Here is a 57,671-nt window from a genome sequence, read left to right as displayed (position 1 = left end):
ACATAAAGGAGACAAATGGCATGAAAGTTCACAACAAAAAATACATGGCAAAAGCATATGTCATATACCTTCACCATGTATTTTAATTTCTAATTAATCTCTGCGTACACGCATGATACCACGATCTGCATTACGCAAGAAACGTAGCATATGTTCAATCTCAACAGAGGATGTTAAATTTAATTCCATTTCTTCAATGGCTTTAGATAAACTATAACCACTACGATAAATAATACGGAATGCTTTCTTCAATTCACGACGTACTTCTTCAGATACACCCGCACGTGCAAGACCCACCGAGTTCAGTCCGATGACATGTGCTGGCTGTCCATCCGCAATCACATAAGGAGGGATATCTTGTACAACTTTCGCCATACCACCTACCATAGCATTGCGTCCAATTTTTACAAATTGATGGACCCCTGCGATGCCACCGATAACAACCCTATCTTCTACGATTACGTGACCTGCAAGACCTGCACAGTTACTCATAATTACATTATTGCCAACGATACAGTTATGCGCTACATGAGTACACGCTTGGAACAAGCAATTGTTGCCAATTCGCGTTTCTTCACCTTCCCCTGTGGCACGACTAATAGTTACGAATTCTCGAACTACTGTATTATCGCCAATGATGCAATAACTTTTTTCACCTTTAAATTTTAAATCTTGAGGTTCTAAACCGATAGCACAACCTGGGAAAAATTCATTATTTTTACCAATCGTTGTCCAGCCACCAATCACTACATTAGCACCGATTTTAGTACCATCTCCGATTTCAACATGTTCTCCAATGACTGCACCAGGACCAATAATAACATTTTTACCAATTTTTGCATCCGGATGTATGACTGCAGTACTATGAATTTCAGATGTTGCATTTTCCATGCCAACTACGATCATCTGTGTCACTCCTTATATTTTGAAAGTTATTCTGGCTTCACTAAGGCGAACATGTACTCACCACTTGCCACCAATTTATCACCAACATACGCACGGCCTTCCACTTTACCCATACGGCCTTTGATTTTTACTACATCAGCTTCGATACGTACTTGGTCACCAGGTTTTACAGGGTGACGGAAACGCACTTTATCAATACCTGTAAACATTGGCGTTAAACCACGATTTTCTTCAGGATACAAGAGTGCAATCCCACCAACTTGAGCAATCGCTTCTGTAATCAATACGCCTGGCATCACAGGATTACCTGGAAAGTGACCCATGAAATGTGGTTCATTGAATGTACAGTTTTTAAGACCTACCGCACGTTTCATTGGTTCCATTTCAATAATACGATCTACCAATAAAAATGGATAACGGTGTGGTAGAATTTCCATAATCTCTTCAATTGTAAGAATCATGTTATGCCTCCTCTTGCATTTCTTTTAAAATTTCTCGACTTAATCGTGAGTTTAAATTATGACTTGATTTTACAGCAATAATATGGCCTTTTAAATGACCTACTAAAAATAAATCGCCTAATATATCTAAAATTTTATGGCGCACTAATTCGTCAGGGAAATTAAGTTCTGATAAACAAGTTGTATCATCATAAACAATCACATTCTCTGTAGATCCGCCTTTTGCCAATCCCATCGCCTGCAATTGTTCGATTTCTTTTGTGAAACCAATCGTTCTAGCTGGCGCAATCTCTGTGGCAAACACATCGGGATTAATTTCATAATCCGCATGTTGTGTACCTAGCATGGGATGACTATTAATACTTGTGAAAGTCACTCGGAATCCATCATAAGGACGAATGATGATAAATTTATCTTCTTCATAGATACCATGGGATTGTTTCACAACGTACACATGACGGTCTGCCTCTTGTTCTACAATACCAGCCTCTTTGATAAGCTGTACAAATGTGGCTGACCCACCATCTGCTATCGGAGGTTCTGGTGAGTTTAATTCAATTACGCAATTATCGATAGCCATACCATAGAAAGCTGCTAAAATATGTTCTACCGTAAATACTTTAGCCTCACCATTTTCTAATGTAGTAGCACGCATCGTATTCGTTACATTACGGATATCTGCTTTTACAGAAGGCGTACCTGGCAAGTCTGTACGTACAAAGGTAATCCCTGTATTCGGCTCACTTGGTAAAATGCGCATTTGTACAGGCAATCCACTATGCAAGCCAGCCCCTTCATAACTAATGGCTTTGCTAATTGTTTGTTGTTTCATGAGGACCTCCCTTCTATTATTTTTGATTCATTACATCTGGTGGTACTTCTATAGTATCACCATAAAAGCGCCGTGTCCATTTCCAACGGTTATGGAGCCAGAACCAATCTTCTGGATAGCGTCTAATATAATCTTCTAACCATTCATTGAGCATCGTCAATGTAACAGCAATATCACGTTTACGATCCTCTGTTTTTTCTGCATATACAGGAGGATGTACTGTAATTTCGTGTTTTTCAGTATATTCATTAAAACGAATGGTAATTGGAATAATCGGCACCTCTTGCATACGAGCCATCGCTGCTGGTCCTACAGGAGTCAATGTTTCGTAGCCGAAAAACGGCACTAACTGACCTTTATCTCCTGGATCTTGGTCCATGATAAGACCAATGAAAGAACCTTGTTGCAATTCTTTCACCATTTCACGAACCCCTGTTTTATAGGTGACATGTTGTTGCATAAGCTCACGATATTCATTGATAAATTTGTCCGCATCACCTTGTTGTTGCATGGCTACTGAAATCAAAGGATAGCCTTCCGATGCTAAAATGCCTCCTAGTAATTCCCAGTTTCCACTATGGAGAGCGATAATAATAGCACCTTTTCCATCTTCTTTGGCAGATTCTAGATATTCACGACCTTCCATAGTGAACATCTCTTTGTACTTGCCATCTTTAATTTCAGGATACCGAAGCACATCCACGATCATACGACCAAATCGAGTCACACTAGCTTTGGCTATTCGTTTCGCCTCTAGAGGATCATCTGTAATACGGCAAAACAAGATTTGTCCTATGGCCAATCGTTTTCGATTGCTTGGTGTGAAGAGCCACCCTAATTGTCCTAAGAGATATCCAATACCATATTGTACTCGATACGGCAAGGCACATAGGATAGCACTTAATACTTTCATACAGGTATATAACATAAGTACACCTATTTATCTTCTAATTTAGCTTGCAAAGCAGCTACTTCTTTTTCTAATGCTTTCAACTGTTTTACCATATCTGGCAATCGACTTTCATAAGCCGCTAATTTCAACCATTCTTTGTGTGGTCGCATTGGGAAACCTGCATATAATCCATTGGATGGCACATTACCTGTGATGCCCGTTTTACCGGCAAAGGTAACATTATCACCAATCGTAATATGTCCCGTGCAGCCAGTTTGACCAGCAAAGATAACATGATTACCACATTTTGTACTACCAGCGATACCGACTTGAGCAATCAAGAAGCAGTCTTCACCAATTTCCACATTATGGCCTAGGTGAACTAAGTTGTCTATCTTTGTACCACGGCGCACCAAAGTAGAGCCCATTGTAGCATTGTCGATACAAGAGCAAGAGCCTACTTCCACATCATCTTCTAGAATCACATTACCCACTTGTGGGATATGTGTGTGCTTGCCATTTTCAGTGGCAAAGCCAAAGCCTTCTCCACCAATGACTGCATTAGCCCGTAACACAACTCGTTTTCCTAAAATACAGTTTTCATGCACAATAGAACTTGCATAGATTGTGGTACCTTCGCCAATACGTACATTATGTCCAATATATACATAGGCGTGTAATGTGACATTATCACCAATGATGGCATTATCGTAAACTACACAATAGGGTCCAATTTTTACATTCTTACCAATTGTTACGTTTTTACCAATAATAGCCGTTTCATGAATCCCCTCTGGAAATACCACAGGAGGATGGAACACTTCTAACAATTTAGCAAAGGCAGCTTTTGCATTGGACACTACGATTTGAGGAATCGTACAATCTTCAATTTTTGCATCCACTAACAATGCTCCTGCTTTACTATCTTTTGCGAACTCTCTATAATCGCCGATAGCAAAACTAATAGCATGTTCTGCCCCTTGATCTAAACTACGGGCTTCTTCAATACTAATAGAACCATCACCATATACGGTACCCTCAACCAGTTTGGCTAGGTCTTCTACTGAAAACTTCACGCTGAAGCCTCCTTACTTTTCACTCTCTTATTATTTACTAGTTTCTGCGGAAGAAGCGCCTTCATTCATCTTTTTAAGCACATCTTCTGTAATATCAATACCACCCGTTACAATGGCTTGATCATTTGCTACTACAGTCAATTCTTTTTCTTTCGCTACCGCTTGGATATTAGATTCCACATAGGCTTTGAACTCTTTACCCTTTGCTTGACCAAAGATTTGCAATTCTTGTTGTGCATTCATTTGTGTTTGGTGGAATTGGTCTTCTGTTTGTGTACCTTGCACTTGAGCTAAACGATCAGTTACTTCTTTTTGTTTCGCTTCCATTTCTTTATTGATATCTTTTGCTTTTTGGCTTTCTTGCACTAATTTTTCAGTGTTTACCACACCTACTTTATCTGTGGTGCCACAACCAGCAACCAATCCTAATGCACATACCATCATAGCTCCTGTAGCCATACGTTTCCACATTGATTTCATCACTTTACTCCTTTATTGTCCATACGATTGAATGATTTCATCTGTCAAATCCATACCAGTACGATCCGTAATATGGTCCACTACCACCAAATCTAGTTGTTTTGCTCTCGCCAGAACACCTGCACGAACTCGAATATCTTCTAGAATGGCATCATGTAGGGCTTGTACTTCATCTCGTTTTTGCGCCAATCTTTGTTCCCACTCTGCATCCCACAATGTGGTACCATCATGACGAACTTTTGCTAGTACTTCCTGCTGAGAGTCCACTAAACCTTTCATGGAGCGGTCCCTCTGTGCATCTAAAGCGTTAGCCTGTTCTGTCGCATAAGCACTTAACTTTTCTTGTGCTTCTGCACGAGCGGGTGCCATAGCTGCCGCCACTTTCGATTCAATGTCTTTCCATTGGTCGGAACCGCTTAGACCATGACTACGCTGTGCCAATAGTTCTGATAAACGCCGTTCTTTCTCACGTTTTTGCGTATCCCAACGTTGACGTTGCGTATCATCAATCGGTTTTACCTTCATTTCAGTTGTTAACCATAATTGTAAATTCACAATTTCTATATCTGCTTCACTAGGTTCTACTTTGTAGGCTTTTCGATATTCTTCAATCAATGCCCGTTGCTTAGCGGCTAACTCTTGATTTAATTCAGCTTCACGTAGGGCAATTTTAGTTTGTAACTCACGATTCAAACTTTCCGTTAAATTTGACTCTAACTGTTTTAGATGTTCTTCCGATTTGTTTACTTCAGCACCTAACTTAGACTTGAGAAGTTCATCTTCTCTATCTCGCTGTGCCTCTAATCGCAACAATTCCTTCTTTTGCTCATCATAATTGTGAAAGTTTGGATGTCTTTCCACCACTTCTTGCAATCGTACAACCCCAATTCGTGGTTCCTCTATTGCCTTCGATTGCTGATGTCCATAATATCCACCAATGCCCACAGCACATACTAGCATACCTATGAAAGCGAAGATAGGTCCTTTTCCCATTTGGATGTTACCTTATTTAGTTTCTGCTAATTTTTTGCTTACTTGTTCTGTAATATCAGTACCACCAAACAACACAGATTCGCGGCTCAACACAACACTAAGACCTTTACCATCTGCCACTGTTTTAGATGCTTCATCTACACGTTTTTTAAGATTATCTTGAATTGTTTGTTGCTTATCTTGCAATTTTTGACGAAGTTCATCAGATAATTTTGCCTTACCTGCTTCGTCTAAATTAGCGGATTTTTCGTTAAATTCTTTTTGCAATTCTTCGTTATACGCTGCATATTCTTGTTGTGCATCTTGCACTAAGTTCGGATTGCTTTCTACAATTCGTTGCATATCGATGACGCCAATGTTACTAATCGCATTAGAACCACCATGCCCTGCCATCTGTGTGTACGCCAAAGCGCCCACACTGATAACAAAAAGAACGCCAACAATGATGGACACTGTTTTTACATTCTTTTTATTGTTCAATAAACGCATCATAGTGTATCTACCTTCTTTCTTTATATTCGTCCTATCAGGCGCAACCATCGATCATGGTCACCCCATACATATTCTAATCGTAAATATTCATGTACATCATAGGAAAGAGCAAATTCATTTGTTTTTGCCGTTATATCTCTTTCATATCTTGTATTCCAACGGTTCCCAATAGTTTGTTGCACAATTCCATACTGGTGATGATTAGGCAATCCATATTGATACCCTATCTTTGTATCTTTCGTGAATTGGTACCCATAAGATGGCTTAAAGGACCATTCCAAACGATTCGGCAAAAACTCCGTTTCCACATACCAGTCATGAGGCCCATCATGAACCCCCGTATACAAACGTAATCCCACAGAATCAACGCCACGCCCCATATCCAAATAGCCTTCTCCACGAAGAATATACTTAGAGGAATCTACATGAATTGATAAAGTCGTCTCTGAACCCACTTCCAAAGTTGGAATCATAGTCACACCGAACTGTGTAACACCACGACTTTTATTAAGTTCACCTTGTATCTCTTTTTCTATCATCATTTGATGACGTCTCACAAAAGAGACTGGCAGACCTTCTAATTGACGCAATTTCTTTTCATAATATTGACGCATAGTATAGAAGAACACGCTCGGTAATGTATTCGATTGAATCGTCACCGCCGTACGACTTACGCTGTTTCCATTAGGAACTAAATACACTGTCGCTTTCGCAGTGTCTCCTCCTACCACATCAATTTGTGGAGTAAATTCAGGAAGAGAACCTTCTAGGTCACTACGCACCGACTTTTGCACCAATGGTGTAATCCAATCTAGTGAATCCAGTGATGCCCCTAAAAGCATTTGTTCTAACCGAGGCCTTACATTCCCTAAATCGGCGTCTATCAACGACCGTCCATAAGGAGATATGTTACCATAGTTCACCGTAGTTTCCAGAGATTGTACTACCTTTCCATAGGGCTCTAAGGCAAGATGAATATGTAAAGCTTCGCCCACATCCATAGAAATAGTTTTCACCGTATATCCATAGAGGATTCGATCCACCACATCCATCGTTGCTTTTTCATAGGCCTCAAGAGAGTCTCTAATTTGAAAATCTTCTTTCCCTTGGTACATATAGGTAGCCGCGCCTTGAATGCTGGCAACCATACGCGATTCCAAGGCTTTTGGAATCGTTCCTGTTGTACTGTGCAGGTCCACATGCACCGTCTGAACAGGAGCACCATAGACAGAGGGAATCCCTAATGTTGCCATTACAAGAGCCCCTCCTATCCATTTTTGCATCGTCATGAATTAGAATTGTCCACCAAAGCTGAAGTGGAATTTCTTCTGATTTTTACCAATACCATAGTCGATACGTACTGGACCAATTGGTGTTGTCACACGCACGCCGGCACCGACGGAAGCATTGAATGTTTTAGAATGTTTGAACCAAGGTACATTTGGTGCATCCCATGCATCACCTAAGTCTGTGAATAGGGCTCCGCTTACTTTGTTCCAAATTGGGAAACGATATTCCGCTGTAAAGTTGTACATTTTCTTACCACGGTATTGATCATCTTCATAAGCACGAAGAGAATCAGAACCACCAATTGTATATAATTGGCTATATGGTAAATCACCAACAGCCCAACCGATACGGCCACGGAACGCCAATACTTGTTTATTACCTACTTTTTTGTACGTTCTCGCTTCGCCAGTAAATTTATAGAAGTTAAAGTCACCGCCTAAGCCATGACCACCCCATTGTAATGTACTAGATAAACGTTTACCACGACTTGGTTCGTATACATTATCACGGGAGTCGAATACTTTTTGCCAGCTTACGCTGTTTGTTGTACCGAAGTTGTGTTTTAAATATCCAGAGGATAAGAATGGATAACCATAGTTATTCCAACGATGTCCTGAGCCAGGACCTCCTTTTACATCTGTATCATAACGGAATCCACTGGAATCTTTATTATCCCAAATATATTTATCTTTGCGATGTTCTAGTGTTACATAATCACGAGTAAACTCAGCTGTTTGACGACCTAAGGAAATATTAAATCCATTAGATTTACGATCATAAGTAGCTACAGATTGCCCTTTTTCATTATAATCAGTGTATTCATTCAATTGATTAAAGTATGTTACACCAAGGGATGTACCTTTATTATCAATCCATGGACGTAAGTAGGATACAGAGTAGTTTTTAGACCCTGCTTTACCGCCGAATTCCCAGTGAACTTTAATTTTGTCACCAGTACCACGCAAGTTATCTTCCCCTACTTCTACGATACCTACAAATCCATCAGAACCAGAGTAACCAGCACCTAATGTGATGGTGCCTGTTTTATGTTCCAATACGTCCACTTCAATGTTTACCATTTCATCTGTAGAGCCTTGTGTTAAACGTACGTTTACATCATCGAAGAAACCTAAGTTATACACTTTTTCTACAGAACGACGTACTAAGAATTTATTGAATGGTTGACCCACTTTTTGGTTAAATTCACGAGTAATCACTCGATTTTTTGTTTTCTTATTACCATGTGGAGTAATGCGTTCTACAATGCCTTCTACTACAGATACATGTAACACACCATTATCATCTACTGCCATGTCTTTCACATGAGCTAAGATATAACCATCACGTTGGTACGCAGCATTAATACCTTGTACTTTTTCCCCTACGGAAATTGTATTTAATACCGTGTTTGGTTGCACACCTAAGTAGTTCACCAATACATCTGTTTTGTACACTGTATTACCTTCTACAGACACACCTTTAATCACTGGATTTAATGTCACATGGTAGGCTACTTTCACACCTTCTGGTACTTCCGTGAACACTGGTGTAATTTCTGAAAGAACGCCGGAACCACCTAAGTTAGCAATCTCTTTAGAGATTCCCTCTACGGTCACAACATCCCCAATTTTACCTTGCAACAAGGATAGGAATGCTGGTTGATTTGCTTGATCAAGACCTTCAATAGAAATATGAGTGATCGTTTTACCTACATATTTTTGTAATTCTGCTTCTGTTAAGGATGTGAAATAACGAGCTTGTACTTGAGGAATCGCTGTTTCCACACCTGCTGCTTGCGCTTCTTCTAATTTATCACCACCGGCTTTCGTGATGGTTTTAACTTCTTTATCATTTGTAGCTAAGGAAGAGTTATCCACGCGTTTACGTTGTTCTTCGATTGCATCACGTTGTGCCGCTTCTGATAAGCCTTCACGAGCTGCTGCGATGGCTGCTTCTGTGGCAGCATCACCAGAGGCTACTGCTTCTTGGCGCGTAGTATTTTGCTTTCCTAAGTCCGCCATGGACAATTTAGCAATTGTTTTGCCACTTTCAGTTGTCGTAGCATTATCAGCAAACACTGGAGTGGCACTGATTGCTGCTAGGACAGCAAAGGTTAAAAATTTCTTATAAGATAGGTTTCCCTTCATATATGTTCCTCCTTAGAATATAAAAGGTGCTAATCTCGCAAAATACGTCCACCAGCTTGCACTGCATGTAACATGTCTTTTGAACTAATAGAGGGCTCTGGTGTTACCTCCACAGTTGGTCGCGTAGTCACCACATGTTCTTGTTTTTCCACGGTTTCCACTACCTTCGTTTCTGATTGTTCTACAGGTGGTGATTCTTTTACAACCACTGGAGTAATGACCTTACTTGGTTGTACTTCCACCTGCGTGTCAATGACAGGAGTGTTCGCGGTATTCCCTGTTTCATGTTGTGATAGCCACCAATGTGTTGCCCCTATGATTCCTACTAGTGCAATAGCTAAAACAGCTCGTTGTGCATAAGACACAATAGAAGGTTTGCCTTCATTCATCTGTTTCATCTCTGCTTGTGCTAGGAACAGGTGAAAGTTTCCTTTCACACTTCCTTTGTTAGCATACGATGTAGCTGCTGCATCTAACCAAGCACGAACCATGCGAATGCGTTTTTCCATAGGTGTTGTTACAGGTTCCATACGTCCCTCCTTTCATAACTATATAATCGTAGTTAGAAAGAAAAAAGTGAACCATTTTTTTACTATCTTTACTATTATACCAATGAACCGCTATTTTGCCTATTTTTTTCTACTAACTTTCTATATAGTACTCTACTTTTTTAAGATTTTAATGAAGAATCTCTTTCAATACGATTCTATTTCACCATAGTTCGCCAGATATTGTAATCTATGCTATACTTATTCATAGCATATAAGGAGGTTCCTTATGGACATACTAATTAATGTGGGGATTTCATTCCTTGTGGGTTTAGTCTCCCTATTTCTTATACTCAAAATTGAACCACACAGCCATGATGTGCTAAGTACATCTGGACGTATCAATCGCTTTCAATTTATCATAGGCATATTATTTTTATCTGCTTCCATGCATATCTTTAATATGTTTATCCAACAACTATTAACTGTAGTAGTTATTTTACCTGCCTATTTTGCTATCAAAGCATTGGCCTATGCAGGTTATATTATATTGTTACCTTTCTATTATACCTTGTACATCCGTCGTCTCAACGATATCGGATTGCCTGGTCGCTTTATTGGTATCTTATTGGGCATGTATATACTATGTACAAACCTGTACATCCCATTAAAAAATATATACATTTTACATCTTATTATCGTCTATATCCTTCATGGATTCCTAGCCTGTTTCCCTGGTTCTACTGGAAACAACCGTTACGGTTCTCCTACACGTTGGCCTAGTAAAAGTAAGAAAGGATAGTCACTATGGGATTCTTCGACTGGTTCACTCAGACCCCAGACCATATCATCAGCTACGCCCCTGGCGGTCATACATTGCAAGTTAAAATTACTTACAATACAGAAACTGGACTCTTCACCTATCGTGGTCGCTATGGTACACGTGCCAAGTTTTACGATACAGACATCGACCATATCGATAACAAAGAGGTGAGTCGCACCCATCGTGTCTTACTCATTCAAGGTCGAGATACTTGCCTTGCCACCCTCGATGTTCTTACCAACTTAGTCAATGAAAATTTACAAGCTTGGATTGAATCTCGTGGCACCGTAGCTTACGATTACGATCAACAGCAACGTGGCTTATGGGTGAACACAGCAGCCGTAAAAGCTGCCATTGACGCAGGTCCTCCAGTGGAAACTACTACTATTGAAGTAGAGGATACATCTGATGATGCTATCAATACATCTGATGTAGTGCCCACTCAGGATGACCCCATTCTTCGCATCAAACAATTAAAAGAACTTCTCGATATAGAAGCCATTACTGACGAAGAATTTCAACAGAAAAAAGAAGAATTACTTAACAAAATCTAAACATTAAAAGGACTGTTCCCAGTGTCGCTTTCACTGGAACAGTCCTTTTCTATGTGTCATTCAATATTCTCTTCTCTTTTACGGCATAATAATGCCACCAACTAGGTTCGACACATGGTCGATGTGTTGGCTTTCACAGTAAGCACTCATTTCACTAGCGATGATGCCAATAGCTCGTGGATCTACCATCGTTGCCGTCCCCACAGACACGATGTCAGCTCCTACTAGCATAAATTCTAGAGCATCTTCACCAGTCATGATGCCACCGCCCCCCATGATAGGGATATCAATGGCTTGTGCCACTTGATGTGTTAAGCGCAATGCCACTGGCTTCACAGCTGGACCAGATAAACCACCATATATATTCCCCAACAATGGTTTGCGAGTCCGTAAGTCTACAGACATCCCTAATAGGGTATTAATCATGCTAATACCATCTGCCCCTGCTGCTTCCACAGCGCGAGCAATTTCTACGATGTCTGTGACATTGGGTGATAATTTCATAATCACCGGTAAATCTGTATTCGCTTTTACTGCTTTACATACAGCAGCAGCACTCTCCGCCTGCACACCAAATGCCATACCTCCGCATTTGACATTAGGGCAACTAATGTTGACCTCTAAAGCTGCTACACCTTCAACAGTCAATGTTTTTGCCATAAATTCGTATTCTTCTAGTGTATTACCAGAGATATTGGCAAAAATTGGTACATCATAATGTTTTAAATTTGGCAATATATCAGCTACGAAAGCTTCTGCTCCTGGATTTTCTAATCCAATACAGTTCAATACTCCAGATGGCGTTTCCGCAATGCGAACGCCCGCATTACCAGGTCGAGCTGTAGGTGTTAAACCTTTTACAGAAATCGCCCCCACCTCTGTATTGAGATCTAAATATCCATCGTATTCCAATACGAACCCAAAGGTGCCCGACGCTGCTACGATAGGATTTTTCATAGAAATACCACAGAACTCTACAGCTAATTTAGGATCTACAGTAGCCATTAGAAAAACACCTCCTCAGCAGGGAACACAGGGCCATCTTTACATACTTTATACCGTGTACCACTTTTACCTTGGCAAGCACAGCCTACGCAACCGCCAGTACCACAACCCATGCGTTCCTCTAAAGACACTTGGCATGGTACATTCATTTGTTGCGCAACAGCAGCCACACCTTTCATCATCGGCGTAGGGCCACATGTTAAAACCGCATCAAACTGTTCTTCTTTCATAAGTGTTTCCATCACAGTCGTAGGATACCCTTTAGTTCCTAACGATCCATCATCCGTGGTGATATGAACAGTCACAGGACTATCTTTGAACAAGTCTGCCCAGAAAGATTCGCTTGCATTGCGGAAACCCAATATCACATGCGCCTCTTGGCCTGGTTGTAACCGATCAGCGATACATAGCATGGGCGCAATTCCAACACCACCACCAACGAGTAACATGCGGTCTGCAGTGGTAAACGCTTGACCTAATGGTCCCAAGCAATCTAAAGTATCCCCTTCTTGTAGTTTGGTCATTAGTTCAGTGCCTTTACCTACCACACGATACAATAAGTCGATAGTACCTGCCTTCGCATCAAATCCTGCATAGCTGATAGGTCGGCGCAACAAGGGAGCTGTGCCCCCTGTAACGCGAACATTACAAAACTGTCCTAGTTGTGCCTCTTTTGCTTGTTTTGGTGCATATACGGACATTCTCCATACATCACTGCCTATTTGGGTGTTATGAATCACTCGACCCATTTCTATATATCCACTCATGTATGATTACTCCATTTCATAATCTTGAACAGCATCTACTGTAATTACATCACCTGCAGTAGCACGACTCGCCACTACATGTAACACTTCACGAGCTGTATCCAAGGATGTCAAACATGGTACACCCATTTCTACAGCTAAACGACGCAATTGGAATCCTTCACGTTCTGGTTTTTTACCATAGGTCAATGTATTCAACATCAAGTCCACTTTACCTTCACGAATGAAATCAGCGCAGTTTGGATTGCCTTCAGAAATTTTATTTACGACAGTGCAATCCACGCCATGTTCTTTGAAGTAACGACCTGTACCACCAGTAGCCATAATATGGTATCCCAAATCGATAAAGCCTTTTGCTAAACGAGCCGCTTCTTCTTTATCACGGTCTGCTACAGTCATCAAGATATTACCTTTATCTGGAATGCGCATGTTTGCACCATGGATGGCTTTAAATAAAGCGTCTGCATAGGTGCGGCCAATACCCATAACTTCCCCAGTGGATTTCATTTCTGGTCCTAATGCAATTTCTACTAAGCCCATTTTAGAGAAGGAGAATACTGGGGCTTTCACCGCCACATGTGGACGAGCTGGCACTAACCCCGTTGGTAATCCCAAGCTTTCTAATGTTTCTCCTAAGGCAATGCGTGTCGCATATTCTACCATATTGATACCAGTCACTTTACTGATGAAAGGTACTGTACGGCTAGAACGAGGGTTCACTTCGATAACATGAAGTTCTCCATTTACCACAATATATTGAATATTTAATACACCTTTTACATTAAGTCCTATGGCAATACGGCGTGTATAGTCTACAATTTGTTCTGTCAACTCTTCCGTCAAATGTTGTGCTGGATATACGGCGATAGAGTCACCAGAGTGTACCCCTGCTCGTTCTATTTGCTCCATAATCCCCGGAATACATACATCAATGCCATCAGAGATAGCATCTACTTCCACTTCCATACCCACCATATAGCGGTCAATTAACACTGGATGATCTTTCGATGCCACTACGGCTTCTTTCATATAACGATCTAACTCTTGGTCATTATATACAATTTCCATTGCACGTCCACCTAGTACATAAGATGGTCGAACAATCAATGGATATTGAAGACGTTTTGCTGCTTCTAAAGCTTCTTCATCACTGGTTACCAACGCACCTACTGGGCGAGGAATTTCCAATTTTGCCAACAATTCATCAAAACGTTCACGGTCTTCGGCCATGTCGATGCTGTCTACAGATGTGCCTAGAATGTTTACACCTCGTTCAGCCAACGGACCAGCCAAGTTGATAGCTGTTTGTCCACCGAACTGAGCGATAACCCCTACAGGATTCTCCTTGCGAATAATTTCCATCACATCATCTACTGTCAACGGTTCGAAGTACAAGCTATCAGATGTATCAAAGTCTGTACTTACTGTTTCAGGGTTGTTATTGATAATGATGGATTTCATGCCTGCTTTGCGCAATGCCCAAGAGGAATGTACAGAACAATAGTCGAACTCTACGCCTTGACCGATACGAATTGGACCAGAACCAAGCACGATAACGCTATTTTCACCACGTGGCACTACTTCATCTTCTGTCGCATATGCACTGTAATAGTATGGTGTATGCGCTTCAAATTCTGCGGCACAAGTATCTACATATTTATAGGTTGGATGAATATTTAATTCATTTCGTTTTGCCAACACATCCTCAGGGGAGCAGTTAGCATAACGAGCGATAACTTTATCTGGGAAAGAATATTTTTTAGCTAATCGAAGGTTACTTTCAGTCAAACCATTGGCCGTCAAATCTTTTTCCACCATCACTATATTTTTAATTTTATTGATGAAGAAAGAATTGATTTTTGTGATGTAACAAATTTTTTCTACACTAATACCCACACGAAGAGCTTGCGCAATCACATAGAGACGTTCATCATCCACTAGTTGCAATCGTTCAATAAGTTGCTCTGGTGTTTCATGAGCAATCTTTTTTAACTCAATGTGATCTAATCCAATTTCTAAAGAACGGATAGCTTTTAATAAAGAGCCTTCTAATGTACGGTCGATAGCCATAACTTCGCCAGTGGCTTTCATTTGTGTTCCCAAGGTACGGTCTGCCAAATTGAATTTTTCAAATGGCCAACGCGGGAATTTAGTCACTACATAGTCTAGGGATGGTTCAAAGCAAGCCTTTGTTTCTCCTGTTACGGCATTGGTAATTTCATCTAATGTCATACCGATTGCCACCTTCGCTGCTACCTTAGCAATTGGGTAGCCTGTCGCTTTAGACGCTAAAGCAGAGGAACGAGATACACGAGGGTTTACTTCGATTACATAGTATTGATTGCTGTATGGATCTAATGCATATTGCACATTACATCCACCTTCGATTTCAAGATAGCGAATAATATCCACTGACGCAGTCCGTAACAGTTGGTATTGCGTATCATTCAATGTTTGAGATGGTGCTACAACGACAGAATCCCCTGTATGCACCCCTACTGGGTCGATGTTTTCCATGTTACATACGATGATGCAGTTGTCTGCACGGTCACGCATCACTTCGTATTCAATTTCTTTCCAGCCCGCCACAGAACGTTCTACAAGGATTTGATGGATAGGGCTCAATTTAATACCGCGAAGTGCAATCATGTACATTTCTTCTTCATTATGTGCAATACCGCCACCAGTACCACCTAATGTATAGGCAGGACGAATGATGATAGGGTAGCCAATGCGGTTTGCAAATTCCACCGCTTCTGTTACATCACTGAAAATATCAGATTCCGGCACAGGTTGGTTGATACGTTTCATAGCTTCTTTAAACAGTTCACGGTCTTCTGCTTGTTTGATAGCCTCTAACGTAGTCCCTAGAAGTTTCACGTTATACTCTTTAAGTACCCCTGCCTCTGACAGTTCCACCGCCATATTCAGACCTACTTGTCCACCTAATGTTGCTAAAACACCATATGGTCGTTCTTTACGAATAATTTCAGTAACAAACTCTAAGGAAATCGGCTCAATATAGACACGATCCGCAATATCTCGGTCTGTCATAATGGTAGCCGGATTAGAGTTTACTAATACCACTTCAAAACCTTCTTCACGAAGAGATTGACAAGCTTGTGTACCTGCATAATCAAACTCAGCTGCCTGCCCGATAATAATTGGACCAGAACCAATTACAAGAACTTTTTTCTTTACCATCATTAACCTCTTCTCATCAATGTTTTAAAACGTTCAAACAAATACACATTATCAGTCGGACCCGGAGATGCTTCTGGGTGATATTGTACCGACATGATCGGCAATTCATTATGCACTAATCCTTCTACAGTACCATCATTCACACTGCGGTGGGATACGCGCAATCCTGAACCCTCCAAGCTCGCTTCATCAACTGCATAACCATGATTTTGAGAGGTAATATGAACACGATTCGTATCTAAATCTTTTACTGGATGATTTGAGCCACGATGACCAAACCGTAATTTATACGTTTCTCCACCAAATGCACGGGCAATCAATTGATGCCCCATGCAAATGCCAAAGATTGGTTTTTGACTCACTAACTTTTTAATTTCTTCAACAATTTCAGGTACGTCTTTCGGGTCTCCCGGTCCATTAGACAAAAAGATTCCGTCAGGATTGCAAGCCAATACTGTTTCAGCTTTTGTATGAGCTGGGAAAATTGTCAATCTACATCCTTCATTTTCTAAGGATTGAAGAATATTTTCTTTCACACCAAAGTCATACACTGCTACATGAAACTCTGCTGTATCTGAACCACGGCGACCTTCCCATTTTGTGGTAACACGCATAATGTGATCTGTCGCTAGTGGCTGTGCTAATAAAGCATCGATTTTCTCTTGTGGTGTATCTGTTGGGCAAATGACGCCTTTCATTACACCATGGCTGCGGATAGCACGTGTAATTGCACGTGTATCCACATTATACAAGCATGGAATTCCATGGCTTCTCATATATTCTTCAAATGTCCCCTCATTTTGCCAATTGCTAGGGAACGTACATAATTCTCCTACAATCATTGCCTTGCAATAGGGCTTAGAAGATTGATCTACCTCACGTGTGACACCATAATTGCCTACTAGAGGATATGTTAAAGTAATAATTTGATCTGCATATGACGGATCCGTTAAAATCTCTTGATATCCTGTCATCCCTGTATTAAACACTACTTCGCCAACGATTGGCATGCCCCCCAGCAATGTGCCCTCAAAGATAGTTCCATTTTCTAATACCAGTTTTCCTGTCACCCGATTACAACCCCGTCTTTCATTACAATTTGTCCATCTACTACTGTTAATTTTGCTTTACCTGTGACCGTCATACCATTGAATGGGCATGATTTACCACGAGTGTAAAATTTATTTCTATCTACAATCCATGTTTCATCTAAGGAAAGAACTGAGATATCTGCAGGTTTACCTACTTCTAATACACCACCATCGACGCCAATTAATTGCGCTGGTTTTGTGCTCATTAAATTGATGATTTCATCAATTGTGAGGATACCTGTTTTTAATACATGTGTAACTACTGCCGCAAAAGATGTTTCCAAACCTGTGAAACCATTCGCTGCACAGCAGAATTCAACGTCTTTCTCTTCAAACGCATGTGGTGCATGGTCCGTAATAATCGCATCGATAGTGCCATCTTGTAAGGCTTCTAACAAGGCTTGACGATGATCTTCCGAACGGATTGGCGGAGCCATTTTAAAGTCTGGATTATAGTCTCTTAAATATTCATCTGTGAACACTAAATGTTGGCTTGTTACTTCGCAAGTCACTTTGATTCCTTTTGCTTTCGCACGGCGTACTTGGTCGACAGCTTCTTTTGTACTCACATGTGCAATATGGATATGTCCACCAGTCATTTCAGCTAACATAATATCACGAGCTACCGCTAAGTCTTCTGCTACCGCTGGACGACCTTTTACACCCATTTCATAGGAAACGATACCTTCATGCATGTGACCTTCACATGTTAAGCTACATTCTTCTGCATGGTCTACCACCATTTTTCCAAACATGGATGAATATTCTAAAGCACGACGCATGAAAGCTGCACTTTCTACATAATGTCCATCATCAGAGAAACCAACTACACCGGCTTCTGCTAAATCGCCCATTTCCGTTAACTCTTTACCTTGAAGACCTTTAGAGATAGCGCCCATGAATTCAACTTTCACCACACCAGTTAACTCTGCTTGTTTACGTAAACCACGTACTAGTGCAGCATTATCTACTACTGGATTTGTATTCGCCATAGTCGCGATACGTGTGAATCCACCTGCAGCAGCCGCTTGTGTACCACTGTGAAAGTCTTCTTTTGCTTCTTGACCTGGTTCACGCAAATGTGTGTGAATGTCAATCAAACCTGGTGCTACAATTAAGCCTGTTGCATCATACACTTCCGCTTGATCAGCTTGTAAGTTTTGTCCAATCGCTGCAATTACACCATTCTCTACAAGAATATCTGCTACTTCATGTTGTCCTTTTGCCGGGTTAACCACCGTACCATTTTTAATCAGCAAGCTCACTACCGTCACCTCCGATAATTGTTAAGTATAAAATCGCCATGCGGATGGCTACACCATTACGTACTTGTTCTTGGATTACCGATGCGTCACCATATGCAACATCTGGCGCAATTTCAAGACCTCTATTCATAGGTCCTGGATGCAATACTAATACATCTTCTTTTGCATTAGCTAAAACAGATTTATTAATACCAAAAATACGTGCATATTCACGATTGCTTGGATATAACGCGGAGTGAATCCGTTCTAATTGGATACGCAATACGTTTACCACATCTGCATCTTTCACTGCTTCACGTACATCGTGATGAACAGTAACGCCTAGCTTCTCTAATTCTGGATATACTAAGGTTCGTGGGCCGGCTAAATGCACGTCAGCCCCCATTGTTTTTAAACCATAAATATTGGAGCGGGCAACACGGCTATGCATGATATCGCCTACGATAACTACTTTCAAACCTTCTAAGGTAGGCTTATGTTCTAAAATAGAATACATATCTAATAACGCTTGTGTTGGATGCTCATGAGCACCATCTCCAGCATTGATGATAATTGGATCTACACATTTTGTAGCATATAAAGGAGCGCCTTCTTCACTAGAGCGCATTACGATGGCATCGGTTCCCATATAGGACATAGTTAGCAATGTATCACGGAAGCTTTCCCCTTTTGCCATTGAACTACCGCTTTTGGAAATATTGATTACATCGGCTCCTAAATATTTCCCTGCTAATTCAAAGGAGCTTCTCGTTCTTGTACTATTTTCCATGAACAAATTGATAATTGATTTTCCTTTTAATAAAGGATGTTTTTTGTTATCCGACAAGACGATTTTCTTCATCTTTTTTGCTACCCGCAAAATGAGTTCAATTTCTTCCTTTGTCCGACCTTGCAGTCCTAATAGGTGCTTACCTTTTAAGCTGATTTCTCCCATCATAGCCTCCTTTATAGTACTTCTATTACACACAAAAAGACCTCTTGCCCTAAGGCAAGAGGTCGCATAGTTATAGTGATTCTATTAGAGTACACCTATAGATTATAGGTAAACTCGCCTACTACGTTCCCTTACTAGCCTCACAGGACTAATTTAAAAGGTTTACATGTGCGCTCTTCGGTCTCTCGTACCGATTCATTAAGCTTATAAGTATTATAAAGCAAGGGCGGTTAAACGTCAAGAGATTTCCACCCATTTTATACCATCTGCTAAGTTCTATCAATTGTTTTATTTCAACTGAAAAAGACCGCCATTTTTGACAGTCTTTTTCGGAGTGTTATTATATTGCAACCTATTACATAGGTAAAAAACTTATAGTTTAGCAACAACTTCTTCAACGAATGCTTTTGCATTAGCCAAGTCGTTTTCATCTGGGTGAGATGCTGCTTGTGCATGGCGTGCATCACGTTCAGGACTTTTACCATGGGCATGTCCTTCTGGGAACATTTTGTACATCATTTCGATGATTTTTGGATCTACTTTACCTTGGCATTTGAAATAACCTACTGGTGTTTGACCATTTGGCAACAATTTCGCAGCGGCTTCCACAGTTTCTTGTGCATGAGGAGATACAGGTGGAACCCCTAATGTACAGAATAAAGCTACTTTCTCATTTGTGATTTCTTTAAGTACCGCTTGTGCAGCTTTATCAGCATTACCTTGGTCTGCCCAGAAACCCATAAATACTACATCATAAGATGCTAAATCAGCTGGAACTTCTTTCACAGATACACATGGTGTACCAGCAGGCAAAGCACTTGCCATAGCTTCTGCTACTAATTTTGTATTGCCTGTACGGCTTGAGTAAACTACGATTGCTTTCATTCATTTTTTCACACTTCTAAGAAGTGCGCTCCTTTTACATAACATATAAATACTATACTTAGTATATCATTATTTTCTATGTAACATTGTAGCCTAAGGCACAATGTTCATATATCAGATATACATCCGCAGGCTTAGCCTGCGGATACTGCACTCTCATTACAGAAGTGATTTTAAACGTACTATAGTATGATGCAGCCTACCAACTTTGACCTGGTATACCTGATTCCACTCGATGAGTGGCTATAGAACTATTACAGGAAACTATATATTTGGTTTGGTAAGGTGTGTAGGAGTTCGCCTGTAATAGATACTACCTAAATATTTTTCTTAAATGGACTATGTCCTACTGTGCCATGAGCACGAGTTGTCTCAACATCTCCTGGATGCCCTATTGGGATACCTGCTGGGTGTCCACCTGCTCCATGTGGATGCTTAGGTACACCTGCTGGATGTCCACCCATTGGTACTCCTTCTGGATGCCCTATTGGGATACCTGCTGGGTGTCCACCTGCTCCATGTGGATGCTTAGGTACACCTGCTGGATGTCCTCCCATTGGTACTCCTTCTGGATGACCTTTTGGAATACCTGCTGGGTGTCCGCCTGCGCCATGAGGGTGTTTCGCCACTCCTTCAGGATGACCCCCTACATGTGGATGATCTTTGGGCTTACCACCGTGGTTTTGTGCAGCAATGTTTTCATGTAACAATGTGCTTTCACCAGTTAAGATGTATTGAACACATTCAATAACTGTTTGTGTAATATTTACATGCCAGAATCCACCAGCTGTTGTTAAGCGATATAATACGCCGTTATATTCCATCAAACCACGAGTTACCCAAGTATCAAGCAGCCAACGTAAATCTTCTAATTTTGCATCCATTTCGATCAAAGCATCTAAATTTAAAACGCCTCGTTCCAAGGAACTGATTACATAATTAGAGAACTCTTGTAGCTCAGATTGTTTCATAAGAACCATAAATGGTTTTTTACCTTCTTCTACAAGGGCTTCATATGGAGGTAATACGCGGTGTAACATTGTCATATAGCCACCTAAATTACCACCGGCACCACAGCCAAATGGATACATTGGATATCCAGCTTTCGCCATAGTGTTGTACATAGAACGTTCACGTGGTGCACGACTCCAATGAGCTGCGCTTAAACGTGTGAAATCACGTTTCATCAAATATTTGACAGCCGCTTCATACATCAAAGCTTGTTCTTTAGTAGTAGCTGCTGGGCTTACTTTACCGCGTTCAATTAAGCTTTGTAAATCACTATTTTCAAAAACATTTAATTGATACAAGTCCATACCATCTGCTGCAGATTGTTCAAGAAGTTTTAAATCTTCCATCCACACATCCATCGTTTGATCTGGCAAACCGTAGATTAAATCTACAATCACAGAACATTGTTGATATGCCTTTAATTGCTCTAATCGAGACAATACTGTATCTTGATCATCTAAACGACCTAATTGACGACGCACGTGAGTATGGAAAGACTGTACCCCTAAGGACATACGGTTTACACCATGGCTCATCCATACATCCATTTTTTCAGGCACCAAGTCGTGAATACGACCTTCTAATGTCAACTCATAGTCATTGGCCAACGGAAAATATTCTTGAATAGCAGATAACATGCGTTTTGCATTATTAGCTGATAACGATGTCGGCGTGCCACCACCAATAAAGATAGTGTGAATCAATCCATCGCGGAACCGTGGTTGATCTGCTGCCATTTGTATTTCTTTCAATAACATATCTACATATTTATCTTCTGCATCTTGATTCGTAGCATGTTGATAGAATCCACAATAAGTACATTTAGTTTGACAGAATGGGATATGAATATATGCCGTTTGCATTTGCCCTGGAACAGGCGGTTGTTGCATTAATTCATTCCATACACGTTGTGCCTCATCCTTTTCCAAAGGACGACCACTTAGACCAGCATGTACCGCACGCTTGCTTGTGAAAGCGTGTGTTAATGGTGTCGCTGTGTCGAAACCAAGTTGAATATTACGTTGTTCCTCCGACATGGAGTCAAATAAAGCTTTTAAATCCATAATTCCTCCTGAATTATTTCTCGTGCATTTGCACTAGTCGCCATTCAATGTGTAATACACCGTGAATGTATTTGATACTGTTGAACCACTACCATTCGGATAGTTGCCTATACCATAGACAACATCTTGGGTGTGACTATTTAAGATGCCTGGACCACCACCAGCAGATACAGATACGATGTTACCACCTGCATCGATAGTTACGCTTACGCTAACACTACCTTGTAAGTTACGTTTTACTGCCATTGGAGGGTATGTGCCTTGTGCATTGGCTTGTACAGTAGCTACAAAACCTGCCCAGTCAAATGGGGCATTACCGGTTGTAGTACCTACACCATCGCCACTACCTCCGCCACTACCAGTTCCAGATCCACCACCGCTACCAGAGCCATTGCCACTACCATCGCCAGTACCGTTACCAGTGCCATTACCGCCACCAGATCCACCACCAGTTCCTTGGTTGCTAGATGTTCCATCACTAGTACCTGTCGCAGCATTCGTAGAAGTTGGTACATTAACAGCATCCTCTACCGGTACTGGAGAAGACAGACTTTGTTGTGCAGCCTGTACTTTTGCTTGTACAACTTCTTGGGAAAGAGGTTGTGGGAAGGCCACTCCGCCACCACCGCCACCACCGCCAGCGGATGCTTTTAAATCGTCGGAGATAGACATGTCAATTTCAAAAGCATTTTCTGTCTCCTTATGCTCAACTACTGAGACTAAAGCAAGGCCTAATACAACTGCTAGAATAATGTGGATTACAACGGAGATTATATAGGATTTTTTCCAGGAAATATATTGTTCCATGTGTCATCCTTTCTAGCTAGCAGCAATTGAGAACTTCTTAACCCCAATCGTTTTTAGCATATCCATAATGGCAACCACGAATCCATGTTGCGTATTTTTGTCTGCTTGTAGTAGTACCGCTGTATTTGGATTTTCTCCTACTTTGCTAGTAATGTAATTACGAGCTTCATCGATACTATATGGTTTAGAGTCAATCAAAATATGCCCTTCTTTATCTAAGGTGAGGATCACAGGACTTTGTTTGACTTGTGTTGCTGATTGTGCTTGTGGTAACTGTACACCCAAGGACTTTTGTGCCACTGTTTCGATACTATTCATCATAAAGAACACCAATAAGAAGAATATGATATCAATCATTGGCACAATCATGAACTCAGGTTTCATTTTTAATCGACTATTTTGAAACATGAGAATCACTCCATTGCTCTTTCATACCATTTAATAACACTACAGATAATGTTTCTGTATCATTGATGATGGCATCCATACGATGACTGAAATATGTATATACACAGAAGGATAAAATGGCAACTAACAAACCTGTTGCTGTAGCAATCAAGGCTTCCCCAACGCCACCGGAGATAGCAGAGGCACCAGAACCACTGTCAAGGATACTAAATGTACCAATCATGCCAGATACTGTTCCTAATAAACCTAACAATGGAGAAATAGTTACGATAGCGCTTAAGTAGTCCAAATGAATTTTCAAATGAGATGCTTCAATCATCATTTGTTCAGAAAACGCATTTTTCATGCTTGCTTCATTTTTGGAGTACTTTAATCCTGCATTTAAAATCCGACCTGTCGCAGTTTGGTTAGCCGCACATAATTCTTTTGCCTTCGCCCAATCATTTTCTTTTACTGCAAAATACACATCATGACTAAATTCTTTTAGCAATGCAGTATTAGCTTTGAAATACGTATAACGCTCAATTCCAATCGCAATTACAATGATTGATAAAATTACCAATGGATACATTACTAATCCACCGCTGTTAAATAAATGTACAATGTATAAAAGGCTGTCCATATTGTTACCTCCATTAAAAATATGATAATTTTTATCAGCTTATGTATATAATAGCAAATTTAATATTTTCAAATCTACTCTAAAAAGCTTCTATTCAATCCATTCAGACATTTTATTTTTCTTCCTGTATTCACTAGGCTTATGTCCCATAATAACCCGAAATGCTTCAGCAAACTTACTAGCATTTTCATAGCCATATCGGTTAGCTATGCTGAGAATACTATCATCTGTATCAGTTAAATCCTTTGCCGCCTCCTTTATCCGCATATGCTTTACATACTGATGAATGCTACTACCATAAATTCCCTTGAAACATTTTTTCAACGCTGTCGGTGCTAGTCCATATGTTTTTGCCAACTCTTCAATGGTCGGTTTTTGATGCAAATTTTTCATCAAAAACTCATGCATACGTTTCACGCTTTCTACATGTTTTCGTTCAAAATATGGCATACAGCAATCATCATCTGATGTTATAGTGCTCAATAACAATATAATTTCCATACATTTCAATTGAAATAAGTGTGGCATCACTTCATTGGGAAGATCATATAAGCTCTTAAAAATATCACTAAGTCTAGATTCTCTACGACATACAAAGCCAAATTCAAAATCCTGGCAAAAGCGATTACATACATCACGAAGATTAATCCGATCATGTCCTACGAACTTATTCACCATCTCTTGGGCCTTAGGAATATAGATGGATAGATTGATTCCTTTATAATACGCGGTAGGAAACTTCGTAGAATGTACATAACTAGGTGACTCTTTCCACCCCACAGAAATATCATTTTCATCCATATATAACACTTTTCCATTATCAAAGGCACACTCAATGCGACCTTCCTTACAATAATGAATTTCAAACATTCCTTCTAAAGGTTTGGCACGGTGACGAATTTCTTTCATAGTCACCTCTTGGAAGGTTAATTCTACCCCACCAAACACCGGATAACTATGCATCTTTGCCTTACCTTGGGGAGTATTCATCTCATAAATAGTGCCATGTTCCACCTCTGTGGTAGACAACATATCTAAATCCATCACTTTCGGTTTGAACGTTTCGACAGCATTCATTCTATTTTGACTCATGTTCCTCCTTTCAAAAAAAAGCCCACTTGTTGTCTCATACGACTAACAAATGAACCTCTTTGCCGAATTACATCGCCTACTTTAATCTGAGTATCATTTCTAATACTCATTATATGTATAGTTGGCAACGATTGTCAATATAAAATTTGTCGTTTTGGGTGATTTTAAAATATACAGCAAAATTTCAATTCGCATAGTTTTCGATAATATCGACACTAATTTTGTATAAAATTATAAATTCTTACTACTTATATACCATGTCTTTTTAGATTGTATTAAATAGTTTTTGATTATTTTCCCAAAATCTTATTCACTAGGTTCGTTACATACTCCGATGATGTACTATCGTTTTTCATTTCCTTTGCAACTTGAGGAATCAACAAAAATCTAACTGGTAAGTTAGACGCTCCTGGTGACATGTATTCTACTAGCAAATCTTCTGGTCTATCAAATACATCTAGCAACTGTGTGTCATAAATCGTTTGATGCCCTAAGTACGGACCTTTTACAGGCACATCATAGGTATATGCACCTTTTGAAGATGTAATCCTGAATGTCCCACTGAATGCGCCACCTAATGGGTTAAAATACAATGCATACGGCGTTTTTCCTTCTGTGTGCAACACATATACATTGGAAACTCCATAATTTCCCTTATTTTTTACCACCTTACCTTTTGTCGTTTCATCAACACCACTAATAAAGGTATCTTCTCGGTCATTGGCAATTTCAAAGCTTGCAGGACCTGCATCACTATTGAACTTTGGTTCTACTACATGGAATCTGCGCATGCCTTCATAAGTGCCACGCAACTCTACCTCATCAATAGGATGAATTGGCAGCAACGGTAACCCATAGGTAACCGTTGATTTAGGTTCCATTACTGCCACAGAGGCATAGATAGGTTCCGAAGTTGAAAGATCAACGATACCGCTAAATAAATCATCTTTTTTCACGAGAACTTTTTCTAGTTCAGTAAAAATGGGACGTACTTCTCCAGGACGCAATACAAACTCTGTACCACTAGTATCATGTGAGACTAAAGAAATAGTTCGTGATGTGGCATCTTTTTTAATTTCTTCTTCCACTCTCTTTACCTTTGCTTTTCGAGATTGTTCGAGATTTTCTTTTTGTTGTTTAATGTCTTTTTTCATCACTTTAGAGCGAACAGGAATATTGACTCCTTCTTGCGCCCAAGTACCCAAATCTAATTCTGCCGTAGTAATTTCCTTTTTCGAAAGCTCTCGTCCTACTTTAAAATAGTCTGGACTTGGTTTCGCATAGATAGCTCGCTCAATCTCCACAAATGCTGGGACATTCCCTTTATTTTCCAATAATATACCTACTTTCATCGGTTCTGTTCGTTCATTGACATGATAAAAGTAAATACGACTTTTCCCGTGAAGTGTACCACCTGCTACAATCCCTGGCTCTTTCACATATTCGGGGCTATCTGACAACAACAATGTATCCATTTCTTTTATAGTTTTCACCGCTAAAGGAGTAAATGTATAGTCATCAATATTAACAGTTTTTGGCGCTTGTCCATAGGTAGTACCCAACCCCAATAAGGCTAATACGCTACCTAACAACCAACGTTTCCATTGTGTTTTATTCATTAATTTCATACTACCTCTATTCTATCGTAAGCCCATCTGGCTCCCATTGTAAGGCAATGGCCTCTAATTTACGCAAACGATGTCCAATGCCAGATTTCGTCAATTCTCGTTTATATTTTGTTTCATAGGCATCTACCAATTCTTGCAAACTTCCATCAGGAAACTCTTGACGTAATATAGCTGCCTCATAGAGACGAATTGGCAACGAATCAAGACCTTGATGCTTATCAATGATACGGATCGCATCGAGTTGGCGTACCGCTGCATTCACTGTTTTTTGTAGATTTGCTGTTTCACAATTGACTTGTCGATTGATAGTGTTACGAACATCTTTCATAATACGCACATTTTCAAAGTCCATCAGCGCTGATTGAGCTCCCATAATTTGTAAGCACGACGTCACTGCATCGCCTTCCTTTAAATAGACTACAAACTCTTCTTTACGCTCTACCTTCCGTGCATTGAGACGAAACATTTTTAAGACACGAATAATTTGATCCGCAAAATTCTCCTTTGTCGTCATAAACTCTAAATGATAGTCACTTTGCGGTTTATTCACAGAACCACAGCCAAGAAAAGCCCCTCGTAAAAAGGCACGTCTAGACTCCATATCTTTTAGCCATGCATCAGGAATCATGGCATCTACGGGCCACAATTGTAAATCCTCTAAAGCAAGACGACTCGGTTCTGTAGGTTCTACCGTTAAGGTGTACATATTCTTTTTGCGTAGATTTAACCCTTTACGCACCAGTACAGAAGTAGGTAAATCATACTGTTCTTTGATGATTCCTAGTACTCGTCTAGCTACAGCATTATTGGCCGTCACCAAACGCACCCCTACACGTCCTTGCATACCTAATAAGATGGATCCACCCATCCGTAATAAACAAGAGGCCTCTACCTTGGATGCCCACGCATCTTCTGTTTTAAATTGGCACAATTCATTTTTTACATCTTCTGCAAATGACATAGCCTCTCCTTTTCTACTTCTACTAGAAAATAGAGCCTCTAGAGGCTCTACTTTCATACTTAATGATCTTCTCGTTGTAAGTAATATTCTAAAATATGCGGTTCAATATCGGTCTGCAAAGCATAGACCACATCCATGACCACCTTCGCTAACCGCTCAGAATTGTGAACTGCTTTGTCTTGGCTATCTACTAAATTTGCACGAATAGTCCGAATCCCCATCGATTGCAATACATCCATATCTACTTCTACTGGTTCTTGACCAGCTTGTTTGTAATGTTCTAATGTAGCATCTTGGATTCGATTGTCATTCACTAACACCGTATCGATAATCCCCACTTCACTATGGGCTTCAATGGCTTTCACATGGTCAGACACAGTATACCCATCTGTTTCACCTGGCTGTGTCATGACATTGCAAATATAAATTTTAGCTGCTTTAGAGTTAGCAATATGATCCGCTACCTTATCAATCAGTAGGTTTGGCATGACTGAAGTATACAAACTGCCAGGGCCTAAAATGATGGCATCCGCTTCATCAATAGCTTGTAAGGCCGCTCCTACAGGAGATGGTCTATGTGGTTCCGTATAGACCTTCGCAATGGGCTTACCCGCATTAGGGATATTACTTTCCCCTTCTACGATAGTGCCATCTGTCAATTTCGCAATCAATTTGATTTCTTCCGTAGACGAGGGAATAACACGTCCCCGAACTCGTAAGATTTTACTAGATGCTTCTAAGGCTTTTTCCACATCATCTTTCAGCACTTGAGTCATAGCTGTTAAGAATAAGTTCCCAAAACTATGGCCTGACAATTCTGCCCCTTTAGTAAATCGATACTGGAATAGTTCTTCCATGAGTCCTTCTTTTTCCGCTAATGCTACTAAGCAGTTACGCAAATCTCCAGGGGCAATCATTTGAAAATCTTCCCGCAAGCGACCAGAAGAACCTCCATCATCTGCTACCGTCACGATGGCCGTTAAATTTGTGGTTTTACTTTTTAACCCTCGCAATAGCATGGATAAACCAGTACCACCACCGATGACAACAACTTTAGGCCCCTGCCCTAAACGAATTTTTTCAAAAATATAATCGCTCACGCCATCTTCTGTATTCGGCAAAATAGCATTGACTATGGTCTGAATCAGCTTACGTATCCCCCATAACATAGCGATTATACCCGCTACAATACCAGCCAAACCAAGACTGGCTATGACCGTATAGTTATAGGATCCTGTCAGGTGGAATAAAAATTCCAAGAAAATATCTTCAAAGTTGCTAATCCACTGGTAGTTCATCATCATAAGGACACCCACTACCAGCCAAATCGTGCCTAAAGAAAATAGGAATAGCCACCGTTTAATATTAATGCCTGGTGCAAACCATCGCATCCAATTATTATATTTCATAGGCTTGAGAGACGAAAGAATCGTCCCGCTCCTTTCTTTATAGGTCTAATCGAGAACGTGGATTCACATCTTCTTCTACATGATTACGCATCATATCACGATGTTCCACTGAAACATTACAGCCTTTTTCTTTCAAATGTGTATACAGTGCTTCCGCCATGGCCACGCTACGATGCATACCACCTGTACAACCTACAGCCACCACAAATTGACTTTTTCCTTCTTGTTCATAATTTGGCACAAGAAAATCCAGTGTTGTAAAGAAATGCTTTTTAAATTCATCAGTCACTTCAAAGGAATGGATGTAATCTTTCACCACCGGTACACGCCCCGATTTATGACGATATTCAGGAATGTAGTACGGGTTAGGTAAGAATCGTACATCCCATACCATATCCGCATCATTCGGCATGCCAAATTTAAACCCAAAACTTACCACCGTAATCGCCATCCCATCGGTTTGTTCTTTCACGTGGCTAAAGATACGGCGCATAAATGATTTCAACGCCGATGTTTTCATGTTTGTGGTATCGATAATATGATCCGCCTTACTGCGTACATCTGCCAATAGTGCCCGTTCCTGTGACAGTCCTGTACTAATACGACCTGATGGTGCCAAAGGGTGACTACGACGTGTTTCTTTATACCGGCGAATCAGAGTATCATCGCTAGCTTCCATGAACACAATTTCATACGGCACATTCATGCCCGTCAAATCGTCTAAAGCACTGTTTAAATCATCAAAAAATTCACGACTACGAATATCTACCACTAAGGCTACTTGACTCACCTTAGTGCCTGCACTTTGACGACAAATTTCACTAAATTTAGGAATCAGCACAGGAGGAATATTGTCGATACAGAAATATCCCATATCTTCTAAAACTTGCATCACTTGTGTTTTACCTGCTCCGGACATACCAGTCACAATGATTAATCGAAACCCTTCCATGAGACCCTCCTACAAAATTTTATAACACATTAGCGTCAATCCATTTAGCGACACCATCTTTTTCATTTGTGTCACATACTTCTTTGGCAATTGTCTTCACATGTTCCTCTGCATTCCCTACTGCCACAGAATGTCCAGTCACTTGTAACATAGAAATATCATTTTCTGAATTACCAAAGGATACCATATCTTCTAAACCGATACCCAATCGTTCACCCATGAAAGCCAAAGCTTCCCCTTTAGATACATGAGGTGCCACGATTTCTAAAAAGTTTACCTTAGACCGAACTAAATCAACCATATGGCCTACTTCTTCAGAAAGAATAGCAATCACCTCTGTCATACGTTCAGGTTCTTCCACCACTAATAGTTTATTCGTCCCTTTTTGAGGTTCATAGATAGCGTCCCCTACATACACAGCCTTGGCACCTGTAATTTCTTCATAAAGGCGAGAAAACTCTGTTTCACTGTGTACCAACAATTCATCATCAATATAGGACTGAATATAGATATTATGCTCTTTTGCGATGGCTAATACTTTACGGGCTACCTCTGGTGGAATCGCTCGTTCCCAAATAAGTTCCTTACTTTCCACACGTTGAATGACACCGCCAGAATACAGTACCATCGGTACATCGCCTAAGCCTAAACGATGTGCTACAGGATATGCCGTTTGGTACATACGGCCTGTGGCAATAAGTACCTCAATTCCCTTGTCCTGCGCTTTTTTAAGCACAGTTTTTGTATAGTCAGACACGGTGTTATCATCACGTAATAACGTATCATCTAAGTCTATGGCTAACAATTTCATGACATCACTCCTTCATCATATCTTTCATTATACCACATAACAACATATAACTACTGTATAAGTATCACTATGATACAAATAGTTCTATATGAAATGATATAAAAAATGCCTCAACCATAGATGTTAGCCACAACTCTTAAATAAGCGCCACCACATTTGAGAAAATAAAAACACGACAGATTATACAATCCAGTATGTACTGGTCTGCAAACCTGTCGCAATTCTATTTCTTTATAGTGTAATGCCTATCGATGTATTAGGAAAACAGATGATCTATGCCATTCATATCTAGAATGGTACCAATCGTAAATGGTCCAAAGATACCAAAACGAGCACTTACTTCATCAAATCGCATTTCATTGACGATTTTTTTGAACTGAATTGGATCATCGCTCATCAAGGTAATGCCCCATTCCCAATCGTCCATACCAAACGCGCCTGTGGTAAACTCTTTGATCGTGTCTTCATATTTTTTGCCAATTTGACCATGAGAACGCATCATACTACCACGACTTTGACGATCTAGCATATACCAGTTATCTGTCAAATTGCGTTGTTTAGCCATAGGGTAAAAACACATGCATGCTAATCTAGGAATTTTAGGGTACAAACGAGCTTGTACTTTTGGATGATCTTTTGGAGATTTTACATAATTGCTTACTTCAATAACAGATACAAAAGAAGATTCCGGTTGCAATACGCTAAAGATTGGTAATTTTTTCAGTGTCAGCTCTACTTCATTCAACTCTTGTAAAGTTGGTTGCAAGAACCAAAACATAATATCACCTTTATGACCATTAATTTGGTACATAGCATAGCTACTTTCATTAGCTTCATGAGCTGTTTCTAAATTGCCAATAAACTCCTTAAAAGATTGTAAGGCTTCACGTTGTTGCTCAGTAGACCAAGTTCTCCATTTTTCAAAATTAATGGAATAATTAGCGTGCAAGCTAAACCAACCTTCGTATGTTTCAGGCACTTTTTCTAGTCCTGTTATTTCTGGACGTCCTTCCATAGACACTGCTCCAGGATGACCGTGCTTAGGTTCTTGACGCCCCTCCACTGGACCTACTCCATGATGTCCGTGGTTAGATTCTGTATGTGTATCCATAGGAACTACCTCCTTAGTTTCTTCTTTCCATACTTCTACTAATTCATATGCTTGTTTGATGCCATCTGGCATACCTACCCCTTTAAATGGCGTTCCAATCAATGCCAGTCCTGGATAATACTCTGCCACATGCTTCACGAGTGTAGCCACTCGTTCTTTATGACCTACTTCATATTGAGGCATACTTTTTTGTAAACGTACTACTTCCATCCATTCTGGATTTCCTACGAACCCTAGTATTTTCCGTATTTCTAAAAGTGCCAATTCACACAACTCTTCTTCACTATGAGTATCCACCGTCGTGTCTGTAGGCTTTCCTAAAAAGACACGCAGTACAACTTTATCTTGCGGTGTCGTTTGTGGCCATTTGCTAGAAATATACGTACATGCCGTCAATGGCGTCTCTGTACTGCGGGTGATGACAAAACCTGTGCCCTGCAATGGTTTTGTAAACGCTGATTTTGGCAAGCTCATTATGACAATAGCACAAGAAGATTGTTCCATATGGCGCAAGTCTTTAAAATTTATATCTCCCACAAAGAAGTTTTCGTAAGATTTCGGCGGTGTGGTGATTACAAGTCGATCATACGTGTCTGTGCCTGTCTGTGTTTGCACCACATAGTGCTCATCTGTGTAGGATGCGCTTAGTACCTTAGTAGATAGATGCAAGGAAACATTCTTCGGCATTTGCTCTACTAGAGCATCTACTAAAGATTCTAATCCTCCCGTTAATTGGGCAAATTGACCTTCTGTAGCAGTCCCAGATTGTTTGCGCATGCCTTGCATCGCCATCATACCTTTCACCAAGTTTCCATGCTTTTGTTCTAATTGACGAAATTCTGGAAAGGTTCCCAGTAAACTTAATCGCTTTAAGTCTCCGCCATAGATACCGGATAAGAGGGGCTCAATTAACAAATTGACTAGTTCATCTCCTAAATGATAGCGGAAAAAGGCATCGATACTCATATCCTCGTTTCCTGGATATGGCTTCTTAAAAATATCTAATCCAGCTCGTAATTTACCAGACCAACTCAATAAGCTAGACTTAGCAAAGGGAAGAAACTCCGTAGGAATCCCAATAATCGAACCTCCAGGGATGGGTTTCATTTGACCTTGATGGTAAATATAGGATTCGCCAGTGGCATTACGCACTAAGGTATTACCTAATCCCAATTCCTTCACCAAATCTGTCATAGCTGTTTTTCTTGCTAAATACGAATCAGGTCCCACTTCCACTACATAGCCATCATGGCGTTTTGTTTGCACTTTACCACCCCAACGATTTGAGGATTCTAAAACATGAATCTCCCAGTGAGGAAATGCCTTACTCATATAATAGGCGGACGATAGTCCCGTTAACCCACCGCCAATAATTGCTACTTTCACATTACACCTCCCGTAATAGAGCTTGTGTGACACCATGCGCCATTGCTTTTACAAAAAGAGTATCCTCATCTGGCATAGGCACACGCACATAGGTCATACCTAAGTGATCACATTGTTCACGCCGTTCTACATCTAAATCATAGGACACTTCCATATGGGTACAAGTAAAACCGATGGGAATATATACCACATGTGTGTATCCTTCTGTGCTGGCTTGTTTTGTGACAGCTTCCACCGTAGGAGTTAACCATTCTCCACGAGTACCTGCACTTTGCCAAGCTAAGGTAGCATTTGGCAACATCAATTGATCTGCTATGGACTGCATCACTTGCTGCAGACTATGCACATATCCATCATAGGAAATGCCTTTCATCAATGGCACACTATGGGCAGTAAAGACATACATCGGTTTCGCCGTAGCAGGCAATGTACACATCGTCTCCTGCACTCGGTCTACCCAAGATTGGACTAATGTCGGTGCATCCCACCAATTCTGTACTACCTTCCACGTTGTGTCCCTAAATGATTGTATTTGTTCTAAATAAGAACCATTTAAAACATCCGTCCCATAAGGATTCATCATGAGCACCACTACCGCATCATAGTTTTTCAATTCCCTAGCTACCTCTGCAATGAGCGGTTCTATATATTTATGTGCTTGTACCACAGTTACCTTTGCACCAGGCAGTTCCTGTTGTAATTCTTCTTGTAATCGCTCTACTTGCCATGCTGTGGACTCCATTAATCGAGATTGTCCACCGATGCGTTCATACTTATGACGTAAAAGCTGTAACTCTTTCTCACTTGGTCTATGGCCTCTTCGTATGCGAGTATAGTACCCTTCTATATCCTCTAAAGAGCGAGGAGAACCATAATCTAATACCAATACACAAACTTCTTGTGTCGATTTATCCTCTGTCATGTACATACTCCACGATCTTTCGCAATACTTTAGGATTTGCATCTGGCACAACACCATGACCTAAATTGAAAATATGCTTTCCATGGGCAGCACCTTCCTCTAAAATGCGGTCAATTTCATGTTGAATTGTTTTCCAATCTGCGAATAAATAGGCAGGATCTAAATTTCCTTGTAGTGTCTGTGTAATCCCCATCGCACTAGCTTCTGCAATGGAACATCTCCAATCGCAACCGATGACATCTAAAGGCAATTCTTTCCACACTGGGAATAAATGCTTTGTACCTACCCCAAACATAGTGATTGGAATATGAGGATACAGCTCCTTGATAGTTCCGATAATTCGTTTCATATACGGGAATACGCCAGTTTCATATTGCTCCATTGAAAGTGCACCAATCCAAGAATCAAAAATTTGAATGGCCTGTACACCTGCTTTAATTTGACCCTCCATATAGGTAATGGACATGGTCGTTAAGCGCTCCATCAAAGCATGCCAAATCTCTGGAGTTGCTACTAAACATTGGCGTGTTTTCTGATAACTTTTAGAAGGGCCCCCTTCAATCATATAACTAGCCAATGTGAAAGGAGCCCCTGCAAAGCCAATCAACGGTACTGTAAGCATTTCCTTCGTTAACATTTGAATCGTTTTCACCATAAAATCCAACGATTCTTCTACTACAATATCACGTAAATTTGCTACATCTTCATGTGAACGTATGGGATTTGCAATGACAGGTCCTACACCGGGTTTAATGGTTACATCTACACCCATAGGTACCAAAGGAGTCATAATATCTTTGTATAAAATAGCCGCATCTACATCATATTCATGAACAGGCAGAGCCGTTACTTTTGCACATAATTCTGGTTGATGAGTAATCTCAAATAGGCTATATCGCTCTTTTATCTTGCGATACGCTTCTTGACTACGCCCCGCTTGACGCATAAACCAGACTGGTCTACGGGACACCGACTCACCTGCAATCATTTGCAAATAATCTTGTCGTTGTTTCATATATAATTACACCTTACCTTTTACCAAATCAAACTTGGATTCTACTTTCTATTGTAGCATATACAGCGTGTAATTACCTATATATTCTATCACTAGTTGTACGATCTATATTGAGAAATATTTATAAGTTCTGCCCCTAACATATGAGCAATTTCTTTGGCGCGATTCATGCGAACAAAACTGGTGTCTGTATCGATGACCGTCGTTTGTATTCCCTGATTTGCAAGCCATTTACCGATGTCATCTAGTCCCTGCAGTGCTTGTGAGGTGACCTTCCCATCTGTAATGATTACGACCTTTGCCTGTACATGCCCCATTTGTGACATGTCCATACCTATCTGTTTGACTGCTTCCTCAATGCCTTTTACAAAGGGCGTTCTGCCCCCAATACGAGCTTCTCCCAATGCTTTGGGGATAGTCTCGATTTGCTGTGTCATCGGCACCACACATTGAGCCCCTTGCTTTTGAAAGGTGATGAGCGATACATACTGTCGTTTTACATACATCATCTGTATCAATTGTGAAAGTAACTTCTCCGTCCTCTGTAAACGTTGTCTCTGTCCCATAGATCCACTTGTATCAACTACTAAATAGATGGCTTCTTTTGGCATTTCCTGATACATAGCATATCTGACATCTTCTATAGTTAGCTGAATCGGTACTTGCCGACTGCGTACAATCCCTTGTACTATCGTCGGTATCCAGGCAATGGTTCTCCCCGTAGTTCCTTGGCGATGTACCTTAGGGCCTCGGCCGTCATCACTGATATCTATGCGTTTCTTTGCAGCCTCAGATTGCAACATCCCATATAAATGTAACACCTGTGTTTCCACCGTTTCTGAAAGTACAAAGGCCTCCTCTATCTTACCTCTATGGGACTCACGTTGGCCCTCTCCGCTCGTATCCTTTTCTTTCTCTGTTTCATCATGACTAGTGTCAAGTTCCGCTTCTGTCTGATCTGGTTCCAGAGTAGTTTCCTCTTTTGATTGTTCATCATGAGATCCATCACTATCTGTCGTCATCCCTTGAGGCACCTTTTCTATTGTCTCATCACGGTCCTTTTCCCTATCCATACTTTGTGAGCTATTGTCCTCTTGTTCTCGGTTTGAACTGACCTCTTTCGTTTTCTCTTGTTCCCTTCTTGCCTCATCGGATGGCATTCGATCTGATGGATTCTGTGCCTCTCCATCTTGAGATGTTCGAGAACTCACTAGGTTCTTCATCTTCTGTGGTAATGTCCAAGGAAGTACTGTTTCTACATCAATAGGCTCCACAAACAGATGACCATTTTCTCTAGCTAAACCTATGGCCGCTTTTAGTAAAATATATTCCATCCCCATAAAGGAAATATTGAATCTCTCTACTAGACTGGAAATATATGTATATATGCTATCATGCACCGTGGGAGATCTAGGTGCATCCATTAATTTCCTCTTAGAACGAATCGACTCTTCTCCATGAGTTCCATATACATCTATTAATCTTCCCTCGTGAAGAGTCCCCTCTCTGTGGTGACTTTCACGAGCCACACCTATCTCATAGGTTTCCGCATCGTCCCTATCTGCTAGGACCCGCACTCTATTGTTCGCATCCGGCGACTCTATGGAAATCCACAAATCCATATCATAGACCCATGCTGAAAGCCCTTCTGCTCCCGTATAGGTCCCAATGATTTGTAGAGGTCTCCCCGCTTTGTATCGCCGATTTTGCTCGTAAAGAATCCGTAACCACTTGGACCGGTCAAAGTGATCCAATCCTTCGCAGATGAGCAAGTCATACACGTCCCAAGGATGTGCTTGTTTTACAATTTGAGCTGTTTCTAAGGTCCTTTGTATATCCACCGCTTCCTGCATAGCACTCACATCTGTATGAGATGTAATCGTCGTATAGGTTCGGCCCCTATCATGCAATGCTTGTAACAGAGCATAAGTTTTTCCCGTTCCCACTTCACCTGAAATCAGTAATGTCCGCAACAAAGGTTCTTGCAAAAAGAGGTGAATGCCTGTATTTAGCTGTAAACTCATCCCTTTCACCTCCTTTAACAAAATCTTTGATAATTCTACTACTTCTGTATCCCTTCATAAGTAGCCCATAGATTCCCTAACATAGTTTCATCAAATTCACGTTGCTCAAAGGGTTTCCGTTTCATCCGATGCGCCATCACAAGCGGTGTCAACTGTTTCAGATGATCCATGGTCACATGTGGCTCCCCTTGTAAGGCCGCCAAAGCACGGCTACTATTGAGCAAAGTAATATCAGAACGATGTCCCTCTACGCCTAGGGTAATCGATATATTAGCAATCAATTCTAATAGATTTGCATCTATCCCAATGGTAGGCAACGCTTTACGCGCTGTTTCAATGGTTTTACGCAACCCTTCATCGTCCTTCCTGTAGGACTCAATAAATGCTTGTGGAGTATCTTCAAAAGCCAATCGACGACGCAATACTTCCATCCGCAATGCTACATCTGTTTCTGCTTTCACAGTCACCGATAGACCAAAGCGATCCAACAATTGCGGACGAATAGCCCCCTCTTCGGGGTTCATGGTACCTACCAAAATAAATCGTGATGGATGACTATGGCTAATGCCCTCACGTTCAACCCGATTCACACCCATCGCCGCCACATCTAGCAATGTATCCACTAAGTAGTCCTCTAGTAAATTGACTTCATCCACATAGAGAATATTTTCGTGAGCCTCAAATAAAATGCCTGGAGAAAACTTTTGCTTCCCCTCTTGCAGCATCCGCTCAATATCCAAGGTTCCCACCAACCTGTCTTCCGTGCAATGCAATGGAAGGTCCACCACTTTCATCGGTGTGCCATCACGATGCATCGGCAGCACCTTGGCTAAGCCTCGTACCGCCGTCGATTTTGCCGTTCCCTTATCACCCTGTATCAATACACCACCTACCCGTGGGTCTACCGCATTGAGGAGTAAGGCCAATTTCATTTGATTTTGTCCTACTAAGGCTGTAAAAGGATATATAGTACTCATGTTAGTCTCCTTACGTTTCATCATAATACCCCTCTAGATCATCTTCCAAGGACATTGCCACATCGCGCAATCCTTCTATACGTTCCGCACTGGCCTTCCAAAGTCCTCGTTGTTCTGCTTCTAATAAAGTAGTACAAATGGCCCCTAATGCCCAAGGATTGACTTGGCGCATCCAGTCCTGTACCTCCTGATTCATGACATACTCGTCTGTATAGGCATCATACATCCAATCTTGAATCATATCACTAGTGGCGTCCCATTCATAGGTATGTTGTACATAGGAAGCCATATCCGCTGCCCCCTTGTAGCCGTGTTTCATCATCCCCTCTATAAAAATAGGGTTCATTGGTTCACTACGGAACTGACGCTGAATTTCATCTTCTAAGGACCGCACCAAAATATCTTTGCGATACGTGGTATCTCCTATAAATGATTTCGGCTTAGTACCTTTCACCGCCTCCACAGCCGCGATCATCCCCCCGTGGTAGGCATTGAAATCATCAGTACTCAACAAACTAACCTCGCGATTATCTTCATTTTTCACAGTCACTTCGATGGAACCTAATCGCTTGCGAAACTGTTGATGACTTGGGATAATTTCCCCTTGCTCATCATATCCATAGCCACCCCAGGTGACATAGGCATTGGCTAAATCTTCACGAGTAGACCAGTTGCTTTGTTCTAGAATTTGATTCACCCCTGCCCCATAGGCACCTGGTGCATCGCCAAAGACACGAATCGTAGCGCCCTTGATAGCTTCTTCGTAGTCCATACCATCTTCTATTAATGCAGCTGTATCCAGGTCTATATGTTTTTTTACGTAATTCACACTATGATCTTCATCAAGGGCGTTTACCATTTGCACAGCTTTTGCAATCCACATGACACCGGAAGGCATCATATCTCGGAATAGTCCACTAATACGGCTTGTTACATCGATACGTGGTCGCCCTAATTCCGCTAGAGGTATGACTTCCAAATCGGACACACGACTTCCTGTATAAACTGGTCGTACACCCAATAAATAGAATACTTCACCAATACATTGTCCATGAGTGCGTTGCGTGTTGTCTGCCCATAAGACAATACCAATTTCCTCTGGATATCTCTGTTCTTCTCGAATATACTCATTGAGCAATGCATCGCCTAGTTCACAACCGATAGCATAGGCAGGCACGGTCGGCAAGGTCCGTTCATCAACGCCATAAAAATTGCGCCCCATAGGCAATACATCGATACCACCATTAGTAACAGCGCCACCGATATTAGGTGGAATATAGTTCCCTTCTAAACCTCGTAACAATTGGCACATTTCTTCTGTCGTTTGGCGCAACCCTGCGAGGTAGGTCTCACACAGCGTTTCTTTCTGTGCATCGTCTGGCACACCATGCATATCTATGAAAGCATCTATATACCCGTCCTCTTCCTCTGTGGTTGGATTTTGCCCTAAAATATGCAAGCCACAACGAATATGACGATTTTGGATGTCCATCAAATAGTTATGAATATCCCCTAACAGTTCTTCTGCCTCGTCTGCATGAATAGAGTCAGCTAAGGCACGCCACTCTTCTTCACTGACAGATCTATCTGCCACAAAGTGTACCTGACCTCCCTCTTGATACCAGTCGAAGGATTCGCACAAGTGCTCTAAATGACACTCTCTCACAGAAGATAAGATATAACTTAGCACCACAGACTCTTGACCCATCTCCTGCGCTTTCATATGGTCATATTCGTCCAAATACCGTTCTAGCGTTTCATAGACACCATACAAGCCGGACCGCTTCATAGGTGGCGATAAATAGCTAAGTAAAACAGCATGGCTACGCCGTTTTGCTTGGATACCTTCACCGACAATGGTCGTCCAGTACGGATACAGATTAGGTATATCTTCGATACCTAACTGAGGGTAACAATAGGAACTTAAAGCCGTTCCCTTACCGGGTAACCATTCTAAATTGCCATGCGTCCCCATATGGATCGCCACATCGGCTTGGAATACAGTGCGTACCCAATGATACACCCCCTCATAGTGATGCGTCGGTGGAATGTCCGGCGAATGGTACAAAGCATCTGGATTGTCACTAAATCCACGTGGCGGTTGTACTAATACCCACACATTGCCAAAGGCCACACCGGGAATAATAAGCTCATCCTCTTCTACAAATATCTCTCCTATGGGCTGTCCCCAATGTTGTAGTAGTGATTCTTGGGTAGCACTATCCAGCTTTGAAAACCACCTCCTATACGCTTCTTTCGGTAATTTTGGGGCTTTCTCTACGGCTGAATCGGTCAAGCAATCTACATCATTCGTAGCATGTTTGGTCAGTATCGTCATTAGATCTTCACTCATTTGGGGGATACCATCTACTATATATCCGTTCTGTTGTAATTCTTGCAACAACCGTAGTACAGATTCTGGCGTGTCTAGCCCACAGGCATTGCCAATATGTGAATTTTTGGGAGGATAATTATGAAGGAATAGAGCAATCTTTACTTCTGACCTATGTTTCTGTTGCAATGCAATCCATCGTTTGGCTTGGTCTACTAACTTTTGAATCCCCTCAGGATATGGTTTGAAATAGTAGCCTCTTTCCTCTGAGTACGCTCTGGTCCCTACAATATGACCGTTTAAAATACCATCTATTTCCGGCAATGACAAGGAAAAAGATATATCCATAGGCTCTAACCCTTGTGAACGTGTTTGCCAGCTTTCAAGAGTAGTATAGGTAACAAAGCCCTGCAAGATAGGGATTCCTAAATCCGTCATTTCATCACGACTCGCCCCCTGCAAGCCAATGATGGAGAACTTGCATGTATTAATGATGAGAGATATGGTCTCTTTCACTTGATGATCAAACAACGTGTGCCAACAATCATACCACCGTAATTGTCCACCAGATTTACTGCTGTATTGACCAAATACTAATACTGGCGATAATCCTTGCTCTAATGCACAATCATACAGTGCATAGGGATAGTCTAATTGACCTTGCACCCATTCATCTCGATAAAAGAAAATGCCTACCACTGGACCACCATGATCATAGTCCTTACGATATGACTCATAGGATGGATACACTTCCCCTTGTCTGCCTAAAATACCTTGGTATGGTAGTTCTTTCACCGCTTCCACTGGCCCTGTATAACCTTGTAAGGATAGCATATATTGGCACAGTCCATAAAAGTTTTCTGTTCCACCTTGGTGCAAATAAACCTTAATTTGATCAATGTCCTCATCTGCAACACTATATCGCTGTACATCCGACGCTGAATCATGGAATAGTAATACATAAGGAACTTGTTTCTGTGTAATATATTTGTAAATTCCTTTTACCAAAGGAGTATCTAACGTACTGCCTACATGAGTAAACAGTACTATATCCGCCACATCTATAGCGTGCTGAACATCTGCTAACTCTATATCGTTGCACGACAGAAAGACTATGCCCAAGGACATAGTCTCATCTGTACACTTCTGTTCTATTTCTTTAGCCCACTGCCAATGTTTCGTCATAGACGTAATGAGTAATATAGAATGTTTCATATCATACTCACCACAATATGTAATGTCTTCCCTTTCACCATTACCTCTCCTATAGTTGATTTTTATTACCAAGTGTATATCCACTGCCCATAGTGAATCACTATGTAGTACATATTAATCAGCATGTACTCTCTATACTTAAATAATACTATATTTCGAAGTAATAAGTAAAACATACAAAAAAAGCCGTCACTATTGTGACGGCTTTCCCTATGTATGACACTATGTAATTAGTCGATATGGATACCATGGATTTCTTCAGCTAAACGTTTCAACGCTTCTACTGTACGAACGCCTGGTGTAATTTCAGATAATTTTACACGAACGAAATGATTTTCTTGTACCGCTTTAATTGTTTGTAATTGAGGGTCAGCTTTAATTTTAGCTACTTTTTCTTGGAAATCATCATCGTTGCGGATGGAATTACCATAGTCAGGAATGATGATGTAATCAGGATTTTGTTTAACTACAGTTTCCCAAGAACCTTTCGCCCAAGTTTTATCTACACCTAAGCCACTCATTACGTTATCGGCACCGATTAAACGCAATACGTTAGTTGTGTAACCTTCAAATACTGTGAAAGGTTGTCCATCTTGGGAGTCATATACGAATACACGTTTATGTGGAAGGTCTTTCAATTTAGCTTGTACTTTTTCTAACAAAGCACGTTGACCTTTTACCCATTCTTCTGCTTTTGCTTTCACCCCGAAGATTTCACCTAATTTAATCATATCTTTAAAATTAGTTTCTAAGTCAGCTTGTGTAGATAAAGCAGACTCTGGAATCCAAATGTTTACTTTTTGAGCAATCATTTTATCTGCAGGGATACCTTCTTTACTAAAAGAATCTTCCCAACCTGTAGCGAAGTCAGGTTTTACAGACATAAACACTTCATAAGAAGGCCATTTTTCAGACAATACTTTTACTTTACCATAGGCTTCTTGTAATGGTGGATAGATTTCTTCTTCTTGGAAGGCTGTGCCTGCCATTTTATCTTCCAAGCCTAATTGCAACATCATTTCTGTTGTAAATTGAGACATGGATACTGCGTGTTTTGGCGCTTCTTTCACAGCAAATTCTGTTTGTTTTCCTTCAAATGTTTGATGCCACGTTACTTCTGTACCAGTTTTAGCTTGTTCCTTTTCAGAACCACAGCCTGCCACTGCCAAGGCGCCACATACTAAGGCTGTTAATACGAATCCTTTAGATTTTTTCCAATTACTTAACATAATCTTCCCTTTCTTACTAAACTTAGTAATATAAATGATACACGCCATCTTCCATGGACACATGGAATGGCACTTCAAAAATAGGTTCTAGCAACTCTGGAGTTAACACCTCTTGAGGTGTTCCCGTCTGTAATACTTTGCCATCTTTCATCAATACGATGTGATTGCAATAGCGCGCCGCTAGATTTAGGTCATGGAGAACTACAATACTTGTGCCCGAAAAGTTTTGCAATTCTTTCATGAGCGCTACCTTGTATTTCATGTCTAGATGATTCGTTGGTTCATCTAACAGTAATACCTCTGTTTGTTGTGTCAATGCTTTTGCAATGAACACCCGTTGCCGTTCACCGCCCGACAAATGTCCCATTTCTTCTTCTGCCAAGTGAGACACACCCACTTGATCCATATAAGACTGGGCGATAGCAACGTCTTCTGTTGTATAATTTCCAAAATGACTTTTATAGGGATATCGCCCCATAAGCACAATATCTTTCACTAAAAAATCATCGATCATAGCATCATGCATTTGTGCTAGGACCGCCACCTTTCGTGAAAAGGTGGGGCCATCAATCGTTTGTAAAGGCACACCATCCAATGTAATTGCATCGGTAGGATGCAACTGACTTAGATGTCCAAGGAGTGTCGATTTACCACAACCATTAGGTCCAATGATAGCCGTCATTTTATGTTTAGGAAAGCTGAGCTTCACATCATCTAAAATTTGTCGTTTTCCATAGGAAAAGGACAAAGAATTTACCTCGTACATAGTCCCTCCTATTGTCTAACCTTGATGACGGTATCTCGTCATAATAATCCAAATAAATAGCGGTGCCCCTAGTAAGGATGTCAATACTCCGATAGGTATTTCTTCGGGGCTATACATAGCTCGTGAAAGTACATCCGCCCAAATCATCACAATACTACCAATGAGTGGTGCAAAAATCAGTAATCGGCCATGTTTAGGTCCCCCAACCATGCGTGCCAAGTGCGGAATAATAAGGCCCATAAATCCTACTACACCTACTTTTGCTACTAAGGTAGCAATAGCCACAGAGGATACGATGACCATAGATAATTGCAAGGATTTCACAGATAATCCCATTTGCTTCGCTTCTTGTTGACCTAATAAGAGGACGTCAAAATCCTGTTTATACATGTACATATAGAGTATCAACAAACCAATGATGATGGCTGTTAATGGTAAATCTCTCCACTGAATACCTGCAAAACTACCGAGCAACCAGAACATAGCACTTCGCACTTGTGCTTCATGCTTCGCTCCATAAATGATCATCATCGTAATGGATGAAAAAATACCAGTCATGCCCATGCCGATTAAAATTAATTTCACTGGACTTTGGCTACGTCCCACGCAGAGTAACACCAACAAGATGGAAATACCCGCTCCTAAGGCTGCAAAGAATGGCACATTATAGGATGCCAAGAATGGTAAGCCACCCATGATAATGGCAAAGACAGCCCCTGTACTTGCTCCTGAAGATACCCCTAATACATAAGGATCTGCTAAGGCATTGCGTGTCACCGTTTGCATCAATACACCTACCAAGGATAATCCAATTCCTGTCAGTACTGAATACAACAACCGCGGTAACCGAATATCTTGCACGATAGTGCTCAACATTTTCATCTCATCTGTTGGCACTGGACTGGTAAATGCCTGGTACATATCCCACACCGGTATAAAAGAAGCCCCAAATTGAGGGGCTACTACGAGTGAAATGACCAGTAAGATCAATAATCCTACAATTTTTAATTTCATGTTATACGCCCTTTAACTATACCCAATATACGCTTAGGAGTTTCCCTCACGAATGTCGTGCCTCCTACAGTAAAAAAAAGAGCAACCTATTGTGGGCGCTCTTTTGTCTACCTATAGTATACTATAATTTTCGATATAGTGTAAAGTACTAAACTTGATTTTTAATGCATTTTAATTTCTGTGAAAAATTATTTTAACAGACCTTTCCCTAATAATATGTGTCGTATCGTCATGATTGGATGTATCCATAACATGCGAGGGCCACTGTAGCGCATGACTTCTTTAATTCGTTCCCGATAGGTCGGTGCGTAACAATGTGTTTTGCACATAGCACAAAATGTTTTTTCTTCCATATGCGGGCATCGCTCTACCCTTGCTTCTGCATAGCGCATCAATTCTGCACAGCTTTCACAGAGAGCACCGGACTTACATCCATGCTGCCCTTTGCAATAGATTTCTATCATCTTGCGCACAGTTTTTAATTCCTTCATGCGCTTATCTTCCACAGTTCTTTGTTTTTGTATCCCTTGATTCACTACTAACACCTCAGCTATCATCTTTTAATCTATGCCCCTATCAACTACGTATACATATAATTCATACTCATTTCACTGTATCTTATAAATCATTCATCTAGATGTATACTCATTTTACCATAGTCACTGGCTGAGAGTCTTTATAATTCATCACAAAAAATCCGATATCTCTAGCAATGCTAGATATAGATTAAGTAGGCTCAATTCACTTTCATAAAAAATAAAGGAAAGTGAGTACCACATACTCAACCTTCCTCTATCATGCAATACATCTATAATATTCCTTATAGAATATTACGCTCATTTTTTCTCTATGCTATAAGGTCTATTCGTAGTCCCCTTATCGTTTACAGTGTAATCGGCAAAAATGTTAACAGCATAGCAATAAAAATAGCTGGCAACAAGTTAGCTACTCGAATTTTATTAGGCCACAATACATTGATACCTACACAGAAAATTAAGATAGAGCCTACGTAGGATAAATTATCGATCGCCTCTGGAGTCATAAGAGGTGCCGCCAAATGCGCTAACCCCGTAATGATCCCTTGCGTAATCCCCACTGGCAAGAAGGAGAATAGTGCCCCTTTTCCCATGGAGGATGCCATAACCATCACAATAATACCATCTAGAATACTTTTGACAACCATCGTACTGTAATCACCTGTCAAACCATCTTGAATGGACCCAATGACGCCCATGGCTCCTACGGTAAATGTCATGGATGCCGTAATAAACGCATTCGTAAATTGTGGATCTCGGCTATTGCCTGTTTTCAACTTTAACCATTCTCCAATGGCAGTAATGCGACGATCAAAGTCGATAAGCTCTCCTATGATAGCCCCTAGTACCATAGAGATAATCATCATCATGGGGCCCGTTGTATGCAAACTATCGCTAACAATAACTAGCATATATTGCATAGTGCCACTCATACCTAACAAAAGGATAATGATGCCACACACCATCATGAGCGTTTCTTTTAAATTATCTTTCATACGGTGTCGAATAAAGAGCCCTAATAAGCTACCACAAATAATCAACACCACATTAAGGATGGTTCCCATACCATGCATTGGTTGTTCCTCATCTTTCTAAAAAATCACTACACTGTCGTCCCCATCCACCTCGTGCACACGAACTTGCACCGTTTCCAAGTGAGACGTAGGAATATTTTTCCCTACATAGTCAGCTCGTATAGGTAGTTCTCGATGGCCTCGATCCACTAATACAGCTAATTGGATCGCACTCGGTCTACCCGCATCCATAAGGGCATTCAAAGCAGAACGAATCGTACGACCTGTGAACAACACATCATCTACAAGAATCACGACTTTCCCGGTCGTATCCATGGTGAAAGGAACTCCTTCCTTTGCAGTCTCTCCACGATCATCTCGATACAAAGAAACATCCATGGTTGCTACATCGACTTGAATCCCTTCGATGGCCTCAATTTGAGCTTGTAATCGTTTTGCTAAGTATACACCACGGCGCTCAATGCCAATGATTAAGGCGTTGGATAATCCTTTATTACGCTCTAAAATTTCGTGCCCAATACGACGAATGGCACGCATCATACCCGCTTCATCAATTAAGATACGTTCTTCCATAGTATCACTCCTTATCGATTATGCTCTTTCGCATACTCAATACATGCCAAAAAATCTTCCGGCAATGGCGCTTCAAAGTGTAATGCTTCTCCTGTCATAGGATGTTTCACAGATAAAGTTTTAGAATGCAAAGCCTGCCCTACAATAGGGAAGTCCATTTTCCGGAACCCATAGAATGGATCATTCACCACAGGATGTCCAATATACGCTAAATGTACACGAATTTGGTGCGTTCTACCCGTTTCTAATTGGCATTCTATTAATGTATGTTTGCCATAGCGTTCTAATACATGGAAATGGGTCACTGCTTCTTTACTATTTTCAAAAACCACCGCCATTTTCATACGATCTTTAGGCTGACGACCGATAGGAGCCTTGATAGTCCCTTTTTCTTCTGCAATATTTCCTTGTACTAATGCATAATAGGTTCTTGTAGCACTATGTTCTTTCACTTGCTCTGCTAAACCCAAATGGGATTCATCATGCTTTGCTGCCATCATCACACCCGATGTATCCTTATCTAAGCGATGCACAATGCCAGGACGAATTTCTCCATTGATGCCAGATAAATCTTTACAATGAAAGAGAAGTGCATTTACCAAGGTTCCCGAATGGTTACCCACCGCTGGATGTACCACCATACCACGCGCTTTATTGATGACAATCATATGGGAATCTTCAAATAGAATATCCAGTGGAATGTCCTCTGCTTCTACCTCTACTTCCTGCACCTCTGGAATCGTCACAAGAATTTCGCTAGATGATGATAGCTTCAAATTCGATTTCCCTGTTTTGCCATTCACTTGTACATGACCCTCTTTCACTAAGGATTGTACATAGCTACGTGACTGACCAAGCTCTTTCGTGAGGTACACATCTAATCGTGTACCCTCATCTTGAGCCTCTACTATATATTGTCTTGTTTCCATCATTTACCTCACTGTTTCTGACTTTCATAGGACCAAAAATATAGAATCAACAAAGGCACACCAATGCAAATACCAATATCCGCAATATTAAAGATAGGCCATACTCGGAAATCAAAGAAATCTACCACACCACCTAAGTACAAACGATCCCAGGCATTCCCCAAGGCACCACCTAAGAGCGTGCCTGTCCCAATTCGTGCATATAACGGTGCCATAGCTAATTTCTTACGACCTACGTACATAGCGCCTAACAAAAGCACCACTACCAACAATAATATCCATCGTTGATGCATCAACATACCAAAGGCTGCTCCATGATTCACAATATAGGTCCAATGAAAAACATCAGGTACAACTGGTACAGATTCACCTAGCCTAAAATGACTGCGTACATACCATTTTGCTACTTGATCCAACATGAAAGTCAAGATACTTATGATGTATATCATCGTTTACGTCCTCCACGGTCAGCCCATTGTTGCAATAAGGCACCTAGATCCTGTTCTTTTTCTCGACGCTTTCCACCATTGCCTTTGTTTCTATCTCGCATAGGATTACCTTTTGAGTTTTTAGGACTTCTAGACTCTTGTCTTTCTCCCGTTTGTTGCTGACCATTCTTAGTTTGTGTATCTCCACGAGTGTTTCCAGTACCATTGCGTCTATGACCTTGACGGTTTGGATCTTTTGGTTTTTCTCGTTTCATGGATAAACCAATGCGGTTCCGTTTTGCATCGACAGAAATAATCTCTACTTCGATAATATCTCCTACTGCTAATACATCAGATGGATGTTCATGATAGGCACAAAACTCGCTTTTATGCAGCAGTCCATTGATTTTCACACCAAAGTCTACAAAGGCACCAAAGTCCACCACATTATGAACTGTTCCTTTTACCACGGTACCGACTTGAATATCTTCCAAACTCATAATTTGTTTCCGAGTCATCGGTGCTGGTAAATCTTCCCGTGGGTCACGACCAGGTTTTTGTAAGGCTTCTACAATATCTCGCACTGTAGGTACACCTGCTTCTAGCTGTTTCGCCAACTCTTCCACATCCACAGCTTGAAGTTTCGCCTTGGCCCTTTCCAACGTCCCTTTATCTCGTAAATCTTCTAGAGACATGCCCAATTGTGTTAGCACTCCTTGGGCAATCTCATAAGACTCTGGATGAACTGGCGTCGCATCTAAAGGGTTCTCCCCTTTACCGATGCGCAAGAAACCAGCACATTGTGTAAAGGCCGCAGGACCTAAACGAGCTACTTTCAATAATTGCTTACGACTAGTAAAAGCACCATGTTCCTTACGGTAGGCAATAATATTATTTGCCACGGTGCTAGAAATACCTGACACATGCTTTAATATCGCTGGAGATGCTGTATTGAGCTCTACTCCTACATGGTTTACCACAGTTTCTACCACTTGATCTAAGGTGGCACCCAATTGTTTTTGATTCACATCATGTTGGTATTGACCAACACCGATTGATTTTGGGTCAATCTTCACAGATTCCGCCAATGGATCTTGTACACGGCGCGCAATCGACACAGCACCACGGATAGATACATCTAAATCTGGCAATTCTTCAATAGCTAACTTAGAAGCGGAGTATACGGAGGCACCTGCTTCATTAGTGATAATATAATGACAATCTAAGCCTTCTTCAGCAATCATGGCAGATGTAAATTGCTCTGTTTCATAAGAAGCAGTACCATTGCCGATAGAAATCAAGGTCACACCATATTGACGAATCTTCTTCGCCAATTCTTGTTTGGCCCGCTCTGCTTGTTTATCACTCATTGTAAGATAGTACGCGCCATAATCTAGGACATTACCTTCCCTGTCGATAATGGCCATTTTACAACCGGTACGATATCCTGGGTCTAAGCCCATGATAACATGTCCAGATAAAGGTGCTTGGAGCAATAAATTGCGCAAATTCGTACCAAATACTTTGATAGCCTGCTCTTCTGCTTGTTCCGTCATAGCATTTCGTGTTTCACGTTCTAAAGATGGGTACAATAACCGTTTATATCCATCAGCAATAGCCTCTGCAATATACGAATGCTCTACCCTTGTATTACCTTGTACGGTATCTACCATATATTGGATAAACGTTTCATCCGGTACCACAAAGCTAACTTTTAAAGCCCCCAAGCTTTCTCCTCGATTCATCGCTAATACACGATGGGATGGAACTTGGCGGATTGGTTCCTTATATTCTTCATTGTACTGTAAGAATCCTTGGTTTACTTCTTCTTCGCCTACAAGCTCTGTCTTCATATGGCCTGTTTCCCACATGGCTTTACGCAAATATTGGCGAATATCTGCTCGTTCACTGGCTTCTTCCGCCACAATATCCATCGCTCCTTGTAAGGCATCTTCCACAGTCGGCACTTCTTCAGTAAGATACTCTGCCCCTAGTTGGCATAACGCTTCTTCTGTAGCCGTTGTGAACAATGCCTGTGCCAATGGTTCCAACCCTCTATCTCTCGCCATAGAAGCACGAGTTCGTTTTTTCGGACGGAACGGTAAATACAAGTCCTCTAACTCCTGTAATTTCATAGCTTTCGTAATGGCTAAGGACAATTCTTCCGTCAATTTGCCCTGTTCCTCGATAGACTTTGTCACTTCTTCTTTTCGTTGCAACAAATTGCGCAAATATTTCGTACGCTCTTCGATTTCACGTAATTGTTCATCTTTTAACTCACCAGTCACTTCTTTTCGATACCGTGCAATAAATGGTACTGTATTGCCCTCATCTAATAAAGTAATAGCCGCTTCTACTTGATGCGGTTTTACCCCTAATCCTTGGGCTATCACTACATGTATTTCCATTCTATTTCCGCCTTTCATACGTTACGAAATCATAGGACAATTCCTCATGCCCTGCGCCTTGTATACGCTCTACTTCTATCCATTCTGGCTTGGTATGCTCCGTAAACATCACATCCCCTGTGAAAGCTCGGTGTAATTCCGTCACATACAAACGATCTGCATAGGGCGCTAAGCTAGCATACACTTGAGCGCCTCCGATGCAGTACACCAAGTCTAAGTCCTTCGCCGCCTGAACCGCATCCTCTGGACTATGAAATACTTTTACACCTTCATAGGGTGCTGTGTAATCTAATTGCGACGTAATGACCCAATGTTCACGATTAGGCAACAAAAATGGTAAAGATTCTAATGTCTTCCGTCCCATTATGATAACATGCCCAGTAGTGCGTTTTTTAAAATATGCTAAATCTTCTGGAATGCGCCAAATCAGCTGATTGTCCTTACCTATAACGCCATTCGCAGCCACTGCTACAATCATTGCTAACATATAAAACTCCTTACACAGCCACTGTCATAGATAGCTTCCCTAAATGCTCATAACCTTCTAAGGTGATATCTTCTGGTGTAAAATCATAGAAATTTTTGATCTCTGGGTTTAATCGTAACACCGGGGCCTCTAAGGCTTCATGTTTACGTTCTAATTGAGTACGTAAAGCTTCTACATGGTTCTCATAAATATGAGCATTATTGATGACATGAGTAAATTGTCCTGCCTGCAATCCAGATACTTGGGCAATCATATGAACCAACGCTGCATACTGTGCTGTATTAAAAGGCACTCCTAATCCCATATCCCCACTGCGCTGGATAAGCATACAATTTAAACGACCATCGGTGACATCCCATAATGTTTCATAGGCACATGGTTGCAAGGCCATATCTGGCAAGTCTTCAATATTCCACAAGGTCACAATCATACGACGGCTTTGAGGATCCTTTTGTAGCATATCCAATAAATTGTCCAACTGCTTATATTTGGCAATTTGGTACCCATAGGCCTTACCGATCGTACCATCTTCACGCATCCATTCATCCCAAACTTTCACATTCATGGCCTGTAATTGGCGCACATCATTAGATTGTAATTGCCAAATCCAAAGTAATTCTTTAATGGCCGTTTTAAAAGCCACAAATTTCGTAGTTAAAATTGGAAATTCTTCTGCTAAATTGAACTGCATTACTTGATGCGGTAGTTTATAGGTCGCAATGCCTGTACGATTGTTGGCATAATACCCATGGTCTAATATATTCTCTATAATCTGTAAATATTGCGTATCTGCTAAACTCATCTATGCCTCCTTGTATGTGGAAATACTCTAAACTCTATTTATATTACTATCTGCCTCTAAATGTATATCTATATTTACATCTATCAACATGTGTATCTATAGCTATATATTACCTTTAAACTTGGCTATGATCTTCAAAAATTCATTGCCATATTTGCGTAGTTTCATATCTCCTACGCCTTTTACATTCGCCATATCTCCTAAGGTCAATGGTTCTTTTGCTACCATATCCAATAAGGTAGCATCTGAAAAAATCATGAATGGTTTTACCCCTTCTGTTTTTGAAAGTTCCAATCGATGCACACGTAAGGCCTCAAATAAAGAGTTTTCTTTTGTAGCTTTCGCCACGCCAGCTACACTAGACTTTCCACGCTTTTGTAATGGTCGATGCTCTCCGACTTCTATGGGTACATCTTTTACCGTTACACGTCCAGCCAATACTTCATGGCCCTGTTCCGTAACGGACAGAATCGGATATTGCCCTCCCGAAGAAGTAACATAGCCCATCGCCATTAAACGCTTAATAAAGCCTTTTACATCTTTATCTGCCCAGCGATTTAATTGTCCAAATACAGATAAACGGTGTAAACGAAACTTCTCAATACGCTCCGTCCGATTCCCACATAAGATATCCGCAATCATGGTCACACCATATCGTTCTTCTGTATTCCAAATCGTCTGTAATACGGCAGTCGCATCGGCAGTCACATCCACAGCCACTCGCGGTTCATCACAAGTACTACAATGATGGCATTGATCCCATGGCACTTGTTCACCAAAATAGGACAACATAAACTTGCGCAAACACATAGGTGTATGACAATAATCGATCATAGCTTGGAGCATATTCCGCTCAATTCGTTGTCGTTCTGGTGGCAAATCACTTTGGCTCAAAATATATTGATGCACCGCCACATCTTGCCCATTGTAAAGCAAAATACAATCTGCAGGAGCTCCATCCCGTCCAGCACGACCTGCCTCTTGGTAATAACTTTCCATATTTCGTGGCATTTGGTAATGAATCACATAACGTACATTACTTTTATCAATACCCATGCCAAACGCATTGGTGGCTATCATAACCTGCACTTCATCAAATGCATATCGGTTCTGTTGGTACTTGCGCTCTTCATCAGATAAGCCACCATGGTAATAGCCTGCTTTCACGCCGTATCTCAACAGCTCACGGTATACTTTTTCTACATTCGCCCTAGTGGCACAATAGACAATCCCCACATCGTTCGGATTGTGTAATACATAATCCCGTACATATTCCATACGCTTGCTTTCATGGATAACAGAGAAGGCCAAATTAGGACGATCAAATCCCGTAATATGCACACGAGCATTCTCCAATCCTAAGAGCTGTTTCATATCACGTTCTACTTCTTCCGTAGCACTGGCTGTAAAAGCCCCTACCACTGGCCTATGTGGCAAACTTTTAATAAAAGGTCCTATAGCCGTGAAAGAGGGTCTAAAATCATGACCCCATTGTGACACACAATGGGCTTCATCAATAATCACTTGGCTAATTGGTAGTCCTCTTAGAAACTCACAGAACCCTTCGGATTCTAATTTTTCTGGAGCCAAGTATAATAATTTAATCCGTCCTTCCCTTAGGTAGTAGAGAATTTTATTTTGTTCCTCTCGACTGAGGGTACTATTCATATAGGCTGCTGGCATACCTTGTTCTTTCAAAGTATCCACTTGATCTTGCATCAAGGAAATCAGCGGAGAAAAAACAATAGTAATGCCCGCCTTTAACATAGCTGGAATCTGAAAGCAAATCGATTTACCTGCCCCTGTAGGCATAATTCCTAGCACATCTTGGTTCTTTAACAAAGCTGTAACAGGTACCTCTTGAGCGGGGCGAAAACTGGAATATCCATAAAAATGTTGCAATGCTCGTAGGGCTCTAGCATCCATATGTCTTTCCTCCTTTCTAACAGTACATTCATCGAATCGTATCTATTTATTATACCATTTTTATGGGTTAGTATAAACTGTTTGAACTAGAACTATCCTTTATTTCCCTCAGTCATTTGTCATGATAGTCCACTTCTACTAAATGCCTTCCATACTAATTATTCACCTTATATAGGAGCACTTCCGATTCATAGATATTTCGTTTACATATTTCTTTATTGTATCATCATCACCATCAAATAGTTAGAATAAACATACTATTACCGCATTCACTTACACTACTGTTACGACGCTATTTTACTCTTCACTTGATGTAATGGCCTACGGCGTAAACCTATCTACCTAAATTACTATTACCATACCATTACGCTCTTTATACAATACGTATTGATACATAGTCCAATACGTTTACAAAAAATGTTGGCACCACTCTCAACGGAGTAGCCCCAACATTTCGTTTACTATGTGTATGTAATTATAAAATATGCATTTGTTCTGATGCATCGAACTCCGCTTGGATTTCTTTGCTTGGCTCATGGTCTAATAAACTAACTACAAAGATAGCAATGGTAGACAAGATGAAGCCTGGTACAATTTCATACAAGCCGAACCAACCAAATTGTTTCCATACAAGAACGGTTATACCACCCACTAAGATGCCTGCGATACAACCTTTCAGAGTCATACGTTTCCAGATCAAAGAGATTAAGATAGCAGGACCGAATGCAGCGCCGAATCCAGCCCATGCATAGGCAACCATCGTTAAGATATAGCTTTGTGGGTTCACCGCCATCACGATGGCAATAGCAGATACGATCAATACCGTTGCACGGCTAACCATAACCAATTCACGGTCCCCTGCATCACGAGCAAACACATTGCGATACAAGTCTTGTGACACTGAAGAGGCTGTTACCAATAATTGCGCAGACGCAGTACTCATGATTGCTGCCAATACAGCGGACCAAATTAAGCCTGCCACAAACGGATTAAATAAATGCTCGCTCATCACAAGGAATACTGTTTCTGCATCAGCATCCACTAGAGGTGTTGTTAAGTATACTTTACCAACAAGACCTACCGCCACCGCAGCTAACAAGGAGATAACTACCCAAATCATGGCAATGTTTGTTGCTTTTTTCAATTCTTTCGCATCGGAAATTGCCATAAAACGTACTAAGATGTGCGGTTGACCGAAGTAACCAAGACCCCATCCTAAGCTAGAAATGATACCTACCACTAAAGTGAACATATCTTGTTCCGGTCCCCAAATGGACAATCCTGCTGGGAACTCCGTAGCAATTAAGTTTGCTGTTTCTACAGGACCCCCTAAATACATGGCTGCCGTTACAGGTACTAGCAAGATGGCAAAGAACATCATCATCCCTTGAATGCAGTCTGTCCAACTTACAGCTAGGAAACCACCTAAGAAGGTGTAGAAAATAACTACCCCTGCTGTAATAAAGAGGGATGTCATGTAATCTAAGCCGAAGATAGTATTAAATAATTTACCACCTGCCACGAATCCAGAAGATGTGTAAATTAAAAAGAAAATAACGATGAAGATAGCAGATACAACCGGTACAATTCTTGAAGTATCATGAAAACGGTTTTTCAAATAATCCGGTATAGTTAAACTATTATTCGCTACCTCTGTATAATTGCGTAATCGTTTCGATACGAACACCCAGTTCAGCCAAGTCCCTAATGCCAAACCAATGGCAATCCATAACGCTGATATCCCTGTTGAGTAGGCAAATCCAGGTAAACCCATCAACATCCATCCACTCATGTCAGACGCTTCTGCACTCATGGACGTGATCCACGGACCTAGCTGGCGACCTCCTAAAATATAGTCGTCTAAGCTATTAGACTTGCGGTAATAATATACCCCGATGTACATCATGAGGCCTAAATACAATGCAAATGCCCCAATCACTTCAAAATTGTTGTACACCCTACTCCTCCTTTCCTAATCCTCATGCCTTTACTTATAATTCTATAGAATGCATTTAGCATTAATCTGTTTTATTATATCATAAAAATAACTCCCCGTTACTAATTTATTTTGTAATTCTATATTGCATATTGCAACACATTGGCTTATAATTTAGTTAATATATTAAACAGAAAGGAGATTATCATGAAATCTGCTAGTGTTAATGTTCGAATTAATGAAAATGTGAAACAACATGCTGAAGCTATTTTAGAAGACCTTGGCCTTAGTCGCGCTGTCGCTATTGATTTATTTTACCGACAAATTATATTACATAAAGGCCTACCTTTTGATTTAAAGTTAAATACACCACCTCTTAGTACAGCTGACTTCAGCCCTTCCGAATTAGAAGAAATTTTATCTCGTGGTGTTGAGGAAACAAACCACGGTCATGGACGTTCTGCTAAAGAATTTTTCACTACTTTACTAGGAGAGTAATTATGGAAACCTATGATGTACAACTTTCATCATTTGCGGAATACAATGTTTTAAATATCTATTGTTATATGGCTGAATCTTTCTCAGTAGAAACTGCTAAACATATTTCAAATAAAATTTATGAAGCTATAAAAAGTTTGTCATATCTACCACATCGATATCGTATTCTAGAGATAGCTAAATATACTAAAAACGTATATCATATCTATTCTTTTGAAAAATATGATATTTATTATAGTATCAACGAATTATATCATACTGTTACTATTCTTGCGGTATTAAACCAGCGCCAAGCGCCTAATTATAGTTTGTTCTTACAAGAATTTCCTACAGTATACGGGAAATACATATAGGTTTTTAATTAAAAAGGACCCCGCAGGGTCCTTTTTACATTTTCACATATTCTTATCGTTTGATGTTATAGAACACATTGCTACCACGGTATTGCGCCGTTTCTGCCAACATATCTTCAATGCGAAGTAATTGATTGTATTTTGCTACACGTTCGGAACGAGCTGGGGCACCAGTTTTGATTTGACCAGCGTTTACTGCTACAGCGATATCAGCAATTGTGGAATCTTCTGTTTCACCAGAACGGTGAGAGATCACAGCTGTATAGCCTGCACGTTTTGCCATTTCAATAGCATCGAATGTTTCTGTCAAAGTACCAATTTGGTTCACTTTAATTAAGATCGCATTCGCTGTATCTTCTTTGATACCACGGGACAAGCGTTCTGTGTTAGTTACGAATAAATCGTCACCTACTAATTGAA

General features: G+C 40.8%; 52 protein-coding genes (1 of these 52 only partly in view). 4 read left to right on the top strand and 48 right to left on the bottom strand.

Annotation, left to right across the window (positions count from 1 at the left end):
• Window positions 1-93: 93 nt before the first annotated feature.
• The 11 genes from lpxA to EO118_RS03440 are packed head-to-tail and all read right to left on the bottom strand — an operon-like array spanning window position 94 to window position 10,099.
• Window positions 94-906 carry an acyl-ACP--UDP-N-acetylglucosamine O-acyltransferase gene (gene lpxA, locus EO118_RS03490; RefSeq protein ID WP_127068655.1) on the bottom strand — a complete coding sequence of 271 codons (813 nt, stop codon included), beginning with the start codon at window positions 904-906 and terminating at the stop codon, window positions 94-96.
• A gap of 26 nt (window positions 907-932) precedes the next feature.
• The gene (gene fabZ, locus EO118_RS03485) at window positions 933-1,367 is read right to left on the bottom strand and encodes a 3-hydroxyacyl-ACP dehydratase FabZ (RefSeq protein ID WP_009353694.1); all 435 of its coding nucleotides are present in this window, start codon (window positions 1,365-1,367) and stop codon (window positions 933-935) included.
• Window position 1,368: 1 nt separating this feature from the next.
• On the bottom strand, window positions 1,369-2,199 hold the full coding sequence (lpxC, locus tag EO118_RS03480) for a UDP-3-O-acyl-N-acetylglucosamine deacetylase (protein WP_127068654.1): 831 nt from the start codon (window positions 2,197-2,199) through the stop codon (window positions 1,369-1,371).
• A 16-nt stretch (window positions 2,200-2,215) separates the two neighbouring features.
• Entirely contained in the window at window positions 2,216-3,127 is a 912-nt protein-coding gene (locus EO118_RS03475; protein ID WP_240626884.1) for a lysophospholipid acyltransferase family protein, read from the bottom strand.
• Window positions 3,128-3,135: 8 nt separating this feature from the next.
• Window positions 3,136-4,167, bottom strand: coding sequence for a UDP-3-O-(3-hydroxymyristoyl)glucosamine N-acyltransferase (gene lpxD, locus EO118_RS03470; protein ID WP_127068652.1), 1,032 nt, complete (start codon window positions 4,165-4,167; stop codon window positions 3,136-3,138).
• Between the two features lie 30 nt (window positions 4,168-4,197).
• Complete coding sequence (locus EO118_RS03465) at window positions 4,198-4,647, bottom strand: OmpH family outer membrane protein (protein WP_127068651.1); 450 nt, start codon at window positions 4,645-4,647, stop codon at window positions 4,198-4,200.
• A gap of 12 nt (window positions 4,648-4,659) precedes the next feature.
• On the bottom strand, window positions 4,660-5,640 hold the full coding sequence (locus EO118_RS03460; protein WP_127068650.1) for a hypothetical protein: 981 nt from the start codon (window positions 5,638-5,640) through the stop codon (window positions 4,660-4,662).
• Window positions 5,641-5,652: 12 nt separating this feature from the next.
• Complete coding sequence (locus EO118_RS03455) at window positions 5,653-6,132, bottom strand: OmpH family outer membrane protein (protein WP_127068649.1); 480 nt, start codon at window positions 6,130-6,132, stop codon at window positions 5,653-5,655.
• Between the two features lie 20 nt (window positions 6,133-6,152).
• Complete coding sequence (locus EO118_RS03450) at window positions 6,153-7,385, bottom strand: hypothetical protein (protein WP_127068648.1); 1,233 nt, start codon at window positions 7,383-7,385, stop codon at window positions 6,153-6,155.
• A 39-nt stretch (window positions 7,386-7,424) separates the two neighbouring features.
• Entirely contained in the window at window positions 7,425-9,569 is a 2,145-nt protein-coding gene (locus EO118_RS03445) for an outer membrane protein assembly factor (RefSeq protein ID WP_127068647.1), read from the bottom strand.
• Between the two features lie 29 nt (window positions 9,570-9,598).
• Window positions 9,599-10,099 carry a hypothetical protein gene (locus tag EO118_RS03440; RefSeq protein WP_127068646.1) on the bottom strand — a complete coding sequence of 167 codons (501 nt, stop codon included), beginning with the start codon at window positions 10,097-10,099 and terminating at the stop codon, window positions 9,599-9,601.
• Window positions 10,100-10,346: 247 nt separating this feature from the next.
• Between EO118_RS03440 and EO118_RS03435 the strand changes: the two genes are divergently transcribed.
• Together EO118_RS03435 and EO118_RS03430 are read left to right on the top strand one after the other, a co-directional pair.
• Window positions 10,347-10,859 carry a DUF805 domain-containing protein gene (locus tag EO118_RS03435; protein WP_127068645.1) on the top strand — a complete coding sequence of 171 codons (513 nt, stop codon included), beginning with the start codon at window positions 10,347-10,349 and terminating at the stop codon, window positions 10,857-10,859.
• A 5-nt stretch (window positions 10,860-10,864) separates the two neighbouring features.
• Window positions 10,865-11,434: an SHOCT domain-containing protein gene (locus EO118_RS03430; RefSeq protein ID WP_127068644.1), complete on the top strand. Its 570-nt coding sequence runs from the start codon at window positions 10,865-10,867 to the stop codon at window positions 11,432-11,434.
• Window positions 11,435-11,512: 78 nt separating this feature from the next.
• Here EO118_RS03430 and EO118_RS03425 read toward each other — a convergent pair whose 3' ends face one another.
• From EO118_RS03425 to putP, 36 genes are all read right to left on the bottom strand, one after another.
• On the bottom strand, window positions 11,513-12,439 hold the full coding sequence (locus EO118_RS03425; protein ID WP_127068643.1) for a dihydroorotate dehydrogenase: 927 nt from the start codon (window positions 12,437-12,439) through the stop codon (window positions 11,513-11,515).
• The gene (locus tag EO118_RS03420) at window positions 12,439-13,206 is read right to left on the bottom strand and encodes a dihydroorotate dehydrogenase electron transfer subunit (RefSeq protein ID WP_127068642.1); all 768 of its coding nucleotides are present in this window, start codon (window positions 13,204-13,206) and stop codon (window positions 12,439-12,441) included. Before EO118_RS03420 ends, EO118_RS03425 begins: the two co-directional genes overlap by 1 nt.
• Before the next feature lie 6 nt (window positions 13,207-13,212).
• Window positions 13,213-16,410, bottom strand: a complete 3,198-nt coding sequence (gene carB, locus EO118_RS03415) for a carbamoyl-phosphate synthase large subunit (protein WP_127068707.1) — start codon at window positions 16,408-16,410, stop codon at window positions 13,213-13,215.
• 2 nt (window positions 16,411-16,412) lie between these two features.
• Entirely contained in the window at window positions 16,413-17,480 is a 1,068-nt protein-coding gene (gene carA / locus EO118_RS03410) for a glutamine-hydrolyzing carbamoyl-phosphate synthase small subunit (protein ID WP_127068641.1), read from the bottom strand.
• Window positions 17,477-18,766 (bottom strand): dihydroorotase, encoded by a 1,290-nt coding sequence (locus tag EO118_RS03405; RefSeq protein WP_127068640.1) that lies wholly within the window; start codon window positions 18,764-18,766, stop codon window positions 17,477-17,479. The genes carA and EO118_RS03405 overlap by 4 nt, the downstream gene beginning before the upstream one ends.
• Window positions 18,750-19,700 carry an aspartate carbamoyltransferase catalytic subunit gene (locus tag EO118_RS03400; protein ID WP_127068706.1) on the bottom strand — a complete coding sequence of 317 codons (951 nt, stop codon included), beginning with the start codon at window positions 19,698-19,700 and terminating at the stop codon, window positions 18,750-18,752. Before EO118_RS03400 ends, EO118_RS03405 begins: the two co-directional genes overlap by 17 nt.
• 372 nt (window positions 19,701-20,072) lie before the next feature.
• Window positions 20,073-20,585 carry a flavodoxin family protein gene (locus tag EO118_RS03395; protein ID WP_127068639.1) on the bottom strand — a complete coding sequence of 171 codons (513 nt, stop codon included), beginning with the start codon at window positions 20,583-20,585 and terminating at the stop codon, window positions 20,073-20,075.
• 317 nt (window positions 20,586-20,902) lie between these two features.
• Window positions 20,903-22,660, bottom strand: coding sequence for a heme anaerobic degradation radical SAM methyltransferase ChuW/HutW (hutW, locus tag EO118_RS03390; RefSeq protein WP_127068638.1), 1,758 nt, complete (start codon window positions 22,658-22,660; stop codon window positions 20,903-20,905).
• Window positions 22,661-22,693: 33 nt separating this feature from the next.
• Window positions 22,694-23,467 (bottom strand): energy transducer TonB, encoded by a 774-nt coding sequence (locus EO118_RS03385; RefSeq protein WP_127068637.1) that lies wholly within the window; start codon window positions 23,465-23,467, stop codon window positions 22,694-22,696.
• 12 nt (window positions 23,468-23,479) lie between these two features.
• Window positions 23,480-23,875 (bottom strand): biopolymer transporter ExbD, encoded by a 396-nt coding sequence (locus EO118_RS03380; RefSeq protein WP_127068636.1) that lies wholly within the window; start codon window positions 23,873-23,875, stop codon window positions 23,480-23,482.
• Window positions 23,862-24,497 (bottom strand): MotA/TolQ/ExbB proton channel family protein, encoded by a 636-nt coding sequence (locus EO118_RS03375; RefSeq protein ID WP_127068635.1) that lies wholly within the window; start codon window positions 24,495-24,497, stop codon window positions 23,862-23,864. The genes EO118_RS03380 and EO118_RS03375 overlap by 14 nt, the downstream gene beginning before the upstream one ends.
• 90 nt (window positions 24,498-24,587) lie before the next feature.
• Entirely contained in the window at window positions 24,588-25,589 is a 1,002-nt protein-coding gene (locus EO118_RS03370) for an AraC family transcriptional regulator (RefSeq protein ID WP_127068634.1), read from the bottom strand.
• 290 nt (window positions 25,590-25,879) lie between these two features.
• Window positions 25,880-27,217: a hypothetical protein gene (locus EO118_RS03365; RefSeq protein ID WP_127068633.1), complete on the bottom strand. Its 1,338-nt coding sequence runs from the start codon at window positions 27,215-27,217 to the stop codon at window positions 25,880-25,882.
• Window positions 27,218-27,224: 7 nt separating this feature from the next.
• Window positions 27,225-28,178, bottom strand: a complete 954-nt coding sequence (whiA, locus tag EO118_RS03360) for a DNA-binding protein WhiA (protein ID WP_127068632.1) — start codon at window positions 28,176-28,178, stop codon at window positions 27,225-27,227.
• Window positions 28,179-28,237: 59 nt separating this feature from the next.
• A complete protein-coding gene (gene yvcK, locus EO118_RS03355; RefSeq protein ID WP_164726241.1) occupies window positions 28,238-29,587 on the bottom strand; it encodes a gluconeogenesis factor YvcK family protein in 1,350 nt (449 codons plus the stop codon).
• Window positions 29,588-29,624: 37 nt separating this feature from the next.
• The gene (gene rapZ / locus EO118_RS03350; protein ID WP_127068631.1) at window positions 29,625-30,539 is read right to left on the bottom strand and encodes an RNase adapter RapZ; all 915 of its coding nucleotides are present in this window, start codon (window positions 30,537-30,539) and stop codon (window positions 29,625-29,627) included.
• 19 nt (window positions 30,540-30,558) lie between these two features.
• A complete protein-coding gene (locus EO118_RS03345; protein ID WP_127068630.1) occupies window positions 30,559-31,350 on the bottom strand; it encodes a Cof-type HAD-IIB family hydrolase in 792 nt (263 codons plus the stop codon).
• Window positions 31,351-31,606: 256 nt separating this feature from the next.
• On the bottom strand, window positions 31,607-33,847 hold the full coding sequence (gene hemG / locus EO118_RS08750; RefSeq protein ID WP_240633520.1) for a protoporphyrinogen oxidase: 2,241 nt from the start codon (window positions 33,845-33,847) through the stop codon (window positions 31,607-31,609).
• A 1-nt stretch (window position 33,848) separates the two neighbouring features.
• Window positions 33,849-34,769 (bottom strand): ferrochelatase, encoded by a 921-nt coding sequence (hemH, locus tag EO118_RS03330; RefSeq protein WP_164726240.1) that lies wholly within the window; start codon window positions 34,767-34,769, stop codon window positions 33,849-33,851.
• Window positions 34,756-35,784, bottom strand: coding sequence for a uroporphyrinogen decarboxylase (hemE, locus tag EO118_RS03325; protein ID WP_127068628.1), 1,029 nt, complete (start codon window positions 35,782-35,784; stop codon window positions 34,756-34,758). The genes hemH and hemE overlap by 14 nt, the downstream gene beginning before the upstream one ends.
• Window positions 35,785-35,876: 92 nt before the next feature.
• Window positions 35,877-37,808: a VWA domain-containing protein gene (locus EO118_RS03320; protein ID WP_127068627.1), complete on the bottom strand. Its 1,932-nt coding sequence runs from the start codon at window positions 37,806-37,808 to the stop codon at window positions 35,877-35,879.
• A gap of 38 nt (window positions 37,809-37,846) precedes the next feature.
• Window positions 37,847-38,785 (bottom strand): ATP-binding protein, encoded by a 939-nt coding sequence (locus EO118_RS03315; RefSeq protein ID WP_127068626.1) that lies wholly within the window; start codon window positions 38,783-38,785, stop codon window positions 37,847-37,849.
• Window positions 38,786-38,795: 10 nt separating this feature from the next.
• Window positions 38,796-42,332: a cobaltochelatase subunit CobN gene (locus EO118_RS03310; protein WP_127068625.1), complete on the bottom strand. Its 3,537-nt coding sequence runs from the start codon at window positions 42,330-42,332 to the stop codon at window positions 38,796-38,798.
• A gap of 230 nt (window positions 42,333-42,562) precedes the next feature.
• Window positions 42,563-43,561 (bottom strand): ABC transporter substrate-binding protein, encoded by a 999-nt coding sequence (locus EO118_RS03305; protein ID WP_127068624.1) that lies wholly within the window; start codon window positions 43,559-43,561, stop codon window positions 42,563-42,565.
• Window positions 43,562-43,583: 22 nt separating this feature from the next.
• Complete coding sequence (locus tag EO118_RS03300; protein WP_127068623.1) at window positions 43,584-44,327, bottom strand: ABC transporter ATP-binding protein; 744 nt, start codon at window positions 44,325-44,327, stop codon at window positions 43,584-43,586.
• Between the two features lie 15 nt (window positions 44,328-44,342).
• On the bottom strand, window positions 44,343-45,341 hold the full coding sequence (locus EO118_RS03295; protein ID WP_127068622.1) for an iron ABC transporter permease: 999 nt from the start codon (window positions 45,339-45,341) through the stop codon (window positions 44,343-44,345).
• A gap of 188 nt (window positions 45,342-45,529) precedes the next feature.
• A complete protein-coding gene (locus EO118_RS03290) occupies window positions 45,530-45,877 on the bottom strand; it encodes a nitrous oxide-stimulated promoter family protein (protein ID WP_255416500.1) in 348 nt (115 codons plus the stop codon).
• Window positions 45,878-46,224: 347 nt separating this feature from the next.
• A complete protein-coding gene (locus EO118_RS03285) occupies window positions 46,225-46,950 on the bottom strand; it encodes a DUF554 domain-containing protein (RefSeq protein WP_127068620.1) in 726 nt (241 codons plus the stop codon).
• A gap of 18 nt (window positions 46,951-46,968) precedes the next feature.
• Window positions 46,969-47,484, bottom strand: a complete 516-nt coding sequence (gene pyrR / locus EO118_RS03280) for a bifunctional pyr operon transcriptional regulator/uracil phosphoribosyltransferase PyrR (protein WP_127068619.1) — start codon at window positions 47,482-47,484, stop codon at window positions 46,969-46,971.
• A gap of 11 nt (window positions 47,485-47,495) precedes the next feature.
• On the bottom strand, window positions 47,496-48,413 hold the full coding sequence (locus tag EO118_RS03275) for an RluA family pseudouridine synthase (protein WP_127068703.1): 918 nt from the start codon (window positions 48,411-48,413) through the stop codon (window positions 47,496-47,498).
• A gap of 8 nt (window positions 48,414-48,421) precedes the next feature.
• Window positions 48,422-48,862, bottom strand: a complete 441-nt coding sequence (gene lspA, locus EO118_RS03270) for a signal peptidase II (RefSeq protein WP_127068618.1) — start codon at window positions 48,860-48,862, stop codon at window positions 48,422-48,424.
• Window positions 48,859-51,249: a Tex family protein gene (locus EO118_RS03265; protein WP_127068617.1), complete on the bottom strand. Its 2,391-nt coding sequence runs from the start codon at window positions 51,247-51,249 to the stop codon at window positions 48,859-48,861. The genes lspA and EO118_RS03265 overlap by 4 nt, the downstream gene beginning before the upstream one ends.
• 1 nt (window position 51,250) lies before the next feature.
• Window positions 51,251-51,736 carry a dihydrofolate reductase gene (locus tag EO118_RS03260; protein ID WP_127068616.1) on the bottom strand — a complete coding sequence of 162 codons (486 nt, stop codon included), beginning with the start codon at window positions 51,734-51,736 and terminating at the stop codon, window positions 51,251-51,253.
• A gap of 10 nt (window positions 51,737-51,746) precedes the next feature.
• On the bottom strand, window positions 51,747-52,538 hold the full coding sequence (locus tag EO118_RS03255) for a thymidylate synthase (protein ID WP_126940681.1): 792 nt from the start codon (window positions 52,536-52,538) through the stop codon (window positions 51,747-51,749).
• A 102-nt stretch (window positions 52,539-52,640) separates the two neighbouring features.
• Window positions 52,641-54,464 carry a DNA helicase RecQ gene (recQ, locus tag EO118_RS03250; protein WP_127068615.1) on the bottom strand — a complete coding sequence of 608 codons (1,824 nt, stop codon included), beginning with the start codon at window positions 54,462-54,464 and terminating at the stop codon, window positions 52,641-52,643.
• Window positions 54,465-54,939: 475 nt separating this feature from the next.
• On the bottom strand, window positions 54,940-56,370 hold the full coding sequence (gene putP / locus EO118_RS03245) for a sodium/proline symporter PutP (RefSeq protein ID WP_240626886.1): 1,431 nt from the start codon (window positions 56,368-56,370) through the stop codon (window positions 54,940-54,942).
• Window positions 56,371-56,607: 237 nt separating this feature from the next.
• Here putP and EO118_RS03240 point away from each other — a divergent pair, with 237 nt between their 5' ends.
• Together EO118_RS03240 and EO118_RS03235 are read left to right on the top strand one after the other, a co-directional pair.
• Complete coding sequence (locus EO118_RS03240; RefSeq protein WP_127068613.1) at window positions 56,608-56,898, top strand: type II toxin-antitoxin system RelB/DinJ family antitoxin; 291 nt, start codon at window positions 56,608-56,610, stop codon at window positions 56,896-56,898.
• 2 nt (window positions 56,899-56,900) lie between these two features.
• Window positions 56,901-57,251, top strand: a complete 351-nt coding sequence (locus EO118_RS03235; protein WP_127068612.1) for a type II toxin-antitoxin system RelE/ParE family toxin — start codon at window positions 56,901-56,903, stop codon at window positions 57,249-57,251.
• A 52-nt stretch (window positions 57,252-57,303) separates the two neighbouring features.
• Here EO118_RS03235 and eno read toward each other — a convergent pair whose 3' ends face one another.
• A protein-coding gene (gene eno, locus EO118_RS03230) for a phosphopyruvate hydratase (protein ID WP_127068611.1) crosses the window boundary here: on the bottom strand, window positions 57,304-57,671 show its end. Its footprint extends 919 nt past the window's final position; 368 of the gene's 1,287 nt are visible here — the last part of the coding sequence; its start codon lies off the right edge, out of view; the stop codon is at window positions 57,304-57,306.

This window comes from Veillonella sp. 3891, assembly GCF_003992315.1.
Taxonomy (GTDB): Bacteria; Bacillota; Negativicutes; order Veillonellales; family Veillonellaceae; genus F0422.
The sequence above is the reverse complement of the archived record's forward strand: the minus strand, read 5'-3'. Positions and strand labels throughout refer to the sequence as shown.

Excerpts from the sequence above, each read along its gene's own strand:
- lpxA (WP_127068655.1), bottom strand. The coding sequence starts at position 906 with ATGATCGTAGTTGGCATGGAAAATGCAACATCTGAAATTCATAGTACT.
- fabZ (WP_009353694.1), bottom strand. The coding sequence starts at position 1,367 with ATGATTCTTACAATTGAAGAGATTATGGAAATTCTACCACACCGTTAT.
- lpxC (WP_127068654.1), bottom strand. The coding sequence starts at position 2,199 with ATGAAACAACAAACAATTAGCAAAGCCATTAGTTATGAAGGGGCTGGC.
- EO118_RS03475 (WP_240626884.1), bottom strand. The coding sequence starts at position 3,127 with ATGTTATATACCTGTATGAAAGTATTAAGTGCTATCCTATGTGCCTTG.
- EO118_RS03465 (WP_127068651.1), bottom strand. The coding sequence starts at position 4,647 with ATGAAATCAATGTGGAAACGTATGGCTACAGGAGCTATGATGGTATGT.
- EO118_RS03460 (WP_127068650.1), bottom strand. The coding sequence starts at position 5,640 with ATGGGAAAAGGACCTATCTTCGCTTTCATAGGTATGCTAGTATGTGCT.
- EO118_RS03455 (WP_127068649.1), bottom strand. The coding sequence starts at position 6,132 with ATGATGCGTTTATTGAACAATAAAAAGAATGTAAAAACAGTGTCCATC.
- EO118_RS03450 (WP_127068648.1), bottom strand. The coding sequence starts at position 7,385 with ATGGCAACATTAGGGATTCCCTCTGTCTATGGTGCTCCTGTTCAGACG.
- EO118_RS03445 (WP_127068647.1), bottom strand. The coding sequence starts at position 9,569 with ATGAAGGGAAACCTATCTTATAAGAAATTTTTAACCTTTGCTGTCCTA.
- EO118_RS03440 (WP_127068646.1), bottom strand. The coding sequence starts at position 10,099 with ATGGAACCTGTAACAACACCTATGGAAAAACGCATTCGCATGGTTCGT.
- EO118_RS03435 (WP_127068645.1), top strand. The coding sequence starts at position 10,347 with ATGGACATACTAATTAATGTGGGGATTTCATTCCTTGTGGGTTTAGTC.
- EO118_RS03430 (WP_127068644.1), top strand. The coding sequence starts at position 10,865 with ATGGGATTCTTCGACTGGTTCACTCAGACCCCAGACCATATCATCAGC.
- EO118_RS03425 (WP_127068643.1), bottom strand. The coding sequence starts at position 12,439 with ATGGCTACTGTAGATCCTAAATTAGCTGTAGAGTTCTGTGGTATTTCT.
- EO118_RS03420 (WP_127068642.1), bottom strand. The coding sequence starts at position 13,206 with ATGAGTGGATATATAGAAATGGGTCGAGTGATTCATAACACCCAAATA.
- carB (WP_127068707.1), bottom strand. The coding sequence starts at position 16,410 with ATGGTAAAGAAAAAAGTTCTTGTAATTGGTTCTGGTCCAATTATTATC.
- EO118_RS03400 (WP_127068706.1), bottom strand. The coding sequence starts at position 19,700 with ATGGGAGAAATCAGCTTAAAAGGTAAGCACCTATTAGGACTGCAAGGT.
- EO118_RS03395 (WP_127068639.1), bottom strand. The coding sequence starts at position 20,585 with ATGAAAGCAATCGTAGTTTACTCAAGCCGTACAGGCAATACAAAATTA.
- hutW (WP_127068638.1), bottom strand. The coding sequence starts at position 22,660 with ATGGATTTAAAAGCTTTATTTGACTCCATGTCGGAGGAACAACGTAAT.
- EO118_RS03385 (WP_127068637.1), bottom strand. The coding sequence starts at position 23,467 with ATGGAACAATATATTTCCTGGAAAAAATCCTATATAATCTCCGTTGTA.
- EO118_RS03380 (WP_127068636.1), bottom strand. The coding sequence starts at position 23,875 with ATGTTTCAAAATAGTCGATTAAAAATGAAACCTGAGTTCATGATTGTG.
- EO118_RS03375 (WP_127068635.1), bottom strand. The coding sequence starts at position 24,497 with ATGGACAGCCTTTTATACATTGTACATTTATTTAACAGCGGTGGATTA.
- EO118_RS03370 (WP_127068634.1), bottom strand. The coding sequence starts at position 25,589 with ATGAGTCAAAATAGAATGAATGCTGTCGAAACGTTCAAACCGAAAGTG.
- EO118_RS03365 (WP_127068633.1), bottom strand. The coding sequence starts at position 27,217 with ATGAAATTAATGAATAAAACACAATGGAAACGTTGGTTGTTAGGTAGC.
- whiA (WP_127068632.1), bottom strand. The coding sequence starts at position 28,178 with ATGTCATTTGCAGAAGATGTAAAAAATGAATTGTGCCAATTTAAAACA.
- yvcK (WP_164726241.1), bottom strand. The coding sequence starts at position 29,587 with ATGAAATATAATAATTGGATGCGATGGTTTGCACCAGGCATTAATATT.
- rapZ (WP_127068631.1), bottom strand. The coding sequence starts at position 30,539 with ATGGAAGGGTTTCGATTAATCATTGTGACTGGTATGTCCGGAGCAGGT.
- EO118_RS03345 (WP_127068630.1), bottom strand. The coding sequence starts at position 31,350 with ATGAAATTGTTAGCCATAGACTTAGATGATACGTTATTACGTGATGAT.
- hemH (WP_164726240.1), bottom strand. The coding sequence starts at position 34,769 with ATGACAGAGGATAAATCGACACAAGAAGTTTGTGTATTGGTATTAGAT.
- hemE (WP_127068628.1), bottom strand. The coding sequence starts at position 35,784 with ATGAAACAACGACAAGATTATTTGCAAATGATTGCAGGTGAGTCGGTG.
- EO118_RS03320 (WP_127068627.1), bottom strand. The coding sequence starts at position 37,808 with ATGAGTTTACAGCTAAATACAGGCATTCACCTCTTTTTGCAAGAACCT.
- EO118_RS03315 (WP_127068626.1), bottom strand. The coding sequence starts at position 38,785 with ATGAGTACTATATATCCTTTTACAGCCTTAGTAGGACAAAATCAAATG.
- EO118_RS03310 (WP_127068625.1), bottom strand. The coding sequence starts at position 42,332 with ATGAAACATTCTATATTACTCATTACGTCTATGACGAAACATTGGCAG.
- EO118_RS03305 (WP_127068624.1), bottom strand. The coding sequence starts at position 43,561 with ATGTTAAGTAATTGGAAAAAATCTAAAGGATTCGTATTAACAGCCTTA.
- EO118_RS03300 (WP_127068623.1), bottom strand. The coding sequence starts at position 44,327 with ATGTACGAGGTAAATTCTTTGTCCTTTTCCTATGGAAAACGACAAATT.
- EO118_RS03295 (WP_127068622.1), bottom strand. The coding sequence starts at position 45,341 with ATGAAATTAAAAATTGTAGGATTATTGATCTTACTGGTCATTTCACTC.
- EO118_RS03285 (WP_127068620.1), bottom strand. The coding sequence starts at position 46,950 with ATGCATGGTATGGGAACCATCCTTAATGTGGTGTTGATTATTTGTGGT.
- pyrR (WP_127068619.1), bottom strand. The coding sequence starts at position 47,484 with ATGGAAGAACGTATCTTAATTGATGAAGCGGGTATGATGCGTGCCATT.
- EO118_RS03275 (WP_127068703.1), bottom strand. The coding sequence starts at position 48,413 with ATGGAAACAAGACAATATATAGTAGAGGCTCAAGATGAGGGTACACGA.
- lspA (WP_127068618.1), bottom strand. The coding sequence starts at position 48,862 with ATGATATACATCATAAGTATCTTGACTTTCATGTTGGATCAAGTAGCA.
- EO118_RS03265 (WP_127068617.1), bottom strand. The coding sequence starts at position 51,249 with ATGGAAATACATGTAGTGATAGCCCAAGGATTAGGGGTAAAACCGCAT.
- EO118_RS03260 (WP_127068616.1), bottom strand. The coding sequence starts at position 51,736 with ATGTTAGCAATGATTGTAGCAGTGGCTGCGAATGGCGTTATAGGTAAG.
- EO118_RS03255 (WP_126940681.1), bottom strand. The coding sequence starts at position 52,538 with ATGAGTTTAGCAGATACGCAATATTTACAGATTATAGAGAATATATTA.
- recQ (WP_127068615.1), bottom strand. The coding sequence starts at position 54,464 with ATGGATGCTAGAGCCCTACGAGCATTGCAACATTTTTATGGATATTCC.
- putP (WP_240626886.1), bottom strand. The coding sequence starts at position 56,370 with ATGATGTACATCGGGGTATATTATTACCGCAAGTCTAATAGCTTAGAC.
- EO118_RS03240 (WP_127068613.1), top strand. The coding sequence starts at position 56,608 with ATGAAATCTGCTAGTGTTAATGTTCGAATTAATGAAAATGTGAAACAA.
- EO118_RS03235 (WP_127068612.1), top strand. The coding sequence starts at position 56,901 with ATGGAAACCTATGATGTACAACTTTCATCATTTGCGGAATACAATGTT.